Genomic DNA, 56,040 nt, shown 5'->3' on the forward strand with positions numbered 1-56,040 from the left:
CAGAGCAGCGTGGTCCGGGCGGTGGGCCTGGCCACGCTCAACTCACCCAGGAAGTCGCGGAGTTGCGGCACCGCGTCATGAGCGCGTCCTGGCGTCAGGGCCTCCGGGCTCACCGTGCCGGGCGTCTTGTAGCCGAGCCAGGCGATGACGGCGGCTCCGTCGCCCAACTCCCTTTGCAGCACCATGGCTCCGGTGCGGAAGCGCTCGTAGTGGTCCAGGCCGGTGTCCGAACCGGGCACCAGCACGGCGATCCGCTCGGCGTCCGCCAGATCGCCGAAGACCTCGGCGGTGCGTCCGCCGTCGCGGCCGTCGAAGGAGAGGAAGTGGCGTCCGGCGTCCGCCATGGTGTGCAGCGAGGCGGCCCGTCTTCGGTCGCCGTGACGGGCGGCCATCCGTTCGGCCGCGCGGATACCGGTGCGGTTGGCGGCGTACCGTGAGTCGAGAGCGGCGCCGAGGACGGCGGGTGCCGCCGCCGTCAACGGCGCGAGACGGACCGGGACCGGCGCCGGAACGTCCGCCGGACGGGCCGCACCGGACACCGGCACCGCCACCGACGCGGTGACGAGCGCGGCGAGCAGGGCGCGGCGTGGGCGGCTGCCGAGGAGGCGGTGGCTGCGCGGACGACTGCTGCGCGGACGGGACGCCATAGGTGGTGGTCCTTCCGTACCGGATGTTCTTCGTACTTCCGGTACGGACGGTATGGAGCGCGCCCTGTGGTCGGCGTCCCGCCGAGGAACTCACCTGGCACGTAGCTCTGAGGTACTACGGGTGCTCTGAAGTACTACGGGCAAGGCTGGCGCCCGGCAGGCTCCGGGCGGCGCGTGGAAGAGCGTCGGCTCGAAGGCGTCAGCTCGAAGGGGGGTCTGCCGGACCCCTGGCAGAGCCGGGCCCCTTTGGCACCCGACGGAGGCACTCGGCCGGTGTTGGCTTGAGGAGTACCACCCAGGAACACCGCGCAGGAAGGCAATCCCATGACGGAGCCGACACGCATCACCACTCCCTTCGACGCCCGGTCCACCGCCGCAGAAGTGGTGGCCGGTATCGATCTCACCGGCCGCCGCGCCATCGTGACCGGCGCCGCCTCCGGTATCGGTGTGGAGACCGCACGGGCGCTCGCCGGCGCGGGCGCGGAAGTGACACTGGCGGTACGGGACACCGCGGCCGGTGACGAGGTCGCCGAGGACATCAGGGCGACCACCGGCAACAAGAAGGTCCAGGTCGCGCCGCTCGATCTCGGCGACCAGGGCTCCGTCGAGGCGTTCATCGCCGCGTGGGACGGCCCGCTCCATGTCCTCGTCAACAACGCGGGCGTGATGACGCCTCCCGAGACGCGGACACCGGAGGGCTGGGAGCTCCAGTTCGCCACCAACCATCTCGGCCACTTCGCGCTCACCACCGGTCTGCACTCCGCGCTGGTGGCGGCCGGCCGGGCCCGGGTCGTGGCGCTCAGCTCGGTGGGACATGTCGGGAGCCCGCTGGACTTCGACGACATCGACTTCGTCACGCGCCCGTACGATCCCGGGACCGCCTATGCCCAGTCCAAGACGGCCAACGCTCTCTTCGCGGTCGAGGCGAACCGGCGCTGGGCCGGCGACGGCATCACCGTCAACGCGGTGCATCCCGGCGCCATCCTGTCGAATCTGACGCGGCACATGGACCAGGAGCAGCTCGCCGGTGCGATCGCGAGCGGCACGTATGTCTTCAAGACGCCCGAGCAGGGTGCGGCCACGTCCGTGCTGGTCGCGACCTCGCCACAGCTCGAAGGCGTGGGCGGCCGGTACTTCGAGGACTGCGGCGAGGCCCGCCGCCACGTCCCGGGCGGCCCGCGCGAAGGCGTCGCCGACCACGCGCTCGACGCGGACGCGGCCGTCCGTCTGTGGCAGGTGTCCCTCGACAGGATCGCCGAGTCGAAGCGCCTCCGGACCGCGTGACCGCCGCTTGACCTGATGCGCCCGTAACCCTGATGCGTCCGTCCGGCGCCGTCCTGCGGGTTACCGACGTCCTACGGAGGCGGGTTACCGGCCTTTGGGGCGGGCGCGTACATGCATCCGTTCGCCCTGCTGTCCGAACAGGCTGAGGAATTCGACCGGTTCCGGGCCCGCGCAGGCGAAGACGTGCGGAGTGCGGGTGTCGAACTCGGCGGCTTCTCCGGCGGTGAGTACGAGGTCGTGCTCGCCGAGCCACAGCCGCAGTCGGCCGGCCAGGACGTAGAGCCACTCGTATCCCTCGTGCACCCGCTGCTCCAGATCCGCGCAGCCGCCCTTGCGAGGTGGCATGACCAGCTTGTACGCCTGGAGCCCGCCGAGATGGCGGGTCAGCGGTACGAAGGTCATGCCGTCGCGGCTGAAGGGACGCGGGTGGATACGCGGGTCGCCCGTCGACGGCGCGCCCACCAGTTCGTCCAGAGGTACGCCGTACGCCTTCGCCAGCGGCAGCAGCAGTTCCAGGGTGGGCTTGCGCTGCCCGGACTCCAGGCGCGACAGCGTGCTGAGGGAGATCCCGGTCGACTCGCTGAGCTCGGCCAGTGTGGTGCCCTGGTCCCGGCGCAGGGCCCGCAGGCGCGGGCCCACGGCGGTCAGGACGGTGGAGAGGTCGTCGTCTGCCATTCCTCCATTTGCTGTCTTGGCAACAAGGTTTGTCAAACGACGTACCCTGGGCGGAGTGTCTCCAGCGGACGGAGGTACGTCATATGAATCAACAAACACGGCATACCGCCACGGGTGTCAGCCAGGACCGTGAACGGCGCCGGGACAACCGGGACAGCGGGGACGGCCGGGACCGCTGGGACGTCGTGGTCGTCGGCGGCGGAGCGGCCGGACTGAGCGGCGCGCTGACGCTGGCGCGGGCACGCCGCTCGGTGCTGGTGATCGACGCGGGCCTGCCACGCAACGCGCCCGCGTCCCATGTCCACACCTATCTGGCGCGTGAAGGGACACCGCCCTCGCAGCTGCTGGCCACCGGCCGCGAGGAGGTGACCGGTTACGGCGGCGAGATCGCCGAGGGCAGCGCGGTGGCGGCCGAGCGGCCGGCGGACGGCGGTTTCCGCGTCGCGCCGGCGGACGGTTCGACGGTCACGGCGCGCAGGCTGCTGGTGACCACCGGTCTGGTGGACGAGCTGCCTCCGGTGCCGGGCCTGGCCGAGCGGTGGGGGCCGCGAGGTGCTGCACTGCCCGTACTGCCACGGCTGGGAGGTACGCGACCAGCCGATCGGCGTTCTGGCCACCGGGCCGATGGCGGTCCACCAGGCACTGCTGTGGCGGCAGTGGAGCGAGGACGTGACCTTGTTCCGGCACACCGCGCCCGAGTTCGAGGACGAGGAGTACGAGCGGCTGGCCGCGCGCGGTGTCGCCGTGGTGGACGGAGAGGTCTCCGGGCTGGAGATCACCGACGGCCGGCTGACCGGTGTGATCCTGGCCGGAGGCCGAGTGTTCTCCCGCCGGGCCCTGGCCGTCGCCGCGCGTTTCACCGCCCGCGCCGACTTCCTCACCGGCCTGGGCCTCGAAGCCACGGAGCAGGAGATGGGCGGACAGACGATCGGCAGCCGTATCGTCTCCGGTCCGTCCGGGACGACGGAGGTACCGGGCGTCTGGGTGGCCGGCAATGTCACCGAACTGACCGAGACGGTCATCGGCTCGGCCGCCGCGGGCGTACGCGCCGCCGCGGCGATCAACGCCGATCTCATCGCCGAGGAGACCCGCGAGGCCGTCGCCGCCCGTCGCGACTCCGCTCCCTTCTCCGCGCGGCTGGAGCGCGAGACCTGCGAGCGCGTACCAGGCCCTGTCTGGCGGCAGCCGACACGGCCTGTGAGCCGGCGCGGCACCACCCCGGAAACCGGCACAGCATTGACGAAAGAGGTATGACAGCGATGACCGACCACCACTCCCACTCCCACTCGCACTCCGCCTCGGACGCGAAGCCCACGGCCCATGAGAAGCCTCTGTCGCCCGATGATTTCGCCTCGTACGAGGAGTACTGGGACGACCGTTACGGTCAGAGCGACCGGATCTGGAGCGGGCGGCCCAACATCATCCTGGTCCGCGAGATCACGGGAGTGAACCCGGGCCGGGCCCTGGACCTCGGGTGCGGCGAGGGCGCCGACGCGGTCTGGCTCGCGCGGCAGGGATGGCAGGTCACCGGCACCGACGTCTCCGGCGTCGCCCTCGGCCGCGCGGCCGAACACGCGGAGGCGGAAGGTGTCGCCGACCGGATCGACTGGCAGCGGCACGACCTCGGAGTGTCCTTCCCCGAGGGCGGTTTCGACCTTGTCTCGGCCCAATTCCTGCACTCCTACGGCGATATGCCGCGCGAGAAGATCCTGCGGACCGCCGCGTCGGCCGTCGCGCCCGGCGGGACACTGCTGATCGTCGGACACGGAGGCTTCGCTCCCTGGGAGGAGAACCCGCACCCAGAAGTCCACTTCCCCACGCCCGAGGAGGTCCTCGAATCCCTCGGCCTGGCGGAGGGTGAGTGGGAGGTGCAGATCTGTGAGGAGCACGAGCGGCAGCAGAACGGTCCCGACGGACAGCCGGGCCACCGTACGGACAACACCCTCAAGGTCCGACGCCTGACCGGATCCGGCGGCTGACCGGCTCCGGCGCCTGACGGGACGCGCGGCCGACCAGGCGTCCCGTACAGGTCCCGTATGGCGACGGGCGGACGCGCGGGCGGACACTGGAGTGAGGAGCGAGGAGGTGCGTCATGCGCAAGGTAGCCGACTGCCGGGATTTCCCGAGCGAGACGAAGTGCACTCTCGCGATCTCCGGTGAGGAGGACGAGGTGGTCCGCGCGGCGAGCGAACACGCGGCGTCCGTACACGGCCACACGGACAGCCCGGAGCTGCGGGACCAGATCCGCTCCATGCTGAAGGACGAGGTGCCACAGCACGCCTGAGCCCCAGGTCACCTGAGGCCCAGGTCAACAGATCGGCGGACTCCGCCCGGCACCGCCGGGCGGAGTCCCTGTGCCACCGGCCCAGCGCTACCGCTACCGCTCCTGAGGCCTCGCGCCCACCTCGAAGCTGTTGCCGAACGGATCGGTGATGTTCGCCATCCGCGCATAGGGCATGTCCGAGGGAGCGCCCGCGGTGCCTCCGGCCGCAATGGCCCGCGCCACCGCCGCATCGGTGTCGGCCACCTCGAAAACCGTCTTCCAGACGGACGGCTCTCCCTGCGCCACGCCCAGGATCCCGCCGACCTCATGCCCGTCCGGCCGGCGCAGGAAGGTGAAGTCCGCGTCCGGGAGATCGTCGTTGCCGTCCAGGGTGAAGTCGAAGACCGCCGGATAGAACGCGCGCGCCGGGCCCGGGTCCGGAGTGGTCAGATCGTTCCGTACGAGACTGCCCGGCTCGTTCACGATCTCGCAGCCGAGGCGCTCACGTCCCTGCCACAGCCCGAACTCGGCGCCGACCGGATCCACCACCAGGGCCCCACGGCCCCGGTCCCCGACATCCTGCGGGCTCTCGGCGAGCGTGCCGCCGGCCGCGATGACACGCTTCGCGGTGTCGTCGCAGTCGTCGGTGGCGATATATACGCGCCAGTGTCCGGAGCCGCTCTCCTCCGCTGTCGGCCTCAGTCCCGCCACCGGGCGTCCGCGCAGCAGACACAGCGTGTACCGGCCCGCCTCCGCCGCTCCCGCCTCGAACTCCCAGCCGAACAAGGCCCCGTAGAACTCCGCCGCGCGCCGCATGTCGTGGACGCCGAGTTCGATCCAGGTCGGGGTGCCTGTCGGCTGATTGCTGGTCACATAACTCATGGGATTCTCCTGCCTCGCCGGGCCCGTCCGGCTCGCCGTGCGCACCGGTCCTGTCCGTGCGCACCGGCCCTGGCCCTTCGGCCCGTTCTGTTCGACAGGTCCGACGCTAGATCGCATACAGGTCAGACCATGTCCTAGATGGCGACCCGCGGATCATGGACCGACCGGTCCGAGCGATCTCGTCGAGCGATGTCGTACAGGGCTCATAGAATCGGCGGATGAGCACTCCCGATTCCGGTCCGCGTGCCGAGACGAGCCCAGAGGCAAGCCCAGAGACGGGCCCGGTGCTCCGTCCCGAGACGGGCAGCGAGGCGCTGCGCGTGCTCCACCGCGTCTTCGGATACGACTCCTTCCGCGGCAGCCAGCAGGAGATCATCGACCATGTGGTGGCCGGCGGCGACGCCCTCGTCCTGATGCCGACCGGCGGCGGCAAGTCGCTCTGCTACCAGATCCCGGCTCTGGTACGGAAGGGCGTCGGAGTCGTCGTATCGCCGCTCATCGCGCTCATGCAGGACCAGGTCGACGCGCTGAGGGCCCTCGGTGTCAGGGCCGGGTTCCTCAACTCGACACAGGATCTGGACGAACGGCGCCTGGTGGAGGCGGAGTTCCTCGCCGGTGAGCTGGATCTGCTCTATCTCGCGCCGGAGCGGCTGCGGGTGGAGTCGACCGTACGGCTGCTGGAGCGCGGCACGATCTCCCTGTTCGCCATCGACGAGGCGCACTGTGTCGCGCAGTGGGGCCATGACTTCCGGCCCGACTATCTGGCCCTGTCGGCGCTGCACGAACGGTGGCCCGACGTTCCTCGTATCGCGCTCACCGCGACCGCCACCGAGGCCACCCACGCGGAGATCGCCTCCCGGCTCAAGCTCCAGGACGCACGGCACTTCGTCGCGAGCTTCGACCGGCCCAACATCCAGTACCGCATCGCGCCGAAGAACGATCCGAAGCGGCAGCTCCTCCAGCTTCTGCGCGCCGAGCACGCCGGAGACGCGGGGATCATCTACTGCCTCTCCCGGGCGTCCGTGGAGAAGACCGCCGAGTTCCTGGTGAAGAACGGGATCGAGGCGCTGCCGTACCACGCGGGGCTCGACGCCCGTACGAGGGCCGCGAACCAGGCGCGCTTCCTGCGGGAGGACGGGATGGTCATGGTCGCGACCATCGCGTTCGGGATGGGGATCGACAAGCCGGACGTACGGTTCGTCGCCCATCTCGATCTCCCGAAGTCTGTCGAGGGCTACTACCAGGAAACCGGACGTGCCGGGCGCGACGGGCAGCCGTCGACGGCCTGGCTGGCGTACGGGCTCCAGGATGTCGTCCAGCAGCGGAAGATGATCGACACCTCCGAGGGTGACGACGCGCACCGGCGGCGGCTGGGCGCCCATGTCGACGCGATGCTCGCGCTCTGCGAGACGGTGGAGTGCCGCCGCGTCCAACTGCTCGCGTACTTCGGCGAGAAGAGCGGCGTCTGCGGCAACTGCGATACGTGTCTGACGCCCGCCGAGTCATGGGACGGTACGGTCCCGGCGCAGAAGCTGCTGTCGACCGTGGTCAGGCTGAAGCGCGAGCGCAACCAGAAGTTCGGCGCGGGACAGATCACCGACATTCTGCTCGGCAAGAAAACGGCGAAGGTCATCCAGTTCGATCATGACGCGCTGAGCGTGTTCGGTATCGGTACGGAGCTGCGCGAGGCGGAATGGCGCAGCGTGGCACGGCAGTTGCTGGCGCAGGGGCTCATCGCGGTCGAGGGCGACTACGGAACGCTGGTCCTCACGGAGGAGAGCGCCGAGGTGCTGGGTGGACGGCGGCCCGTGGTGCTGCGGCGCGAGCCCGAGAAGACGGCGGCCCGGCCCGCGCGCGCGGAGAAGACGGCCAAAAGCCGTGCGGTGCCGGTGGATCTGCCGGAGGAGGCGGTGCCGGTGTTCGAGTCGCTGCGCGCCTGGCGGGCCGCGACGGCGAAGGAGCAGGGCGTGCCCGCGTATGTCGTCTTCCATGACGCGACGCTGCGCGAGATCGCGGTGCTGGCGCCGTCGACGCTGGCGGAGCTGGGCACGGTGAACGGAGTGGGCGAGAACAAGCTGGCGAAGTACGGCGAGCAGATCCTGGAGACGCTGGGCACGGCGTGACGGGCTGACGGGTGACCTGCCACGGGCTGACGGGCTGACGGGCTGACGGGCTGACGGGCTGACGGGCTGACGGGCTGACGGGCAGGAACGACATCGGAGGCGTCCGCGCACGGGCGAGAATGGTCGGCATGCCTCATCGCAAGGTTCTCTGGATCGGCGGTCCGCCCGGCGCGGGCAAGACGACCGTGGCCCGGCTGCTCGCCCGCCGCCACGGACTGCGCTGGTACAACGCCGACGCCCACACCTGGGAGCACCGCGACCGCGCCATCGCCGCGGGCCATCCGCAGGCGATCCGGTGGGAGGCGCTGTCACGCGAGGAACGCTGGTCCGCGCCCGAGGCGGAGCTGCTCGCCATGTCCCTGCACCACGAGCGGGGCCGGATGATCCTGGACGATCTCCACGCGCTGCCCGCCGCGCCGCTGATCATCGCCGAGGGCACGCCCATCACGCCGTCGGTCGTGGGCGCGGGCGGCCGGGCCGTATGGCTGCTGCCCTCGGCCGAGGTCCAGCGGACCAGGCTGACCGAGCGCGATCTCCCACCGGGCCCGCTCACGCTCTACCGGTCGCTGGTCGGCGAGATCGGCGCGCAGGTGGCGGAGTACGGAGCCCGGAAGCTCGTCGTCGACGGACACGACAGCGTGACGGAGACGGCCGGGGCGGTCGAGAAGCTCTTCGCCGAGGCCCTGGCCGCGGGCCCTGTGGCGGTGACGGCGCGCGAACGCGGAGGGCTGCTGCGGTACGCCAACCGCGCCACGGTCCGTCAGTACGAGGCGTTCTTCGCGCGCCCGTGGTCGCACGGCGACACCAGGACGACCGTCCTCCCGTTCGCCTGTGAATGCGGTCGGCCGGACTGCGAGGCGGACGTCGAACTCTCCGTGGCCGACTTCCCACCGCCGCCCGACGATGCCCTGTCCCCACCACTCCTCGCCCCGGGCCACCGCCTCTCACCGGCCTCGTCGGCCGGGCCGGCATGAGCGCGCTAGGCGCCCGAGCCGATCTGGAGGTGCCAGCGACCGGGCATACCGGTCAGGGTGATGGTCGACAGCGGACGTACATCGACATACCAGTACGTACGGGGCGGGGCCTTCAGCGCGTACACCAGCGCCGCCCGTACCACCGCCGGTTCCGCCACCGCGACGATCGCGGCGATGTCCTCGGCCGGGCGGGTGTCCAGCCAGCCGCCTATCCGCGAGATGAAGGCCAGCAGAGGTTCGCCGCCGTGCGGCGCGGCCCGTGGATCGGCGATCCACGCGTCGACGGCGGCCGGCTCGCGGGACATCACCTCGGACAGGGTGAAGCCGCGCCAGCGGCCCATGTCGCAGTCGCGCAGCGCGGGCTGGGCGAGCGGCGCGAAGCCCAGCGCGTCACCGGTGGCGCGGCTGCGCGGCGTCGGTGAGCAGTAGCGGAGATCGGCGGCGGCCAGCGGGATCAGGGTGTGGGCGGCGAGCTGCATCTCGTACCATCCGACCTGGTCGAGCGGCCGGTCGTCGTCGAAGCGCTCGTCGAACACGTCCGAGCTGCGCGCCGCGGCGACCAACGTGACCCGAACACTCATGGCCGTGATCGTGGAGCCGAATGTCCCGCAGGTCAAGAGGCTCCCCGCAGTGGTGGGCCCGGTGTCCTGGGGCCGGGCGGGACGAGTGCCTCGTCGCAGGCCGTACGGAGCCTCCGTACGCCCTCGGTGAGCTCGGCCGGGCCCGCCACCGCCGCGAAGCTCAACCGGAGCTGCGCGGCGGGAGGTTCAGCGCTGAAGTACGGGCGGCCCGGTGCGACCGCGACTCCCGCGCGCAGCGCGGCGGAGACGACCGCCTGCTCGTCGGTGCCGTCGGGAAGCCGGAGCCAGAGGTGATAACCGCCGGACGGAATGTGCGGCAGGGCCAGCTCGGGCAGCTCGCTCAGGAGCGCCGCCGTGAGCGTGTCCCTGCGGATCCGCAGCGCCGAGGAGACGGAGCGCAGATGGCGGTTCCAGGCGGCGGAGCCGACCAGTTCCAGCGCGGCCTCCTGGAGCGGGCGCGGTACGAAGAAGGTGTCCACGACATGGATGGCGCGCAGCCGCTCCAGAACCGGGCCGCGCGCCACGAGCGCGCCGACGCGCAGGCTCGGCGAGGTCGCCTTGGTGAGCGAGCAGACATGGACGACCACACCGTCCGGATCGTCGGCGGCGAGCGGCCTGGGCAGCGGGCCTGCGTCCTCGTGCACCAGCCGCCGTACGAAGTCGTCCTCGATGACGAAGGCCCCGGCCTCCCGGGCGATCCGCAGCACCTCGGGACGGCGCGCCGGGGATAGCACGGCGCCGGTGGGATTCTGGAAGAGCGGCTGGCAGACGAAGAGCCGGGAGCCGGTGGCCCGGAAGGCGGCGGCGAGCAGCTCGGGCCGTACACCGTCGGGATCCACCGGCACCGGCACCGGCCGCAGCCCGGCGGCGCGCGCGATCGCCAGCATCCCCGGATAGGTGGGCGATTCGACCAGCACGGGCGCGCCGGGCGGCGCGAGCGCCCGTAGCGCGGTGGTCAGCGCGCTCTGGCCGCCCGCCGTGACCAGGACCTCCGCCGCCGTGACCGGATCGCCGATCCCACGGGCGAACCACTCGCGCAGCTCGGGCAGACCGTCGGTGGGCGGTCTGCCCCAGGCGCCGGGCCGCCGGCCCGCCCGTGCCAGCGCCGCGGCCATCGCCTGCTCCGGCTGGAGGGAGGGATGCAGATAGCCGCCGTTGAACTCGATGACACCGGGCGGCGGCGCGGCCAGCGTGACCAGGACTCCGGAGGCGTCGACGGCGCGCGGTACGAGGTCGGCGGCGGCATCGGCGCTGAGGGCGACCTCCTGCCAGGAGGTGTCACCACGGGCCGGAGCGCCGGCCCGCGCGGGCGCGCGGAAGGCACCGGCGCCGGGACGGGTGACGACGAGTCCCTCGGCGGCGAGCCGGGCGAGGGCACGGGAGACGGTCACCGGAGAGACACGGTAACGGTCGACCAGCGCTCTGCTGGACGGCAGCTTTCCACCGGGTGAGTAGCGGTTCAGCTCCTGCCGCAGCGAATCCGCCAGTCCTGACACACTGCTACGCTCATGCATGACAGTACAGGATAGCGCTACTCCACACACATCGATAGCGGTCGGCGGCGGCACTCTGCTCGCCGCGCTGGGCGTCGTCGCCTTCTCGCTCACCTTCCCGTCCACCGTGTGGGGCCTGGAGAGTTTCGGTCCCTGGTCGCTCGTCGCCCTGCGCAGCACGCTCGCCGCGCTGATCGCGGGCGGCTTTCTGCTGACGTTGCGCGTGCCGGTTCCCGAGCGCCGGCACTGGGCAGGGCTCGCGGTGGTCGGCGGCGGAGTCGTGGTGGGCTTTCCGCTGCTGACGACACTGGCACTGGAGACGTCCACCACCTCGCACGCGGCCGTCGTGGTCGGGCTGCTGCCGCTGACGACGGCCGCGTTCGCGGCGGTACGTACCGTACGCACGGGCCGGCGCCCGTCCCGTACCTTCTGGCTGGCCGCGCTCGCCGGCGCGGCCGTGGTGATCACCTTCGCGGTCCAGCAGAGCGGCGGAGCGCTGTCAGCGGCTGACTTGTATCTGTTCGGCGCGCTGCTGGTGTGCGCGGCGGGCTATACCGAGGGCGGCAGACTGGCCCGGGAGATGCCCGGCTGGCAGGTGATCGGCTGGGCGCTGATCGGCTGTCTGCCACTGTCGGTGGCGGGCTCGGCGGCGGCCCTCGCCGTCGAGCCGGCGCGCTGGACGGCCCATGGCGCGATCGGGCTCGTCTGGGTGGCGGCGGGCTCGACCTTCTTCGGTCTGTACGTCTGGTACCGGGGCATGGCGTCGATCGGTATCGCGAAGGCCAGCCAGCTCCAGCTCGCCCAGCCCGTGCTGACGCTGGTCTGGTCGGTGCTCCTGCTCGGTGAGCGCCTCACGCCCGCGGCGCCGGTGGCAGCCGTGGCGGTGCTGGTCTGTATCGCGGTCACGCAGCGATCGGCCACCTGACCACAGCCTCCACCACTTCCCGGCAGTCCCCGTCACTTCCCGGCGCGCCCGCCGTAGTGGTCCGCCGCCACCCGGGTCATCGCGCCGATCGGATCGGCGCCGACCTCCTTCGCCGAGAAGAAGCAGTGCCCGCGCACCTCCGCGAACTCCTTGGCCAGGGTGAGATGGCGGGACAGTTCGGCCGGGTCCTGCCAGGCGGTCGGCTGCGCCGGGTCACCCGCCTTGTAGAGGGCCTCGCCGATGTGGAGGGCCACACCCGTCCCCCGTACGACACCGTCCCACCAGCGCAGCAGCTTCGCGTAGTCGGCGGCGGGGAAGCCGAGGTTCCAGTAGAGCTGCGGGACGATGTCGTCGATCCAGCCCTCCTTGACCCACTTGCGGGTGTCGGCGTGCAGATCGTCATAGGTCTGCACGCCGGCCGTGGTGTCGGAGCCGAGCGGATCGGTGGCCGCGTTGCGCCACACCCCGAAGGGACTGATACCGAAACGTACGTCCCTCTTGGTCCTGTTCGTCCGGTTGATCTTCTTGATCCGCGCGGCGGTCTCCCGTACCAGCCGGTCGGTGTTGTCCCGCCGCCAGGCCGCCTTGTCCGGGAAGCCCGCTCCGTAGCGCGCGTACGCCTCGTCGTCCGCGAAGACCTGCCCGGCGACCGGGTACGGATAGAAGTAGTCGTCCCAGTGCACGGCGTCGACGGCGTACCGCTCGACGGCATCGAGCATGGCGTCCTGCACAAAGCGCCGGACCTCGGGCAGCCCCGGGTTGTAGTAGAGCTTCCCGCCGTACGGCAGGATCCACTCGGGGTGGACACGGGCCGGATGGCTCGCGGTCAGCCGCGCGGGATCGGTGTGGTTCGCGACGCGGTACGGATTGAACCAGGCGTGCAGCTCCAGACCGCGTGCGTGCGCCTCGCGCACCGCCGTGCCCAGCGGATCCCAGCCGGGATCGCGGCCCTGCACACCGGTGAGGTACTGCGCCCAGGGCTCGTACGGCGAGGGCCACAGCGCGTCCGCCGTGGGCCGGACCTGGAAGACGACCGTATTCAGCCCGCGCGCCATGGCCGTGTCCAGATGCGCGATCAGCTCGGCCCGCTGCCGCTCCGCCGTCAGCCCGGGCGCCGAGGGCCAGTCGCGGTTGGCGACCGTCGCCAGCCACATCCCGCGGAACTCCCGGCGCGGGGCATGGTGCCGGGGCGTCCGCGCGGCGGCGTCGCCCGCCGCCAGCAGCGCCGCTGCCACTCCCGCCGCGCCCACGACCAGCCCTCGTCTGCCGATGTGTGCCATGCGCCGCCCCGTCCTCCGGTCCGCTGCCGGGCGGCCCGCCGGTGATCGCCGGACGGGCCGCTGCTTCCGCTGAGCATGCCCGCCCCGGCCGGTCGTCCGCACCCTCCCGCGGAGTAACGTCCTGTCCCGAGGCGGGCGCCGGAATCACACGGGGGACCTGCCGGGACACGGACCAGTGAAAGGCACGATGTGACCGACATCCTGACCGATATCGCCCGCGTCGGAGTGGTGGGCTGCGGCCAGATGGGCGCAGGAATCGCCGAGGTCGTCGCCCGTAGCGGCCTGGAGGTGAAGGTCGCCGAGACCACCGGCGAGGCGCTGGAGATCGGCCGTACCCGTCTGCACAACTCCCTGTCGAAGGCCGCCGAACGCGGCAAGATCAGCGAGCGCGAGCGTGACGCGGCGCTCGGCAGGCTCAGCTTCACCACCGATCTCGGTGAGTTCGCCGACCGCGATCTCGTCATCGAGGCCGTGGTGGAGAACGAGAAGGTCAAGACCGAGATCTTCCAGGTACTCGACCAGGTGGTGCGGCGCCCCGACGCGATCCTCGCCTCCAACACCTCGTCCATCCCGCTGGTCAAGCTGGCGGTCGCGACCTCACGTCCCGACCAGGTCATCGGTATCCACTTCTTCAATCCGGCGCCGGTGCAGCGGCTGGTCGAGCTGATTCCCGCGCTGACGACCTCCGAGGAGACGATCAAGCGGGCCGAGGCCATCGTCCAGGGAGTGCTGGACAAGCACGCGATCCGCGCCCAGGACCGCTCGGGCTTTGTGGTGAACGCGCTGCTCATCCCGTATCTGCTCTCGGCGATCCGGATGTTCGAGTCGGGCATCGCGAGCCGCGAGGACATCGACAACGGGATGGAGCTCGGCTGCGCCCATCCGATGGGCCCGCTCAAGCTCTCCGATCTGATCGGTCTGGACACCGTGGCCTCCGTCGCCGATTCGATGTACGCGGAGTTCAAGGAACCGCTGTACGCGGCGCCGCCGCTGCTCCAGCGGATGGTGGACGCGGGCCGGCTCGGCCGTAAGACCGGCGCGGGCTTCTACCCGTACTCCTGACTCGTACGTCTGACCCGTTGACCCGTACTCCTGATCGCCGGAAGCGGACCGACCGGGCGGATCAGGAGTACGCGAGGCAGGGCGGCAGAACTCAGCCCAGCCGTATGTGATGGAGCATCAGCAGCCCGGCCGTCATACCGGCGGCCGGGATCTCACCGCGCGCGATCATGTCCGGCACCAGCTTGAGCGGGATCCACTCGCGGCGCGAGGACTCGAAGTCGTCCTCGGGATGGCCGATGTATGTGGCCTCCTCCGCCCAGTAGAGATGGTGCCGGGCATCGGTCAGGCCGTTGGACGGCTCGACCGTGAGGAGATGGCGCAGCGGTCCGGGCCGCCATCCGGTCTCCTCCTCCATCTCCCTGGCCGCGGCGGCCTCGATGGACTCGCCGTCCTCGACCACGCCCGCGGCCAGCTCCCAGCCCCAGCTGTCGGTGATGAAACGGTGCCGCCAGAGCATCAGCACCTCATTGGCGGAGTTCACCGCGGTCGCCACGGCGACCGGGCGCAGCCGGATCAGGAAGTGGTCGAGACGACGGCCGTCAGGGAGCTTGACGTCGGCCAGATTGACCTGGAACCAGCGGTTCTCATACACAGTTTGTTCGCTAAGTTTCGTCCACTGCATGTTTCTGCCACCTTCCGACAAGTTGATGGCAATATCGCAGCAGCGGCTCTTGTACACGGTGGCTCAGAGGGGGCTCACAGAGGGGCTCACAGGGGAACGCGCAGCGCTCCCTCGATCAGTTCGGCCGTCGCTTCCGCGTCGGTGGATCCGCTGGCCACCAACTGCGCACGTACGGCGCGCAGCCGGTCCCGCAGCCGCTGGGACTCCATTCCCCGCGCCCGCTCGGCCATTTCCCGAGCCGTTCCGGCGGCCCGGTCCGCCTCGCCCTGCCGTAGCTCGATATGGCTGAGCATGGCGAGCCGGTGCACCCTGCCCCGATCGTGCGCCGGGGTGTCCACGGCCGCCGCCGCGTGCGCCCGCGCGGCGGCCAGATCTCCGAGGCTGAGCAGGGCCTCCGCCACTTGTACGTTCACCAGGCCCGGCTGGACGTATCCGGTCTCCTCCGGCTCATGCCCGGGTCTGATGCGCTCCGCCTCCGTCTCGGCGCGTCCGATGCAGCCCAGCGCACCGCTGCCGTCGCCGAGATGGGCGTACGACTTGGCCTGCATCGCATAGAGATCGGCGGCGAGCGCGGGAGTGATCTGACGGCCCGCCGTTCGCAGCGCGGCCTCGGCGAAGGCGACGGCCTGGCGGTACTCACCCATGTGCAGCGACTGGTTGACCAGCAGCGCGATCACATAGGCGCCGAGTCCGCGGTCGCCGCTGGCCTTGGCCAGCCGCAGCGCCTGGTGGAAGTAGCGCTGGGCGAGTCCATGGGCGTCGGAGTCGTACGCGCAGATACCGGCCACCGCGACCAGTCCGCCGGTGGCACGGTGGAGCTGACGGCCCAGCGAGTCGCTGTATCCGCCGCGCAGCAGCGGAGCGGTCTCGGAGTTGAGGAAGCGGACGATCCGGGCACGGGTGGCGACTCCGCCCGCCCTCCGGTACATCAGCTCGTAGTGCTCCCTGGCCGAGCGCAGCAACTCGATGTCGGCGGGACCGACCTTCGTACGGCCGGGGCGCGAGACATCGGCGTCCTCCGGCGGATTCTCCCACTCCCAGACGGGGATCACGGCGGGCGTGCCGGTGACGGCGGGGGCGTCCACTATGTGCGGCCGGCGCTGCTCGTCGGAGCGCCAGAGCGCGGTGGCCCGCTCCACGAAGCCGGAGAGCGGAGTGACGCCGGGCACGGGCGACTCGCCCAGCACGCCGAGCCCGACGTCGTCCAAGGTGAGCGAGCGGCGCAGCCGGTCGCCCAGCACACCGCAGATCAGATCGGGCACCTGGCCGCGTGGCCGCTGGCCCTTCAACCACCGTGCCACCGCCGTGTGTTCGTACCGCAGGGCGAGACCTCTCAGCCGGCCCGCCTCATTGACCCGGGCGGCGAGTCCGGCGTGGGAGATACCCGCCTCGTCGAGCAGGGAATCGAGCAGGGTGTTGGGCTGCATAAGCCTCTCCGGTGGTTCGGCCGGTGTGGATCTTCTGGACTTCCAAGCCCTTTCGGGACTTCGACGACAAGCCCAGCACCTCTCGGCGAGGGGCCCAGCGTAGTGCGAATCGCACGGGGTGTGAACGTAATGCCCGTATCCGTACCTTGTGCGCTCTGCCGCCGGGCGCCCGGGGCCGGTTGACTGAATCGCCTCACAAAGAGGCGGCCGGGCCACCGACTCCCCCTCGTCCTGTGCGGTGGCCCGCAACCGCGCCGTCTGCCCTGCCGACCTGCCCGACACTCCGCGGCGGGGCAGGCGGCGCCGGCCGCACCAGTCATGTCGCCCACTACCGACGGAAGGATGTCGTGCGTGCCCCGGTCGCGGTCATTCCCGGCCGGGGACGTGGGCGTTGCTCGGGTGTGTGCGGATCCGGGAGCCGCTGCTCCGGCGCACGCATATCCGGTGGATACATCTCCGGCGGCTGCTCGGCCGCCCGCTTGGAACCGCCTAAGGGCCGGATATCCGGGAGTTGACTCCCCGATGGGGGTTGACTCTCCGGTGGGAGTTGACTCTCCGATGGCTGGTCGGCCGAGGGAGCCGATACAGGCGAGGGAGCCGATACGGGAGGGTCCCCAGGCGGCCGGTCGTCCGACGTACGGTCATCCGGCGGCGCGCTGCCCGGCGGCTGTAACTCCTCGCCGCCACCGGGATCCGGTCTCTGGTCCTGCGTCGGCACAGGCAAAGGCACAGCTACAGGCACCGGCACCGGCGCGCGGTCGTTGCGTACGACGAGCAGCGCCATGTCGTCGTTGACACGCCCGCCGGTGTGCCGCAGCAGCGCTCGGTGCACCTGTCGCACCACTTCCGTGGGCGAGAGCGGCACACCGGAGACTCCCTCCGCGGCCTCGGTCAGCGCTTCTTCCAGAGCGAAAAACCTTCCGGCCGAGTCCCGCGCGTCCTGGGCGCCGTCGGTGTGCAGGAAGAGCGACTCACCGGGCAGCAGCGGCCCGCACCGTTGGAGCGGAAGATCGGCGGGCAGCGGGAACGGGCCGAGCGGTGGCAGAGGCTCGGCGCTCGCGACAGGCGCGGCGCCCCGGCCCAGCCGATAGGGCCAGGGATGGCCGCAGTTGAGAGCCCGTACCTCCGCGTCGTGCCCAATCTCCAGCAGCAGTACGGTGACGAACTCCTCCGCCGACAGACCGTCCGGATCCGGATCGTCGTAGGCCCAGGATTCCCGGCCACCGGATCCGGAGCCACCGGATCCACCGCCACCGGATGCCCGGCCGTCGGATCTCCCGCCGCCCGGCCCGCGACCGCCCGGCCCGCGGCCACCGGATCCGGAGCCGTCGGGTCCACCGCCCTCCGCCCTGGCGGCCCGCTGTCCCGACTGCTCCCTCAGATGGCGCTGAAGCGCCCGGTCGAGTCTTCGCAGCACACCGTCGAGTCCCGGCTCGTCATGGGCGGCCTCCCGGAAGCTGCCCAGCACCGCCGCCACGGCGCCGATGGCGGGCAGTCCATGGCCGCGTACATCGCCGATGATCACGCGGACGCCGTACCCGGTGGCCACCGCCTCGTACAGATCGCCACCGACATCGGCGCCCCGGGACGCGGAGAGCTGTCGCGCGTAGAACGCCAGCCCGTCGAGGCGCGCGGGAAGCGGCCGGAGCAGCACCGCCTGTGTGGCGCGCGCCACCGCACGGACCTCGCTCAGCACCTTCAGTCCGCGCCGCCGCACCCGGTTGAGCAGATACGCCACGACCAGCAGAAAGGCCACACAGGTCACGATGCGCGGGATCAGGTGGTCGTGAGTGCTGGGCGGGCAGGTCAGCTCCCAGGTGATCACCAGGGCGAGCACACCGCCCGGGATCGCGCACTCGACGACACCCCAGGGGGCCGGTGCGTCCTCGGACGCGTCCTCTTCTGCCCTGGTCCGATTCATCCGTCGGCCCCCTTCGGCCGCCCGGCCGCTAAGCCGATGGGCGTACGTCGACCGTAGTGGCCGGATCGATTGTGTCGATCACGCATGTGCGTTGGCGAACCCGCCCCGGACTTCTCACCCGAATGAGTGAGGGGCGCTTCCGGAGGTCCGGAGGCGCCCCTCAGGGGACGGCCGTCTGTCCAACGACGGCGTATGACCAGGTGTTACGCGTTGGCGATTACGCGCCGCGAAGAATCGCTCCGGTCCGCTCGGCGGCGAGCGCGACGGCCGCCTCGCGGGCCGCGGTGGCCTCCTCGACGGTCAGTGTGCGGTCCGGCGCGCGGAAGCGCAGGGCGTACGCGAGCGACTTCCGGCCGGATCCGATCTGTTCGCCGGTGAAGACGTCGAACAGCCGCAGGGACTCCAGAAGTTCACCCGCGCCCTCGCGCAGCGCGCGCTCCACCTCGGAGGCGGGCACGTCCTGGGCGACGACCAGCGCCACATCCTGGGTGGCGACCGGGTAGGTGGAGATCCGGGGTGCCTGGAGCGCACCGGTGCCCGCGCGCTCCAGCAGATCGAGATCGATCTCCATGGCGCAGGTGCGCTCCGGCACGCCGAGCGCCTTGACCGCCCTCGGGTGCAGCTCTCCGGCGTGGCCGACGAGCGTCTCCTCGCCGTCCACGGTGGCGAGCAGCGCCGCGCAGCGGCCCGGGTGCCACGGCTCGTGCTGGTCGGCGCGGACGGTCAGCTCGACGCCGGCCTCCCGGGCGACGGTACGGGCCGCCTCGACGGCGTCCGCCCAGTCGGCCGGACGGCCCGTGCCCCACCAGCCGGCCTGTTCGCGCGCTCCGGCCAGCACGACCGCGGCACGGCGCGGCTGGCCGGGCAGCGCGGTGTCGAGCCCGGCCAGTTCCTCGTCGGTCGGGCGCCGGTCGACGGGCAGCCGCACCGGGACGGTCTCCTCGCCGGTGGGCCGGAAGACCAGGCCCGTCTCGAAGAGCGCCAGATCGTGCGAGCCCCGGCCGTCGTTACGGCGCAGCGCCGCGAGCAGCCCGGGCAGCAGCGTGGTGCGCAGCGCCGGCTCCTCGTCGGAGAGCGGGTTGACGAGCTTGACCGTACGGCGGCGGGCGTCGTCGGCGGGCAGTCCGAAGGCGTCGAGGACCGCGTCACCGATGAACGGGTAGCTCAGCGCCTCGACGTATCCGGCGCCGGCAAGGGCCCGGCCGACCCGGCGGTGCAGCCGCTGGCGCTCGGTGAGCCCGCGTCCGGACGGCGGTGTGGGCAGCGTCGAAGGGAGGTTCTCGTATCCCTCCAGCCGGATGACCTCCTCGGCGAGGTCGTTGGGCGCGCCGAGGTCGGGCCGCCAGGACGGGACGGTGACGACGAGCTCGTCCTGCCCGTAGACGTCGCAGCCGATCTCCTGGAGCCGCCGTACGACGGTCTCCCGCCCGTAGGCCACTCCGGCGACGCGGTCGGGATGGTCGGCGGGCATGGCGATGGTGTGCGGCGCGGAGGGCGCGACGATCTCGGTGACACCGGCCCCGGCGGAGCCGCCGGCGAGCAGCACCAGCAGATCGACGGTGCGCTGCGCGGCGGCGGACGCGGCCTCCGGGTCGACACCGCGCTCGAAGCGCTTGGACGCCTCGGAGGCGAGCTTGTGGCGGCGCGCGGTACGGGCGACGGAGATCGCGTCGAAGTGCGCGGCCTCGATGACCACCTCGGTGGTGCCCTGGGCCTCGCCCGTCTCGGGATGGGCGGTGAGATCGGCGATCTCGGTGTTCGCGCCGCCCATCACTCCCGCGATGCCGATGGGCCCGCGGTCGTCGGTGATCACGAGGTCCTGGGCGTCCAGGATCCGCTTGGTGCCGTCGAGCGTGGTGATCTTCTCGCCGGGCCGGGCGCGGCGGACGCCGATCGGTCCTTCCAGCCGGGCCCGGTCGTAGGCGTGCAGCGGCTGGCCCAGCTCCAGCATCACGTAGTTGGTGATGTCGACCGCGAGCGAGATCGGCCGCATTCCGGCCTTCTGGAGCCGGCGGCTCAGCCAGAGCGGGCTGCGGGCCTCGGGATCCAGGCCGGTGACCGTACGGGCGGTGAAGCGGTCGCAGCCCGCCGGGTCGGAGACCGTCACCGGGTGGCCGAAGGAGTTCGGCGCCGGTACGTCGAGCAGCGCCGGATCGCGCAGCGTCAGGCCGTACGCGATGGCGGTCTCGCGGGCGACTCCGCGCATCGAGAGGCAGTAGCCGCGGTCCGGTGTGACGGCGATGTCGAGGACCTCGTCCACCAGCTCCAGCAGCGCGATGGCGTCGGTGCCGACCTCGTGCTCGTCGGGCAGCACGATGATGCCGCCGGAGCCGTCGTCGCCCATGCCCAGCTCGTCGCCGGAGCAGATCATGCCGTGCGAGGTCTTGCCGTACGTCTTGCGCGCGGCGATCGCGAAGTCGCCCGGCAGGACGGCGCCGGGCAGGACCACGACGACCTTGTCGCCCACGGAGAAGTTCCGCGCGCCGCAGACGATCTCCTGTGGCTCGCCGGTGCCGTTGGCGGTGCCGACGTCGACGGTGCAGAAGCGGATGGGCTTCTTGAAGCCCTCCAGCTCCTCGATGGTGAGGACCTTGCCGACGACGAGAGGGCCCTTGAGACCGGCGCCGAGCTGCTCGACGGTCTCGACCTCAAGGCCCGCGGAGACCAGCTTGGCCTGGACGTCGCGGCCGGTCTCCGTCGCCGGCAGGTCGACGTACTCCCGCAGCCAGGAAAGCGGGACGCGCATCAGATCTCCATCCCGAACGGCCGGGTGAACCGGACGTCGCCCTCGACCATGTCTCGCATGTCTTCGACGTTGTGGCGGAACATCAGCATCCGTTCGATACCGAACCCGAAGGCGAATCCGCTGTACTTCTCCGGGTCGACGCCACAGGCGATCAGCACCTTGGGGTTGACCATGCCGCAGCCGCCCAGCTCGATCCAGCCCTCGCTGCCACAGGTGCGGCAGGGCCGGTCCGGATTGCCGACCGAGGCGCCGCGGCACACGTAGCAGACCATGTCCATCTCGGCGGACGGCTCGGTGAACGGGAAGTAGTTCGGGCGGAGCCGGGTCTTCATGTCCGGGCCGAAGAGCGCCTGGACCATATGGTCGAGAGTGCCCTTGAGATCGGCCATGGTCAGGCCCTCGTCGACGGCGAGCAGCTCGATCTGGTGGAAGACCGGGGTGTGGGTGGCGTCCAGCTCGTCGGTGCGGTAGACCCGCCCGGGACAGACGACATACACCGGAGGCTCCCGGTCGAGCAGCGCGCGGGCCTGGACCGGTGAGGTGTGGGTACGGAGCACCACACCGGACTCGTCGGCCGAGCCGCCGTCGGGGACATTCGGCCCCTGGACGAAGAACGTGTCCTGCATCTGGCGAGCGGGATGGTCGGGGACGAAGTTGAGCGCGTCGAAGTTGAACCACTCCGCCTCGGCCTCGGGTCCCTCGGCGACCTCGTATCCCATCGCCACGAAGACATCCGCGACGCGCTCCATGAACGTGGTCAGCGGATGGCGGGCGCCGGCCGGGACACGATCGTACGGCAGCGTGACATCCACCGCCTCCTCGACCAGTACCCGGGCGTCACGCTCCGCCTCCAGCTCGGTCTGCCGGGCGGCGAGGGCCCTGCCGACGGCGGCGCGGGCCTGGCCCACACGCTTGCCCGCCTCGGCCTTGGCCTGCGGCGGCAGCGCGCCGATCTCCCGGTTGGCGAGCGCGAGCGGTGAGGTGCCCGAGGTGTGCGCGGTCTTGGCGTGGGCGAGCGCGTCGAGATCGCCGGCGGCGGCGAAGGCGGCCAGCGCCTCGTCCCGGATGCGCTCGATCTGTTCCGGTTTCAGTGCCTCGACCTCGACTGGGTCGTACGACTTGTTGGGTGCCGACATCTCTTCCCGTACTTCCGATTGGCTGGCGAAACGACCCTGCTCGATCACTGAGGGCACGAAGGTTGCCAAAGGTCGAGTCTAAGGGCCGTACGAAGGTGAAGAAGCCCGCGGGCCGCTCAGGACAGCCCGTAGCCCACTCAAGACAGCCCGTGGGCCGCTCAGGACAGGTAGACCGGAGCGCCGACAGGCAGGATAAATCGGAACTGGGCACCGCCGCCGGGTCCGCGGCCGACGGTGATCGTCCCGCCGTGCGCCTCGACGATGCCCTTGACGATATACAGGCCAAGGCCCGTCCCGCCGCGCTTGCTCCCGCGCCAGAAGCGGGTGAAGACGCGGCCCATCGACTCCTCGGGAATGCCGGGGCCCTCGTCGCACACGGTGACGGACGTTCCCTTCTCTGTCTTCTCCTCGCGCTGGAGCGAGGCGGTGGCCACCTCGATGGTGACGGTTCCCTCGCCGTGGCGCACCGCGTTTTCCAGCAGATTGCCGAGAATCTGGTCGATCTTGTCGGGATCGGCCCACAGATCGGGCAGCGGCTGCTGGATCCGTACAAGAAAACGGTCCGGCGACTGTCCGGCGGCGGTGTGCGCCTGGACATGGCGTCCGACGGCCGCGCCGATGTCGACGGGCTGACGGCGCACCTCCAGCCGGCCGGAGTCGATCCGGGAGATGTCGAGCAGCTCCGCGATCAGCCGGGTGACACGGTTGGCGTCGGCGTCGACGGTCTCCAGCATCAGCCGCTTCTGGTCGTCGGTGAACCGTTCCCACTTGGCGAGCAGCGTCGCCGTGAAGCCCTTCACCGAGGTGAGCGGCGAGCGCAGCTCATGGGCGACGGTGGCGATCAGCTCGGCGTGGCTGCGCTCGGTGCGCCGACGGGCCTCCGTACCGCGGATGGAGATCACGAGCCGGCGGACGGGCCCGGTCGGATACGCGCGCACATAGCGGGCCGAGACCAGCACCTCACGGCCGCCGGGCAGCAGCAGATTACGCTCGGGCTGGCCGACCCGGGTGGCGAGCCCGCCGTACGGATCGGTCAGCGCCCACCAGCGGCGGCCCTTGAGATCCTCCAGCGGCAGCGCGAGGTCCAGCGGCCGGCCGAGGGCCTCGGAGAGCGGTACGGCGGTGATACGGGCGGCGGCGGCGTTGAAGCAGACGACGCGCCCGCTCTCGTCGGCGACGACCAGACCGTCGGGAAGCTCGTCGGGATCGACCTCCAGCGCGTCACCACCGCCACCGGAAGCGATCACACACCCGAGCGCCTCGGCGCCGGCGGACGGGGATGCGGACGGGGATACGGAGTCGGGGCTGGACGCCGAAGCATCCTCCGGCCCGGGCACCGGGGCGCCGTCGTCGGAGTCGGTCACCGGACCGCCGTCGGGCGCAGGCCCGGGCACCTGGGCAGCGTCGGGTGCAGGGCCGTCGGGGGCAGGCGTCAGGGCATCATCCATGGGCAGCGGCATCGCGTCACCGTCGTGGTCCGGTACCGGCTCGGGGGCGGCACCGGAGACCGCGCGCGGTAAAGGTCCCTGGACCGCGGCGGGTCCGCTCGCCCCGACAGTCATGCCCGCATCCCACCTCTTCCGCGTAGCTCAGTGGGCCCCGAAGCCGCCACATTACTAGCTCAATGTGACGGAGCGGACCCCCTCAGCACGCACGAAGAACTCGCTGGGCACGTGCTGACGCATACAGACATACGGCTGCGGCGGTCGCCAGGTTCAGACTCTCCGCCTTTCCATGGATCGGCACCCGCACCACCGCGTCCGCGAGGGCACGGGTCTCCGCCGGCAGCCCCCATGCCTCATTGCCGAAGATCCAGGCCGTGGGCCCGCCCATGGTGTCCGCGTCCAGCTCGTCGTCCAGGTCTCTCTCGCCCGCGCCGTCGGCGGCGAGGACACGGACGCCCTCGTCCCGGAGCCCGCGGACCGCCTGTTCCACCGGGATTCCGACGACGACCGGCAGATGGAAGAGCGAGCCGGCCGAGGCACGGACCGACTTCGGGTTGTAGAGGTCGACGGAGGCGTCGGTGAGGACGACGGCGTCGGCACCCGCGGCATCCGCGCAGCGCAGCACCGTACCGGCGTTGCCGGGATCACGGACATGGGCGAGTACGGCGACGAGCCTGGGCCGGGCCCGCAGGACGGACTCGAACGGCGAGTCGAGGAAGCGGCAGACGCCCAGCAGCCCTTGCGGAGTCACGGTCTGGGAGACATCGGCGAGCACCGCGTCGGCCGCGTGGTGGACCCGGGCCCCGGTGGCCCGTGCCGCGTCCACGATGTCGGCGTACCGCTCGGCGGCCTCCACGGTGGTGAACAGCTCGGTCAGCGTGGGCTCGCCGTCCTCTCCCCGATGGGCGACCGCTTCCCGTACGGCCTGCGGTCCCTCGGCGATGAACCGGCGTTCCTTGCCGCGGAAGGCGCGCTTGGCGAGCCTCCTGGCGGCCGTGACGCGCGGGGAGCGCGGGGAGATCAGCTCGGGGGTGCCCATGGGCGGCGGCTCGCTTTTCGTCGGGTGGATCGTGTTCGTACGCATACGGGGTGGGTCCAGGAACGCATCGGACCCGCAGGCGCGGTGCCTGCGGGTCCGGTGTGAAGGAGAGACGGCCTGACGGAGATCAGGCAGCGGCCTTCGGGGCGTTGACATCGCTCGGAAGGGCCTTCTGCGCGACCTCGACCAGCGCGGCGAACGCACCGGCGTCATTGACGGCCAGCTCGGCGAGGATCTTGCGGTCCACCTCGACGTTGGCGGCCTTCAGACCCTGGATGAAACGGTTGTACGTGATGCCGTTGGCGCGGGCAGCGGCGTTGATGCGCTGGATCCAGAGCTGCCGGAAGTCGCCCTTGCGCTTCTTGCGGTCGTTGTAGTTGTAGACGAGGGAGTGGGTGACCTGCTCCTTCGCCTTGCGGTACAGGCGCGAGCGCTGGCCGCGGTAACCGCTGGCCTGCTCCAGAATTGCCCGGCGCTTCTTGTGGGCGTTGACTGCCCGCTTGACGCGTGCCACGTGTTAACTCCTTGTAGCGGGGCCGTGGTTGGACTCACACGGCCCGGAAACGAATAGGTCCCGGTCCTGTTGGCGCGCCCCCGGTCACCGGGGGCCGCGACATCACTTGCCGAGAAGCTTCTTGATCTTCTTGGCGTCGCCCGGGGCCATCTCGGCGTTGCCGGTGAGGCGACGCGTCAGCTTGGACGACTTGTGCTCGAGCAGGTGGCGCTTGCCGGCCCGCTCGCGCAGCACCTTGCCGGAGCCGGTGATCTTGAAGCGCTTGCTGGCACCGCTGTGCGTCTTGTTCTTCGGCATAGCGCCGTTCTCTCCTCGTCAGTGGCGCTCCCAGCCGACTGTGGCCAGCCGGCGCGCGGGAGCGTCAGATCTCTGGTGTGTGGTTCCGGACCGGAGCCGTGGGCCGCCTGGATGGCATCCCTCGGGTCAGGCGTCGGACGATGCCTCGGCCGGAGCCTCCACGGTGGTGTCCGCGGACTCCTCGTGCGTGCTGCCCTGGCGCTCGGCCTTGCGGGCGGCCTGTGCCTCACGGGCCTCGGCCATGGCCTCGGTCTTCTTCTTGTGCGGGCCAAGAACCATGATCATGTTCCGGCCGTCCTGCTTCGGGTTCGACTCGATGAAGCCGAGTTCCTCGACGTCGGACGCGAGCCGCTGGAGCAGCCGGAAGCCCAGCTCCGGGCGGGACTGCTCACGACCACGGAACATGATCGTGATCTTGACCTTGTCACCCTGCTTGAGGAACCGGACGACATGACCCTTCTTGGTGTCATAGTCGTGCGGGTCGATCTTGGGCCGGAGCTTCATCTCCTTGATGACCGTGTGCGCCTGGTTCTTGCGCGCCTCACGGGCCTTCATGGCCGACTCGTACTTGAACTTCCCGTAGTCCATGAGCTTGCACACGGGCGGACGGGCGTTCGCCGCGACCTCGACCAGGTCCAGGTCGTACTCCTGCGCAAGCTCCAGGGCCTTGGCGAGCGGCACGATGCCCACCTGCTCGCCACTGGGACCGACAAGTCGCACTTCGGGAACGCGAATCCGGTCGTTGATGCGGGGCTCGGCGCTGATGGATCCTCCTCGGTAGCACCACACGACTGTCTGGCAGACAGCCGCGTAACGTCTGTTTTCCTAGGGACCAACCGCGGCGGAACACGAAAAATGCCCCGGACGGCACACAGGCAGGGCTCCTTCTGACTACCGGAGCACCGCCGCGCATGTACCACGGGGCGCGTCGGGCGGCTCCATCGTCCGTACGGAACGATGGGCACCACCTGACCGGTGACCCGCCGCCCCTGAGGGGCAGCCAGGTGGGAGATCGGAGCCTCCACTTGTGGGCCGGGCATAAGGATGTCCGGCCGGTCGTAACGCAAGGTTAGCAGCTCCCCGGAGCGGGGGCGAACCCAGTGACTCCCACGGGCTCCGGGCCCCAGGCCCCGGTCGGCTCTCGTCGGCTCGTCCGGCTCTCTCGTCGGCCCGTCCCGGCTCGTCCGGCTCCCGCGGGCGGGCCCTGCCTCATGTACGCCTATCGTATGGGGCATGAGTGACGCCACCTCCCCCCAAGAGTCCCCCGGCTTCGACGCCATGACCCGCGACATCGCGGAGGTTCCGGCCGTCGAGGTGATCGTCACGGTCGCGGTGAATCTGATGAGCGCGGCGGCCGTGAAACTCGGTCTGACCGAGGACGGCGAGGAGCACAAGGACCTGGACGAGGCGCGGAAGCTGGTCCACGCGCTGGCCGGGCTGATGGACGCGAGCGCGACGGAGATCAGCTCGTTCCACGCGGCGCCGCTGCGGGACGGGCTGAAGTCGCTCCAGCTCGCGTTCCGTGAGGCGTCGGTCGTCCCTGACGAGCCGGGACAGGGCCCGGGCGAAAAGTACACGGGCCCGGTCTACGGCTGATTCCGCGCCGTCGCGACGTAATTACTGACGTACGAACAGGGGCTCGCCCGGTGGCGTGGCCTCGGCCGGCAGCAGAGCCAGGTCGAGTCCGCGTACCAGGCGGGCCCTCAGCACATCGTCGGCCGCGAGGGACCCGGCGATCCTGCGGGCCGCCTCGGCCGGAGGCACGGCCGGGTCCAGGACCAGCGCGAGAGTGCCGTCCGCGCTGCCGGGACCGAGATACGCCCGGAGCACCGCGGGCTCGGCGGCGGCCACGGAGCGCACCGCTCCGGTCACGGCGGGATCGTCGAGCGGATCGGCGCTCGTACGGCCCTCGGCGAGGGCGAGCAGCGCGGGCCCGGTGAGCTGGTACGGCACGGGCCCGGCGAGATCGAGCACGACCGTATCGGCCTTCTCGTGTGCGGCGGCCCGGAGCGCCTGGTGCAGCGGTACGGCGACGGGCCGGGCCCCGGGATCCCAGCGGGCCAGCGTCTCGGTGGAGGTGAAGGCGGGCAGCGCGCGGCGGTCGCCCGCCGTCAGCGTCGGCACGGCCATGTCGCTGGTCTTCTCGTGGCGCAGCCCTCGTTCGTCCTCCTCGCTCTCACCGAGCACGGCGACGACGGGAACCAGCAGCCGGGCGTCCCTGAGCGCGCTGAGGACCTGTGGCTCCGCCGACCGGTCCACGGCCCAGGCGGCGAGTGCCGCCGTCAGCACGGGATCGGCGGTGCCGTCGTCGTCGGAGAAACCGGAGTCGGGAATGTTCTTGAGCGTCACGGGTCGAGCCTAGGCCGTGTCTGCCACATAGCGTCGTCCGCCCGCAGGGCGGGGCTCACGGCGGCTGGTGCGTGCGATCGCAAGGCGGAGGATCAGCCGTGTACTGGACGTACTCGGCTGACTCCGACAACGCGGCGAGCGTGCGTGCCAGGCGTCGCGAGCCAGACGGGATGTGGCAGACACGGCCTAGGCCCCGGTCGCCGGGGGACGTGATCGGGTAGGCGGAACCTAGTCCGGGAGAGGACGTACGGTCGTCCAGTGGATCTCTCCGTCGCGGTGTACGACATGGCCGACGGGCGCGAGGCGGCGTACGGCGAGGACCGTACCTACGCCTGCGCCAGCGTGGTGAAACTCGCGATCCTGGCGGCGCTGCTACTGCGGGCGCGGGATGCCGGGCGATGGCTGACGGCCGAGGAGCGGCGGCTCGCGGCGGCCATGATCGAGCGCAGCGACAATGACGCGGCGACGGAGCTGCGCGCGTCGGCCGGTGGGCCGGCCGGGCTGGACTCGGCGTATGCGCGGCTCGGTATGGCGCGGACCTCGGCGGCGCCCGCCTGGGGGCTGACGCGGACCACCGCGCGCGATCAGCTCACGCTGCTGAAGGCCGTGTTCGGTACCGGTTCGGGGCCCGGGCCCGGCTCGCAGACAAGCGTGGAGGCGGGCGCGGAAGCGCGGACGGGCTCAGTCCTGGACGTACGGTCGCGGCGGTTCATCGCGGGGCTGATGGAGCGGGTGGTACCGGGACAGGACTGGGGCGTTTCTGCGGCAGGCGGCGACTGGGCGCTGAAGAACGGCTGGCTGCCGAGGACGGCGAGCGGTCTGTGGGTGGTCCATTCGGTGGGCCGGGCGGACGGCTGTCTGATCGCCGTGCTCTCCGACGGTCATACGTCCCTGGACACGGGCATCGCCCGGGTCGAGACAGCCGCCGTCAGTGCCGTACGCCGTATGCGCCGAAGCGTCTGACACCGCCGCGCCAGAGCACCACCGCACAGGCCAGCAGCACCGCGCCGATCCCGCCGGCCGTCGGCGCGAGCCAGGCGGCCGGTTCCGGCTCCACGCGCGGTACGGCGGGCCCGCTGCCGAAGTACCGCTTGCCGTATCCGGTGGCCTGGCCCCGCAGATCCGTACGCGGCAGTTCGGCACCGGCCTCGATGGCGGCGGCCGGATCGACGAGACCGTACCCACGGGCATCGTCACGGCCGCCCTGGGGCGCGTCGCGCGCGGTGTCCGCGAGAAGCTTCTTGATCTGGGCGGGCGTGAGATCGGGGTACGCGGAGCGTACGAGCGCGACGGCGCCGGAGACGAACGCGGCGGCGGCGCTGGTGCCCCAGCCCTCGTAGTAGCGGCGGTCCGGATCCGCTATCACCACATCGACACCCGGTGCGCTGACGGTGGCGTACCAGCGGCTGGTGGAGAACGCGGCGTGTGTGCCGTAGCGGTCGACGGCCGCCACCGCGATCACTCCGGGATAGGCCGCGGGATACGAGATGTGGTCGCCCTTCTCGCCGCCGTTGCCGGCCGACGCGACGACGACCGCGCCCTTGGCGAGCGCGTACTGGACGGCCGCGTCCTCGCCCGGCTCCGGATGGGCCGACTCGCTGTCGTCGCCGAGGGAGAGATTGATGACGTCGGCGCCGTTGTCGGCGGCCCAGCGGATGCCCTCGGCGAGTGCGCCGCCCTTGGAGTTACGGGCCTTGGCGCGGGCGGGATCGGTGCCTTCGAGGATCACGCGTACGGGAAGGATCTTCGCCTCGGGCGCGATCCCGAGGACGCCCTCCGAGCGTTCGTACCCATGGCCGTGTCCGGCGATGATGCCGGCCATGGCGGTGCCGTGCCGGGCGAAGGAGCGGTCGCCTTCGGTGGCGCCGAAGCCGATCAGATCCTTGCCGGGCAGCACCTGTCCTTCGAGATCGGGATGGGTGCCGTCGACGCCGGTGTCGAGCACCGCGACGGTGACACCGCTGCCCTGGGACTTACGCCAGGCCTGCTCGGTGTGCAGGGCGTCGAGGGCCCACTGCTGAGCGCGTATGGCGTCGGCGTGTGCGGAGGTGGCGGGGACGAGGAGCAGGAAGGACGCGGCGGCGGCCACGGCGGCGAGACGGTGACGTCGCCGGGGGCTGCCAGGCATACGGGATGAGCGGGGCGTACGGGATGCTGGCGTCAGCCTCATCAAGGGACCACCGTGCCCGCGCTCACGGCCGTACGCAGTCCTCGTTCGATTCGGTCCGCGATGCCCTTGGCCTCATGGCCGAGCCCGGCCTGCGCGGGTGCGGACGTGGCGCCCTTGGCCATGGCCTTGTCGACGGGCTGAGGCGTGGTGACGGTACGTCCGTCCGCGAAGCCGGAGACCGCGTACACGACGACGGGTGCCTCGGTGAGGACGCTCACCGTCCAGCTCGCGCGCTGCGCGGGACCGAATGCTGCGGCGACGGTGCCCTCGACGGGAAAGGTCAGAGGCATCAGATCGGTGCGTTCGGTGAGCCGCTCGGTGCGGAACCGCGTGCTCAGGGCGTCCATCCCGGCGGGCTCGGCGTCGGTGAAGACAAGCCCTACGGTGGTGACGCTGGTGGAGGTGGCGTCGGCGTACGTGGCGCGCAGCACGCGCGCGCAGCCGACCGGGCGCAGGGTGCCCAGCAGCAGAGGATCGAGGGTGCCGGCGCAGCCGCTGTCGGGCGCGACACCGATCCTGGTCCACTCGCGGTCCGCGCCGCCGGGCCCGGCACCGTCGCCCGTGAGCTCGGAGGGAAAGAGTGTGTCGACGGGGACGCTGTGCCACAGGGCGCGCGCGGTGGTGTACGTGTCTTGGGCGGCGGGTTCTGCGGCGGAGTTGCCGGTCAGCCAACTGCCGGTGACGGCGCCTCCGATGAGCCCGAGGCCGAGCACGACACAGGTGATGGCGGCGGCCGTTCTGACCGGGCGCCTGGCGGGCACGGGCCGCAGCCGGGTGGTGGTCTCCATCGGCGACTCGGGCCCTGGCGTGAGGCCGATTCCGAGCCCGGTTCCGGTTCCGGTTCCGTCGAAGGGTCGGCTCCATGGCGCGGGCGGTACACGCGGCGGTGGAAGCGGGACCGGGGCCGGGGCCGGCGATACGACGCGCAGCCGGGTGGTGATCTCGTCCTGCGGAGGTTCGGCGGTGGGACGGCTCTCGCCACGGGGCCTTGGGGCGCCGACCGATGGAACCGGGGCGGCCGGCGGCGGGACCGAGGGCGGCGGCGGTATCCGTGGTGGGACTGTCTCCGGGGCGGCCGGTCCGGGCTGGGCCGGAGGTGCCGCCGGTGGTGTCGTGGGACGTGGTGGTACGGGAGCGCGTCGTGCTTCGGTGCTCATCCGCCCCCCTGTGACGCCGTACAGACTCATCCACCGCGCACCGGAAACCCGCGCACGCCGGTCCCGCGCATACCGGTCCCGCCGTACGGGACGGGCCCGTTCGCCGCTGCGTGTGCGTCACTCTACGGGCTTGGACAGGCCCGGCGGGAACGAGCGCGGAGGCCCGGGTCGATCTGCCCAGATCATCCCCCTACCGTGCGGTAATCACGTCTGGCAAGCTCGGCCCATGACTCCGCGCGCCACCGACCGGGCCCGGTACGACCGGGCCACCGCTCATCTCGACGCCCCGCTCGCGCTTGTCGATCTCGACGCCTTCGACGCCAACGCCGACGATCTCGTACGCCGTGCCGGAGGCAAGCCGATCCGGGTGGCCAGCAAGTCGGTACGCTGCCGGGCGCTGCTCGAACGGGTACTGGCACGCGATGGCTTCGCGGGGATCATGTCGTTCACACTCGCCGAGTCGCTGTGGCTGGCGCGCGCCGGATTCGAGGACGTACTCCTCGCCTATCCGTCCGCCGACCGTGCCGCCTTCGCGGAACTCGCCGCCGATCCCAAGCTCGCCGCAGCCGTCACCGTGATGATCGACGATCCGGCGCATCTCGATCTGATCGACGCGGCACGCGGCGGCGGGAAGGAAGAGTTCCGGATCTGTCTGGAACTGGACACATCCTTGCGGCTGTTCGGCGGCCGGGTCAGGATTGGTGCACGACGTTCCCCGCTGCGCGAGCCGGCCCAACTGGCCGAGCTGGCCAGACATATAGCCCGGCGCCCCGGATTCCGGCTGGTCGGGCTCATGGCCTACGAAGGCCACATCGCCGGGGTCGGGGACGCCCTGGCAGGACAGCCGCTGCGCTCGCGGGCGATTCGGCTGATGCAGTCCGCGGCACGCAAAGAGCTGACGGAGCGGCGCGCCGCGGTGGTGCGTGCCGTACGGACCGTCGCCCCGGAGCTGGAGTTCGTCAATGGCGGCGGCACGGGCAGTGTGCAGCACACAGCGGCAGAGGATGCCGTGACGGAGATCGCCGCGGGCTCCGGGCTCTATGTTCCACGGCTCTTTGACAACTACACATCGTTCACGGGCCGTCCGGCGGCGCTCTTCGCCCAGCCCGTCGTCCGCAGGCCCGGCGTCGGTGTGGTGACCGTGCTCGGCGGTGGCTATCCGGCGTCCGGGGCGGCGGGCCGGGACCGGCTGCCGGTGCCGTATCTGCCCGAAGGGCTCCGTTACGACGGACAGGAGGGCGCCGGTGAGGTGCAGACGCCACTGCTCGGATCGGCGGCCGACGATCTGCTGATCGGCGACAAGGTGTGGTTCCGGCATGCCAAGGCCGGTGAGCTGTGCGAGCGGTTCGACACACTGCATCTGGTGGAGGGCGACCGCGTGGTGGCGACCGCACCCACCTACAGGGGCGAGGGCCGTACGTTCCTCTGACCTCGCGGCCGACGCGCGGTCCCGTCCCCGCCGGTGAGGGGAGGACGGGACCGGCACAGCTCAGCTCCTGACCATGGTCTTGGCCTGGCCCTGGTCCTGGTCTAGAGCGGGGTGACGTAGGCGCCGGAGATACCGCCGTCGACCAGGAAGTCCGTGGCGTTCACGAACGACGCATCGTCGCTGGCGAGAAAGGCGACCGCCGCCGCGATCTCGTCCGCCTCGGCGAACCGGCCCACCGGGATATGCACCAGCCGGCGCGCGGCCCGCTCCGGGTCCTTGGCGAACAGCTCCTGGAGCAGCGGGGTGTTGACCGGCCCCGGGCAGAGCGCGTTCACCCGGATTCCCTCACGGGCGAACTGCACTCCCAGCTCACGGGACATCGCGAGCACGCCTCCCTTGGACGCGGTGTAGGAGATCTGCGAGGTCGCCGCGCCCATCCGTGCCACGAAGGACGCCGTATTGATGATGGATCCCTTCCTCTGGCGCCGCATATAAGGGATGGCGGCCTTGCAGCACAGATAGACGGAGGTGAGATTGACGTCCTGCACGCGCTTCCACGCGTCGAGGTCCGTGGTGAGGATCGAGTCGTCCTCGGGCGGTGAGATACCGGCATTGTTGAAGGCAATATCGACGCTGCCATAGGTGTCGTACGCCGTCTTGAAGAGCGCGTCGACCTCGTCGGCGCGGGTGACATCGACCTGTACGAAGGTCCCGCCGACGGCGTCGGCGGCGGCCTTGCCCGCGGTCTCGTCGATGTCTCCGCAGACGAGGTGCGCGCCCTCTGAGGCGAGCCGGCGCGCGGTGGCCAGCCCGATGCCGCTGCCGGCTCCGGTGATCACGGCGGTACGGCCGACCAGTCGGCGGCAGACGGTGTCGTTGGTGGGGGCGGTCATGATGGCTCAGGCCTCCGTGCTGATGAAGACGTTCTTGGTTTCGGTGAAGGCGGCGAGGGCGTCGGGGCCCAGTTCACGGCCGAGTCCGGACTGTTTGTAGCCGCCGAACGGAGTCCCGTAGCGGACGCTGCTGTGGGAGTTGACGGACAGATTGCCCGCGGCGACGGCGCGCGAGACCCGCAGGGCTCGGCCGAGATCGCGGGTCCAGATTGATCCGGCGAGGCCGTAGTCGGTGGCGTTGGCCAGCCGGACGGCGTCCGCCTCGTCCTCGAAGGGCAGGACGACGGCGACCGGCCCGAAGACCTCCTCGGTCGCGACCGGCGCGTCCGGTTCCACATCGGTGAGGACGGTCGGCGGGAACCAGAAACCGGGGCCGCCGGGAGCGCTGCCGCGGATGGCCTTGACGCCCTCGGGGACATATGACCGTACGCGCTCCAGTTGGACGGCCGAGATCAGCGGGCCCATCTGGGTCCTCTCGTCGGACGGGTCGCCGACGACGACCGACTCGACGGCCAGCGCGAGGAGTTCCAGGAACCGGTCGTGGACCTCGCGCTGGACGAGGATTCGGGTGCGGGCGCAGCAGTCCTGGCCCGCGTTGTCGAGGAACGCCATCGGGGCGGTGGCGGCGGCCTGTTCGAGATCGGAGTCGGCGAAGACGATATTGGGGCTCTTGCCGCCGAGTTCAAGCGTCACGCGCTTCACCAGGGCAGCGCATTTGGCCATGATCTGCTTGCCGACACGGGTGGAGCCGGTGAAGACAATCTTGGCGACTCCGGGATGCTCGACCAGCGCGTTGCCCGCCACATCGCCGGCGCCTGGCAGGACCTGGAAGAGATGCTCGGGAAGCCCTGCCTCCAGGGCGAGTTCGGCCAGCCGCAGCGCGGTCAGCGGCGTGGTCTCGGCGGGTTTGAGGAGTACGGCATTGCCCGCGGCGAGGGCCGGAGCCGTGCCCCAGGCGGCGATGGGCATGGGGAAGTTCCAGGGAGCGATCACTCCGACGACACCGAGCGGCTCCAGCAGCGTGATGTCGAGCCCTCCGGCCACGGGAATCTGCCGGCCGCTCAGCCGCTCCACTCCTCCGGCGCAGTAGTCGAGGAGATCGCGGACATTGCCGGCCTCCCAGCGGGCGTTCCCGAGGGTGTGGCCCGCCTCGCCGACCTCCATCCGGGCCAGTTCCTCGATGTGCTCGTCGACGACGACGGCGAAGCGGCGCAGCAGCCGGGCGCGCTCGGCGGGAGCCAGGGCCGCCCATCGGAGCTGGGCCGCCGAGGCCCTCCGTACGGCCGTGTCGACCTGGGCCGGAGTGGTCGCCGGGACCGTGGCGACGGTCTCGCCGGTGGCCGGGTTGAGAACAAGATGTCCGGCGGCATGATGTGCGTGCACGTCGTTCCTCACAGACGTTCGAAGGAGCGGCGAAGCTCCCAGTCGGTCACCGCGGCGTCGAAGGCCTTCACCTCGACACGGGCCATATTGCTGTAGTGCGCCACGACGTCGTCGCCGAAGGCCGCGTGCGTGAGAGTGCTGTTCTCCCAGAGCTCGGCGGCCTCGCGCAGGGTGGTCGGGACCTGGTCGTAGGCGGCGGCGTAGGCATTGCCCTCGCATGCCTCGGGGAGTTCCAGTGCGTTCTCGATGCCGTACAGCCCTGCGGCGACCATTCCGGCGACGGCGAGATACGGGTTGACGTCTCCGCCGGGCAGCCGGTTCTCGAAGCGCAGGGACCGGCCATGGCCGACGACCCGCAGCGAACAGGTGCGGTTGTCATGGCCCCAGGCGACGGCGGTGGGCGCGAAGGAGCCCGGCTGGAAGCGCTTGTACGCGTTGATGGTCGGCGCGTACAGCAGGGAGAAGTCACGGAGCGCGGCGAGCTGGCCCGCCAGGAAGTGGCGCATCACGGGCGACATCCCGTCCGGCCCGTCCCCGGCCATGACATTGGTGCCGTGCTTGTCCTGGAGCGAGAGATGGATATGGCAGGAGTTGCCCTCGCGCTCGTTGAACTTGGCCATGAAGGTGAGCGAGACGCCTTCCTGGGAGGCGATCTCCTTGGCACCGGTCTTGTAAATGGCGTGCTGGTCACAGGTGACGAGGGCTTCGTCGTACTTGAAGGCGATCTCGTGCTGGCCGGGATTGCACTCGCCCTTCGCGGATTCGACGGTCAGTCCGGCGCCGGCCATCTCGTTGCGGATCCGGCGCAGCAGCGGTTCGATCCGGCCGGTGCCGAGGACGGAGTAGTCGACGTTGTACTGGTTGGCGGGAGTCAGCCCGCGGTAGCCGCTGTCCCAGGCCTGTTCATAGGTGTCCTTGAAGACGATGAACTCCAGCTCCGTGCCGACATGCGCGGTGTAGCCGTACTCGGCGAGCCGGTCGAGCTGACGGCGGAGGATCTGGCGGGGAGCCGCGACAACGGGTGAGCCGTCGCTCCAGGCGAGGTCCGCCATGACCATCGCGGTGCCCTCGTTCCAGGGCAGCCGGCGCAGTGTGGTGAGGTCCGGGCGCATGGCGAAGTCGCCGTAGCCGGTGTCCCAGGAGGACATCGCGTATCCGTCGACGGTGTTCATATCGGTGTCGACGGCGAGGAGATAGTTGCAGCCCTCGGCGCCGTGCTCCAGGACGTCGTCGACGAAGAAGCGCGCGGCGAACCGCTTGCCCTGGAGCCGGCCCTGCATATCGGGGAACGCCAGGACCACCGTGTCGATCTCACCGCTCTCCACGAGGATGCGCAGCTTGTCGACGGCGAGCGGGGATGTGCGGTCTGCCACGGGATTACTCCTCCTTCGGTCAGCCGGAAGCCATAAGGTATTCCTGGAGACCTTTGGTTGGGAAGGGGAATCGGCGACGTGGCGAAGAAGAACGAGCCGATGGACCCGCTGACTCCGGTGCTGCGGCCCGTGCGGGCGGGAAACGGCTTCGAGGAGGCGCTGGAGCAGATCCTCCAGGTCGTCAGGCTCGGTCTGGTGGCGGGCGGCGAACGGCTGCCCGCCGAGCGGGAGCTCGCGGACCGGCTGCGGATCAGCCGGGTGACACTGCGCGAGGTGCTCAAGGTGCTCCAGGACCAAGGGCTGCTGGAGAGCCGGCGAGGCAGATACGGCGGGACGTTCGTACGGCCCAGACCCGACACTCCGGTCGGCGGCGCCGAGGAGGAGCTGCGCCGGCGGGTGGCCGGCGTGGACATCGAGGACGTCCTGCGTTTTCGCGAGGTGCTGGAGGCGGGCGCGGCGGAACTGTGCGCGACGGACGGGCTGACCGGTCAGCGGGCCGGGCGGCTGCGCTCGGCGCTGGCCGCGACACACGACGCGCCGCTCATGGAGTACCGCAGGCTGGACACGCTGTTCCATCTCACGCTCGCCGAGCTGTCCGGCTCCGCGACGCTGACCGCCCAGTACGCGGCCGTGCGGGCGACGGTCAACGATCTGCTGGACTGCATCCCGCTGCTCGTCCGGAATCTGGAGCACTCGCAGCGGCAGCACACGGCGCTGGTCGAGGCGGTGCTCGACCAGGACGCGGACGCGGCACGCGAGATCGCGCGTGAGCACTGCGGCGGTACGGCCGCACTGCTGCGCGGCTTTCTGACCTGAGCGCGGGCCGTGCCGGAACGGAAGCGGTGACGGCCGTAGCCGTAACAGCCGTTTAACGCACGAGTCTTGCGCGCGGCCATCAGGAGCGCAAAGGTATGCCCTCACACCTTTACCCCGAGGCAGGAGCTGCTCATGTCCGACGGCACCGACTCGCGCATCCCGACGGCCGTCCCGGCCGACACGGCCCAACAGGACGCCGACTATCTGCGACGGCGCGCGCTGCGCCGGGGCAGCGCCGGCTGGCTGCTGCTCACCGGTCTCGGTGTCGCCTATGTCGTCTCCGGTGACTTCTCGGGCTGGAACATCGGTCTCTCCGAGGGAGGCTTCGGCGGTCTCGCCATCGCCACACTGCTGATGGGTGTCATGTACGCCTGTCTGGTCTTCTCCCTCGCCGAACTCTCCGCCATCCTGCCCACCGCGGGCGGCGGTTATGGCTTCGCCCGGCGCGCGCTCGGCACCTGGGGCGGCTTTCTGACCGGTACGGCCATCCTGATCGAGTACATCCTCGCGCCGGCCGCCATCTCGATCTTCATCGGTGACTATGTCGAGTCGCTCAATCTCTTCGGGCTGACGGCCGACTGGCCGGTCTATCTGGCCTGCTTCGCGATCTTCATAGGGATCCATCTCTGGGGCGTCGGCGAGGCGCTGCGCTTCAGCCTCGTGGTGACGGCCATCGCGGTGGCGGCGCTGCTGATCTTCGCGGTCGGCGCGTTCACCGAGTTCGACGCGAGCGGGCTCAATGACATCCCGGTCGACCAGGACGCGTTCGGCTCCGGGTCCTGGCTGCCGTACGGCGTGCTGGGCATCTGGGCGGCCTTCCCGTTCGGTATGTGGTTCTTCCTCGGGGTGGAGGGAGTGCCGCTGGCCGCCGAGGAGGCCAAGGATCCGGTGCGTTCGATGCCGAGGGCGCTGTCGATCTCCATGGGTGTGCTGGTCCTGCTCGCGCTGATCACCTTCTTCGCCGCGACGGGCGCACGCGGCTCGGCCGCCGTCCAGGACGCGGGCAATCCGCTGGTGGTCGCGCTCCAAGGAGACGGCGATCCGACCGCGCTGAGCCGGTTCGTCAACTACGCGGGCCTCGCCGGTCTCGTCGCCTCCTTCTTCTCGCTCATCTACGCCGGATCACGGCAGCTCTTCGCCCTCTCCCGGGCGGGCTATCTGCCTCGCTTCCTCTCCCTGACCAGTGCCCGCAAAGCTCCCTATCTGGGGCTGCTGATCCCGGGCGCAATCGGTTTCGCGCTGGCGGCGGGCACCGGCGACGGCGGGCGGATGCTGAATGTGGCGGTGTTCGGCGCCACCATCTCGTATGCGCTGATGGCCCTGTCCCATCTGGTGCTGCGCCGCCGTGAGCCGGGGCTGGCCCGGCCGTACCGCACACCGGGCGGCATGCTCACCTCCGGCGCCGCGTTCGTACTGGCCCTGTCGGCGCTGGTGGCAACGTTCCTGGTGGACAAGGACGCCGCGTTCATCGCGCTGGGCGTCTATGTCGTCGCTCTCGCGTACTTCACCTTCTACAGTCGGCACCGGCTGGTCGCGGCTGCTCCCGAGGAGGAGTTCGCGGCCCTGGCCGCCGCCGAGGCCGAACTCGAACGCGGCTGAGGACAGCATCCGGCACTCACGGAAGGACCGGGACGCCATGAAACCGCTCATCGGGATCAGCACCTATCTGGAGAAGTCCGCCGCATGGGGCGTCTGGGAGCTGCCGGCGGCGCTGCTGCCGGCCGGTTATCCCAGAATCGTCCAGCGGGCCGGCGGGCTCGCCGCGATGCTTCCGCCGGACGGCCCGGACGCCGCTGCCTCGGTGGTGGCCAGGCTCGACGGTGTGGTGATCGCGGGCGGTCCCGATGTGGAGCCCGTACGGTACGGAGCCGAGCCGCACCCTCGTACCGGGCCGCCTGCCCGGGAGCGGGACGCCTGGGAACTGGCCCTGATCGACGCCGCTCTGGCGTCCGGCACACCGCTGCTGGGGATCTGCCGTGGCATGCAGTTGCTCAATGTGGCGCTGGGCGGGACGCTCGTCCAGCATGTGGAGGGACACACCTCGCCGGTCAAGGGCACCTTCGGCGAGCATCCGGTGAAGCCGGTGCCCGGCACCCGCTACGGCGCTCTGGTGCCGGAGGAGTTCGCCGTACCGACACACCATCACCAGACGGTGGACCGGCTGGGTGAGGGACTCACCGTGTCGGCGTTCGCGGCGGACGGCACGGTCGAGGCGGTCGAACTGCCGGAGCCGCACTGGGCGCTGGGTGTGCAGTGGCATCCCGAGATGGCCGACGACACGCGTGTGGTGAGCGCGCTGGTCCGGGCCGCCGCGTCACGGGCCACGGGCACCTGAATCCCCGGCGTACTCAGTCCGGGACGCCGCGCGTCAGGGAGAGCAGATCGCGGGCCGGGCCCACGGGCCGGATGCCGACCGGCCAGACCGCGCGCAGATCACGGCGGAGCCGTATGCCCTCCACCGGCACTCTGACGAGCCGGTGGGCGGCCAGCTCCTCGCCGACCGCGAGTTCGCTCAGTACGCACGGTCCCGCGCCGCTCACGGCAGCGGCCTTGAGCGCGGTGGTGGAGGCGAGTTCGAGCAGCGGCTCGGCCACTCCGCCGTACGGAGCGAGCCCGGCGTCCAGCACCTGACGGGTGCCGGAGCCGGGTTCCCGCAGGATCAGCGCTGTCCCGGCCAGTTCCGCCGGATCGATCGGGCCACGGCGGCGGGCCCAGGGATGACCAGGTGCGGCGACCACCAGCAGCCGGTCATGGCCGATGACCGCCGAGTCGAGGCCCTCGGGCGCGGCCGTGCCCTCCACGAAACCGAGATCGGCCTCATGGGCGAGCAGCCGCTCGGCGACCGCCGCGGAATTGCCCGCGCGCAGGGAGACCGCGGTGTCCGGCCGGGCCCTGCGGAGCGCCACCAGCCAGCCGGGCAGCAGATACTCGGCGATCGTCATACTGGCGGCCACGCGCAGCCGTGAGTCCCTGCGGCCGCGCAGCGCCTGCGCTCCGGCGTCGAAGGCCTCGGCCGCCTCCACCACGCGTCCGGCCCAGTCGGTGACCAGGGCCCCGGCGTCGGTGAGCCGGGAGCCGCGCGGTGAGCGGTCCACCAGTGCCACTCCGAGGAGCCGCTCCATGGCCCGGATACGGCCGCTGGCGGCGGGCTGGCTGATGCCCAGCTCACGGGCGGCCCGGCCGAGGCTGCCGAGGGCGACCGCGAGCAGCAGCTCCAGAGCGCCGAGATCGGGCACCCGGTGGGCCAGAGGCACGGCGCCTGGCGCGGCGAGATGAGCCATGGCGCGGTCGGAGTGCGGAGCATTGGTCATAACTCCAGGTTATGACCTCATAGCGACAACGGGCCTGGTGGGGGCCGTGGGCGGACGCGAGGGTGGAGGCATGGCCACTCTCACGCATCCCACCAGGGCGTATCCCTCCGCCACCGGCGGTCCGCGCGCCGTCCCTCGGGTGCGGCCACGGCTGCCGTGGCTCCGCCATCTCGGACCGAACTGGTACGCGACGGTGATGGGGCCCGCGATCGTGGCCACCGCAGGTGCCGGGCTGCCCGTGGATGTCCCGGGACTGCGGGCCGGCTGTGTGGCGGTCTGGGCGCTCTCCGTGGTGGCGCTCGCCGTGCTGCTGACCGCCCGCGCGGGACACTGGCTGTGCCACCGCGACCGGGCGCGTGCCCAGCTCCGTGATCCGGCCATGGCGCCGTTCTACGGCTGTCTGGCGATGGCGCCGCTGGCCGTCGGGGCCGCCACGCTGGCCGTGGGCCGTGATGTGCTCGGGGAGCGCGCGGCGGTCGTCATGGACGCGGCACTCTTCGGCGTGGGCACGGCCCTGGGCCTTGTGTTCGCCGTGGCCATTCCGTATCTGCTGGTCGTACGCCATCGTCCGGGCCCTGGCGAGGTGTCGCCGGGGTGGCTGCTGGCGGTGGTGCCGCCCATGGTCTCCGCGGCGGTCGGCGCCTCGCTGGTGCCGTATCTGCCGGTGGGCCAAGGGCGCGAGACGCTGCTGTTCGGCTGCTATGCGCTGTTCGGCCTCAGTCTGCTCGCGACGCTGACCTTGCTCCCGCTGCTCTTCGGCCGACTGCTGCTCCATGGCCCGCTGCCGCTCGCGCTGACTCCGGCGCTCTTTCTGGTGCTCGGCCCGCTGGGACAGTCCGTCACAGCGGTCGGCAGGCTCGCCGAGGCGGCGCCCGGAGCGGTCGGCGCTCCGTACGCGCGGGCGCTGGGCGCCTTCGCGGTGGTGTACGGCGTGCCGGTGCTGGGATTCGCGCTGCTGTGGCTGGCGCTGGCGGCGGCCCTGGTGGTGCGGGCCGCCCGGCACGGAATGCGGTTCACGATGGCCTGGTGGGCCTTCACCTTCCCGGTCGGTACGTGTGTGACGGGCACCGAGGCGCTGGCCGGCCGTACCGGTCTGGTGGCGCTGGAATGGCTGGCGGTGGGCCTGTACGTACTGCTGGTGACGGCCTGGGCGGTGGCCGGTTGGCACACACTGCGCGGGCTGATCGGCGGAGCGCTGCTCGCAGCACCGCCCGCGCCTCGGTCGGCGACGGCCAGTACCGCGTAAGAGCCCGTACGGCATGAGAGCCCGTACCGCGTAAGAAGCCGTACCGCACGAGAAACCGCCCGCCGACCAGTGCGGCGGCCGGCCGCTCAGCGCCGTGGATCGACGGTCGCGTCGATGTGCTCGGCGACGGCGACGACAAGGATGCGGGTGCCGGGCTCGGTGGCCCGCCAGCGGTGCCGTACGCCACCGGAGAGATACAGCGTGTCACCGCGCTCCAGCCGGTAGGCACGGCCCTCGGCCTCGACCTCGGCGGCGCCGTCGGCGATGTACATGATCTCGTCGTTGCGGTGCTGGTACTCCCGGCCCGTGTCCTGCTCGCCGGTGAATTCCTTGGCGTTGAGCTGATGTCCGCCCCGGACCACCCGCCGGACGCCGGGCCCGGTGTCGGCGGCCCGTACGACATCGACCGTGCGCGCGGAGTCGGCGGCGGCGTGCAGCCGTGCGGGCGTCGTCTCCAGGGCGTCCGCCACCCGTTCCAGTGACCGGGTGCTCGGCCGGGCGCGCTCGTTCTCGATCTGGCTGAGGAAGGGCACCGACAGTCCGCTACGGGCGGCGACCGCCGCCAGGGTCAGGCCCAGGGACCTGCGCCGCCTGCGGACGGCCGCGCCCACCCTGAGCGCTTCCTTGTCGTCCATGACTGGCTCCCTCCCGACCGGATCGTCATCTTCTCAGAGTTGACGCCAGTACAAGAGCTGTCCTGCCTCACCCGCTGCCGAACCCCGGGCGGTACGAACACACGGGCGAGGGAAGCAGGCGGCCCCCGGGGTCAATAATGCGCGTCGGCGGGTGATTCGCAAAGAGCCCCGGCATCTGCCCGAGCCCCGGCATCTGCCCGACAGCCGGGAAGCGGGTGGGACGCGCCCGCCGCCTTGTCCGCGCCGCCGACCGGAGTCCACCGGTCGGCGAGACCGGGATGGTCCTTGAGCCAGGCCCGTACGGCCTCCTGCTCCTTCCCCTTGCCGATCGACTGGATCCGCGCCTCAAGTCCGGTGAGCTGTTCCTCGCTCATCGTGAAGTCCTTCAGCCAGGACGCGGCCTGCGGATGGTCGGCGGAGAAACCCTTGCGGGCCAGGGTGTGGACACCGTCGCTCTCCGCGCCGAAGGCCTTCCTCGGGTCCTTCAGCTTGGTGAGGTCGTATGTGCTGTATGCCCAGTGCGGCGACCAGAGCACGACGACGACAGGTTCCTTCTTCTGGTACGCGCGCTTCAGCTCGGCCAGCATGCCGGGCGTGGAGCCGTCGACCAGGGTGTACTCGTCCTCCAGGCCGTACTGCTTGAGGACCTTGTCCTTGAGCAGGCCCATCTCGCCCGCGCTGGGCTCGATGCCGATGATCCGGCCCTTGAAGGTGGAGCCCTTGCCCTTGAGGTCGTCGAGGGAGTCGAAGCCCTTCACATAGGCGGGCACGGAGAGCTCCAGCGAGGTCTGGTCGTACCAGGAGCCCAGGTCCTCCAGACCGTTCTTGTACTTCGCCCAGTACGCGGCATGCGTGACCGGCAGCCAGGAGTCGGTCTGGATATCGATCTGGCCGCCCGCCTGGCCGGTGTAGAGGGAACCGGCCTCGTACTGCCTGGCGTCGACCTCGAAACCGCGCCGCTCCAGCAGCTCCTTCCAGAGGAAGGTGGAGGCGATGCCCTCGTCCCATGGGATGTATCCCATGCTGATCTTCTTGCCCTGGCCGACGTTCCCGGCGTCGGAGGCGGTGTTCGTGGCGGGCGAGGAGCCGCCGAACAGGCCGATGCCGCCCGCGACGAGCGCGAGCACGACCACTCCCGCGAGGACGACGACGGGCTGCGGACGGTGGTTCCAGAGCTTCACTCCGCCCGTCAGCTCCTTCGCCCTGGCCAGCGCGCGGCGGCCGACCGGCGAGACCTGGAGGCTGAGGGCACCGGTGATCCGGTCCAGATACATCGCCAGGATGACGACGGAGACACCCGCCTCGAAGCCGAGGCCGATATCGACATTGCCGATGGCGCGGTAGACGGCGCCGCCGAGTCCGCCGCCGCCGACCATGCCCGCGATGACCACCATGGACAGGCCCAGCATGATGACCTGATTGATACCGGCCATGATCGTCTGGAGGGCCAGCGGAAGCTGTACGCGCAGCAGTGTGTTGCGCGGGCTGGTGCCGAACGCCTCGGCGGCCTCGACCAGTTCTCCGTCGACCTGACGGATGCCCAGCTCGGTCATCCGGACGCCGGGCGGCAGCGAGAAGATGATCGTGGCGATGATGCCGGGAACCACTCCGACACCGAAGAAGAAGACTCCCGGGATCAGATAGACCATGGCGGGCATGGTCTGCATGAAGTCGAGCACCGGCCGGGTGAGCGAGCTGACCGTTCTGGAGCGCGCGGCCCAGACGCCCAGCGGGACCGCGATCAGCAGCGTCACGATGGTCGAGACGAGTACCAGCGAGAGAGTCGCCATCGAGTCGTCCCACAGCTCGACGGAGTCGATCAGGGCGAAGCCGGCGAAGGTGAGGACGCCCGCGACCAGGCTGCGCAGCCACCAGGCGAGGACGGCGAGGATGCCCGCGAGGAGCAGCGGCTCCGGCGCGGAGAGCACCGCGTCGATGCCGTCGTACATTCCGGAGACGATCGAGCCGATCGCGTCGAACAGCCAGGAGAGATGGCGCTGGAGGAAGTCGACGGCGGAGTCGACACCGTCGCCGAGACGGAACCTAGGCACGGGTGACCGCCTTGCCTGCGGCGGAGGACTGCGCGGGTACGGGCACCATCGGCTCGCCGAGTACGGCCAGCAGCCGGGCGCGCGGCACCACTCCGACGAGTTTGCCCTTGCCGTCGGTGACGGCGACCGCGACTCCGCTGGTGGAGCAGGGCGTGAACAGCTCGCTGATCGGGGTCGACTCGACCACACCGGCGGGCGCGGCGGACAGGACGTCCTCGGCGGTGAGGAGTTCTCTGCCGTCGTCCGTACGCGTGCCGTAGACGGTTTCGGGATCGGACATGATCGCACCGGCCGTGAGCACCCGGGAGCGGTCGACGTCCTTGGTGAAGGAGGCGACATAGTCGTTGGCGGGAGTGACGAGGATGTCCTCGGCGCTGCCCTGCTGGACGATCTCGCCGTCGCGCATCACGGCGATCCGGTCACCGAGGCGCATGGCCTCGTTGAGGTCATGGGTGATGAACACGATGGTCTTCTTGAGGCGCTTCTGGAGTTCGAGGAGCTGATCCTGCATATCGCGGCGGATCAGTGGGTCGAGCGCGCTGAAGGACTCGTCCATCAGCAGCAGATCGGCGTCGGTGGCGAGGGCACGGGCGAGGCCGACGCGCTGCTGCATACCGCCGGACAGCTCGTCCGGCCAGGACGTCTCCCAGCCGCCCAGACCGGTGAGCTCCAGCGCCTCGGCGGCGCGCTTCGCACGCTCCGCGCGCGGTACGCCCTGCACTTCCAGCCCGTACGCGGCGTTCTCCAGGACACTGCGGTGCGGAAACAGCGCGAAGTGCTGGAAGACCATGCTGATCCTGGTGGAGCGGACCTGGCGCAGCTCCTGCGGACTCAGGGCGGTCAGGTCCTGGCCGTCGAAGAGGACCCGTCCCGAGGTGGGTTCGAGCAGCCCGTTGAGCATGCGCAGCAGCGTGGACTTGCCGGATCCCGACAGACCCATGACGACGAAGATCTGGCCCGGCTCGACCGAGAAGGAGGCGTCGATGACCGCTGCCGTCGTGCCGGCCGCCCGCAGCTCGTCACGGTCCGTACCGTTCTTCAGCAGGGACACGGCTTCGTCGGGTTGTCTGCCGAAGACCTTGTACAGATGGTCGGCTTGCAGCCTGGACACATATACCTCACGCGTTGAACGGATACGGCCCGCACACCCCCGCGGGCAGGCCGTGGAACGAGCGGGTTCGGCCCGCCGCACCCGCTGTGGCCATGGAAGATGCGCCCGGGTTCGCTCCGGGGGCGCGCCTGCCCTTGGTTACACGAGCCAAACGATTTAGTGGCCCAGGTCACAGCGGATCGGGCGACATCGGCGTGAAATTCCCTTCCGCAGAGGGAGCGATGACAGCCTGTGACTGTCTTTGACCGCTCTTGCGGTCATTCCGCCAGGGCGGTCGGCAGGTGGTCGGCAGGCGCCGGCTGTCTGTCGGCGGCGACTGTCAGTGGGCTGGGGCATCATCGGGGTTGTGACGCGACGCCTGATGCTCCTCGACACCGCTTCCCTCTACTTCCGGGCCTATTTCGGGGTTCCCGACTCCGTACGGGCCCCGGACGGCACCCCGGTCAACGCGGTGCGCGGGCTGCTCGACTTCATCGCACGCCTGGTCCAGGACCATCGGCCCGACGAGCTGGTGGCCTGCATGGACGCGGACTGGCGGCCTCAGTGGCGGGTGGAGCTGATCCCGTCGTACAAGGCCCATCGGGTGGCCGAGGAGCGGGCGGAAGGACCCGACGAGGAGAAGACTCCGGACACGCTCACGCCACAGGTCCCGGTCATCGAGGCGGTGCTCGACGCGCTCGGTATCGCCCGGATCGGCGTCGCGGGATACGAGGCGGACGATGTGATCGGCACGCTCGCCGGCCGGGCGACGGGCCCGGTGGACATCGTCACCGGCGACCGCGATCTCTATCAGCTCGTGGACGACGCCCGTGGTGTCCGGGTGCTCTATCCGCTGAAGGGCGTGGGCACGCTCCAGCTCACCGACGAGGCGGTGCTGCGCGAGAAGTACGGAGTCGACGGGCCCGGGTATGTCGATCTGGCGCTGCTGCGCGGCGATCCGAGCGACGGACTGCCCGGTGTGCCGGGAATCGGCGAGAAGACCGCGGCCAAGCTGCTGGACGCCTTCGGCGATCTGGCCGGGATCATGGCGGCGGTGGACGATCCGCGCTCGAAGCTCACTCCTTCGCAGCGCAAGCGGCTGGACGAGGCCCGGGATTATGTGGCGGTCGCGCCCACGGTGGTCCGGGTCGCCGGGGACGTTCCGCTGCCGGAATTCGATCCGGCCCTGCCCTCGCAGCCGCGCGATCCGGCGCTGGTCGAGGCGCTCGCCGCCCGGTGGGGGCTCGGCGGTGCGCTCCAGAGACTTCTGGTCACACTGAAGAGCTGAGGTCCACGGCAGGGCCGTCCCCGGGCCGAGGTGTTAGCTTAGGTAAGCCTAAGCATCACCAGAGTCTGGGGAGACCACCGTGGCAGAACAGCCGGCCCGCAGGGCACCGAAGGCGCGTGAGGCACAGGTCGTGAGCACCGAGTGGCTCACTCCGCATATGGTGCGTGTCGTTCTGGGCGGTGACGGGTCGGCCGGACTGGAGGCCGGTGAGTTCACCGACCACTACATCAAGCTGCTGTTCGCCGCGGACGGTGTGACCTATCCCGAACCGTTCGACATGGAGCGGATCCGCGCGGAGTTCCCGCGTGACCAGTGGCCCACGACCCGTACGTACACGGTGCGCGCCTGGGACCGGGACGCCGGCGAGCTGACCGTCGACTTCGTGGTGCACGGCGACGAGGGCCTGGCCGGACCCTGGGCGGCCCGGGTGCGGCCGGGCGAGACCGTACGGTTCCTCGGGCCCGGTGGCTCGTACGCACCGGACCCGGCGGCGGACTGGCATCTGCTGGCCGGGGACGAGAGCGCCCTGCCCGCGATCGCCGCCTCGCTGGAGCGGCTTCCGGCCGGCGCGCCCGTGCATGCCTTCGTCGAGGTCTCCGGCCCCGAGGAGGAGCAGAAGGTCACGACGCCGGACGGCACCGGGATCACCTGGCTGCACCGCGGTGACCGCCCGGTCGGTGAGGCGCTGGTCGCCGCCGTACGGGAGTTGGAGTTCCCCGCGGGTGATGTCCATGCCTTTGTACACGGCGAGGCCGGCTTTGTACGGGACCTCCGCCGTCATCTGCGGCTGGAGCGCAACGTCCCGCGCGAGCGGCTGTCGGCGTCGGGATACTGGCGGCTCGGCCAGAGCGACGAGGCCTGGCGCGCCGTCAAGCGCGAGTGGAACGAGCAGGTGGAGCGGGAGCAGGAGACGCGAGAGCAGAAGGCACGGGAGCAGAAGGTGAGCTGATCTTCGTACCGCTTACCGCTCCCCTGGCAGGAAGAAAGGCCATCCGCGCTCCGGCGCCCGGGTGGCCTTTCGTATGCCGCGTGCTGTGGGCCGTGTACGTCGTACCGCTGACGCACCAACGCGTCAACGCACCGACGTACCGACGCGCCGTCAGAGCGTCGGCAGCACCGATGCCTTCAGATCGCCGTGCGGATCGTAGACGGCGCACATGATGTCGCGGTCGCCGTCCGCCCAGGTCTCCTCCGTCGGCAGGATCGGAAAGAAGTCGAGCCCGGACTTCTCCCGGCTGGTCCAGTGGACCCGGAAGCCGCGCTCGCAGCCACGCCACGCGAAGTCCGCCAGCGCCGGACGGTCATAGGCGCCGTCCTCGGCCTCCAGGAAGCCGTACGACTGGTTGGCCGCGCCCTCACGGCACGCGCGGTAGAGCACGACCTTCTCGTCCGCCGTCACCGAGTACGTGGGATCGGTGAAGCACTCCGCGCCCTCGATCAGCAGGATGCCCGACGTCTCCGCCGTGATGAAGGTGTCGTCCTTGTGCACCGCGACCGCCGACGGCTCGACCAGCAGAGTGCCCAGCGCGAGCAGGCTCGGAACGGCGGCCAGCAGACGGGTTGTCCGGCGACGGGCGGTGGCGGGGCGGGCAACGGCGACGGGCATGGGCGGGCACCTGAGGAGAGAGAACGGGCAGGCAGCCCGAGGAGCGGGCGGCCCCGGCCAAACGAATCCAGCCAGCCACCGGTGAACAGCGGAGTTCCTGCGGGCAACGGCCGCGGGCACGGCCGAGGGCGATCAGTGAACGGAACGGCGACGGAAACTTCCGTGTGCCGACAGGCTGATCCGGATTCGTTCGTCGTACATACGACGAACAGTAAAACGTCAATCAATTCTGTTTAAATTCCTGGCAATCCAGGCAACCGCCATGGAACGTATCTTTTCCTCCTTTAAGGGATACAGCTCCTCGTGAACGAAGTCAGAAGCGATGTCAGAAGACCCTGGGCCAACGCCTCCCGGCGCCTGAAGATCACCACGATCGGTGTCGCCGCACTGGTCGTCGCCGGTGTGGTGGGCGGCCCCGTCGCCTTCGGCGACGATGTGCCGGCGCCCGTCAAGGTCCCCGCGGCCGAGATCCACAAGCCGTCCGCGATGCCGGACCGTATCCTCCTCACTCCCACCACCACGCCGTCCACCAGCCAGAAGGTGACCTGGCGCGCCGACGCGGCGGCCCCGAACGCCCAGGCCCAGTTCCTGGAGGCACCGCGCGCGCTCGGCCAGGTGGCCCCGGCGCCCGGCGCCCTCACCACGGTCCCGGCCGAGTCGACCAGCTCCGTCAACACCTCGCTGGGATACGCCTCCACGTACCACACCGCCCTGCTGAGCGGTCTCAAGCCGGCCACCCGCTACACCTACCGGGTGGGCGACGGCACCAACTGGAGCGCGTGGACCGACTTCACCACGGCCGCCGCGGAGCTGAAGCCGTTCTCCTTCATCTACTACGGCGACGCGCAGAACTACATCGACTCGGCCGTCCCCCGTGTCTTCCGCCAGGCGTTCGCGGACCGGCCCGAGGCCAAGGTGATCGTCAACGCCGGTGACCTCATCGACTCGGCCAACAGCGAGGAGCAGTGGGGCCAGTGGTACAAGGCCGGTGGCTTCATCGACTCCCAGATCAACAACATCTCGGTGCCGGGCAACCACGAGTACAGCAACGGACTGTCGAGCTTCTGGCGCCCGCAGTTCCCGTATCCGGACAACGGCCCGGGTGACGCCGCGCTGAAGCAGACCGCGTACAGCGTGGACTACCAGGGCGTGCGCTTCATCGCCCTGGACTCCAACGTGCAGAGCAACCCTCAGCTGATGGCCTCTCAGACCGCCTGGCTGGAGGCGCTGCTCAAGGACAACCCCAACAAGTGGACGACGGTCACCTTCCACCACCCCGTCTACTCCACGACCGGCACCCGCAACAACCCCGCCGTGCGCGACCAGTGGGGCCCGCTCTTCGAGAAGTACGGCGTCGACCTGGTGCTCCAGGGCCATGACCACAGCTACGGCCGCGGCAACAAGACGGCGAACCGCAAGAGCATCACCACGCACAACGGCGTCACCTATGTCGTCTCGGTCTCCGGCGGCAAGATGTACGCGCTCAACGACGGCGCCAACTGGACCGGCAACGGTGCCGAGCCGGTCGCCAACAGCGAGAACACCCAGCTCTACCAGCTCATCGACGTCCAGAACGACCAGCTCAGGTTCGAGGCCCGCTACGCCAACGGCGAGCACTTCGACGGATTCACCATCCTGAAGAACGGCAAGGGCGAGAAGACCGTCACCGATATGCGCACCCCGGAGAACACCGTGGGCGAGCAGGTAGTCGTCGACAAGACCACGGTGTCCAGGGACGGTTCCCTGAACATCTCGGCCTACGGCTACGACCCGTACGAGACGGCGTCCATCTACATGCGCCGGGTGAGCCAGGGCAAGCCGGTGAAGGAGGAGCTGGTCGGCGAGGTGAAGGCCGACGAGCTGGGCAGGCTGAGCGAGTCGTTCCCGCTGCGCCGCGTCACTTCCACCAAGGACAGCTATGTCGTGTACGTGGAGAGCAAGAACCTGAAGATCACCAGCCCGGTCGTCTACGTGACCAAGTGATCCCACGCCGGGGCGAGGACATCTCGGCCGCGCCCGCGTGCGCCGTACCTCGCTCCGGCCCGGCCGGGGCGCATCCCGCCCCGGCCGTCCGGGACTCCCGGCCGTCCGGGACCGCACAGGAGAACCAGACCTTGACCACCTTCCAGATCCCTGCCCGATTCCGGGCGCTGCCACGGCTGTTGACACGCGTACTGCCACGGCTCTCGGCGCGCGTGTCGCTACGGCTGTCGGTACGGCTGCCGATACGCGTACTGCCACGGCCCTCGGTACGCGCTCTGCCGGCCGCCGCCGTGCTCGCGTGCCTCGCCGCCCTGGCCGCACCGGCACCCGCCGCGGTCGCCGCGGTCACCCATCCCTTCGGACCGCCGTCCACCGCCCGGATCAGCGCGGACGGCTCCCGCGTGTCCATAGCCTGGCGGGCCAGCGCGGACGACTGGGTGGCGCTCGGCCAGTCGCTCGGCGCCTTCGAGGATCCGGCGAGCGGCGCCGTCTCGACGGAGCTGACCGGCGAGCAGAAGCTCCAGCGCTCGCCCGCCGTCCACACCTATCTGCTGCGGCATGTCACGGTCGCTCAGAACGGCAGGGCCTGCGAGGGCCACGTGTCCGCGCTGGAGCGGCTGCTCGACGAGGGAGCCCGGCTGACCTTCGACTGCCCGGCCGACCTGGTGGAGGCGGATGTCACGGTCAGCCTGCTCACCGATCTGAACGAGTCGTACCGCACCGTGCTCATGGCGGACGGCCCCGCCACTCCGCGGCAGGCCCTGTTCACCGCCGCCGACCGCACTCAGCATCTGCGCTTCTCGGCCACCGGTGGAGGTGTGCCGGGCTCCGTGGCCGCCGTGGCCGGTGGCACCGCCGCCGCCGTGCTGGCCGTCGTCGGTGTGCTGTTCTTCCGGCGGAATCGGCGGAGCCGGCGGAACAGCCGCCGTACGGAAGCCGGTTCGGGGAGCCCGTCATGACGAACCTCGGCGGCCTGGACAGCCGTCTGGTGGCGCTCTTCGACGGCCGCGCGGTCTTCTGGATCGCCCTCGTCGTGGCCCTGGGCGTCGGCGCGGCGCACGCGGTGGCGCCCGGCCACGGCAAGGCCATCACCGCCGCGTATCTGGCGGGCACCCGTGGCCGCCACCGGGACGCGGTGCGCCTCGGTGTGATCGTCGCGGGAATGCACACCTTCTCGGTGCTGGTGCTGGCGCTGATCTGGGTGGGCGTCAGCGGCATGGCGTCGTTCGGTACGGAGACGGCGACCGCATGGATGCAGGCGCTGGCCGGAGTCATCGTGGTCATCGTGGGAGCCGGGCTGGTGTACCGGCATCTGCGAGGACGCGGTGGCCACGGGCACCATCACGGGCACGGGCATACGCATGAACACGGTCACGCGCACGACCACACGCACGCGCCCGGGGAAGCGCATCAGGAGCACCACCATCACGGCGACAGCACCGAGGAGTTGACCGATCCCTGGTCCCGTCGCGGGCTGGCGGCGCTCGCGCTCTCCGGCGGTCTGCTGCCCTCGCCGTCCGCCTTCCTGGTGCTGGTCAGCGGCCTGCTGACCGGCCGCGCCCTGGGCGCCGTGGCGCTGGTCATCGTCTTCGGGATCGGTATGGCGGTCACACTGACCGGTGTCGGTGTCATGACGATCCGTGGCTTCGCCTTCCTGGAGAAGCGACTGCGCGGCCGAACAGCCGCCGCGAGACTGGCGGCCTGGACACCGGTCGTGGCCGGAGTGACCGTCGCGACGGGCGGCTGTCTCTATCTCCTCGCCGCGGTCTCCGCCCTCTCCACGTGAGCACTTGGGCGCCGCGCGGACACGGACGCGTCACGCCGGTGAAACAGCCTCTCCCTAATTTCTGTCAATCGACAGGAATCAGTGAGTGAGCTGACAGGGGCTGCCATGACCGGTACCGGCACCGCATCCACGGACGCACGGCACGACCCACCAAGCGCCGGCGGTCCCGGCGGCCCAGGGACAGGCTCCGGCACGGCCACAGGCACCGACCGGCGCGACGCGGCCGAGCTGGCCGGCTTCGGCTACCGGCAGGAGCTGCACCGGAGCCTGGGGCGGTACGCCTCGTTCGCCGCCGGGTTCTCCTTCATCTCCGTCCTCACCACCGTGTTCCAGTTCTTCGCCTTCGGCTTCTCGTTCGGCGGCGCTGCCTTCTTCTGGACCTGGCCCGCCGTACTCCTCGGGCAGTTGCTGGTGGCCGCCTGCTTCGCCGAACTCGCCGCCCGCTACCCGCTGTCGGGCGCGATCTACCAGTGGTCCACCCGGCTGAGCACACCGTCCTTCGGCTGGTTCGCCGGCTGGATCATGGTGATCGGCCAGATGGTCGTGGTGGCTGCGGCGGCCCTCGCGCTCCAGGTCGTGCTGCCCGCGATCTGGAGCGGATTCCAGTTCGTCGGCGACGATCCGGCGCCCACCTCCGCGAGCGGCGCCGCGAACGCCGCGCTGCTCGCCGTCGTTCTGCTCGTCCTCACCACGGTCGTGAACCTGCTCGACAACCGTGTGATGTCCGTCGTCAACCGCGTGGGAGTCACCGCCGAGATCATCGGGGCCGCGCTGATCGTGGTGCTGCTGTTCACGCACACCGAGCGCGGTCCCGGTGTCACCCTCCACACCGGCGGCCAGGGCGGAGCCATCGGCGCGCTGCTGGTGGGCTCCTTCGCCGCGGCGTACGTCCTGATCGGCTTCGACAGCGCGGGCGAGCTGAGCGAGGAGACCCGCAGCCCTCGCCGTACCGCGCCTCGTACGATCCTGCTCGCCCTGGCGTCCGCGGGCGTCCTCGGCGGACTGCTTCTGCTGGGCGGAGTGCTGGCCGCGCCGAGCCTCACCGACGGCCGGCTGGCGACGGAGGGACTCTCGTACGTGCTGACCAGCACCCTCGGCAACGGTGTGGGCCGGCTGCTGCTGGCCGATGTGGCGCTGGCCGTCGCCGTGGCCACGCTCGCCATCCAGACCTCGGGCTCGCGCATGCTCTTCTCCATGGCGCGGGACGGTGTCCTGCCGGCCGCCGGCCGACTGGCGAAGGTCTCTCCGCGTACGGGCATGCCGACGGGCCCGGCCCTGGTGGTCGGAACGGCCGCGGCGGCGCTCTGTCTGCTCAATCTGGCATCGCCGGAGGCCTTTCTGGCGATCGGCACGACCTGTATCGCGATGCTCTACCTCGCGTATCTGATGGTCACCGCCCCGATGCTGGTCCGCAGACTCCGTGGCACCTACACCACAGAGACCGCACTCGACGAGACGGGCCGACCACTGTTCTCACTCGGCCGCTGGGGCCTGCCGGTCAACGCGGTGGCCTGTCTGTACGGCGCGGCGATGACGATCAATCTGGCCTGGCCCCGGGCAGCGGTCTACGACCCGGCGGGCGGACACTGGTACTTCCAGTGGTTCACGGTCGTCTTCCTCACCATCACGGTGGGCACGGGCGCACTATGGCTGACGGCACGCACACGCCGGACAAGCTGGGGCTCTACGCTCCCCGAATGAACGAGCCCCGAACGACCACAACACCAGAGGCCCGAGCAGTACGGCGGAACTGACCGCGCTGGCGCGCTCCCTGGTCATCGCTGAGGCAGGTCCGGGCGTCTCCGGCGGCTGAGCGCGTCGCCGAAGGGACGGACAACGGCGGGACGGACTGCGGGACGGACAGCGGGTCGGGCCGAGGTCAGTCCCGTACCGCGTCCGGCGTCTCCGTGTCCCGCGTGCCCGCTATTCGTAGCGCCGCGTCCGCCGTTGCCTCCGCGAACGCCGCCACCGGGCGGTCCGGGTCGGAGCGGTGGACCAGGATCACGCCCTCGATCAGTCCGAAGACCAGGTCCGTACGGAGGGCGAGTTCGGCCTTGTCCAGTTCGGCGCCCGGTCCGGTCTCGGCGAGCAGCCTCCCGTACGCGTCCTTCAGCTCCGCCCGTACATGGTGGAAGCCCGCGAAGCGCTCCGCCCGCACCTCGGGCAGCAGATAGAGCCCGCCCAGATTGTGCGGGCCTCCGCAGAGCAGCTCGACGTCCGAGCGGCACAGCTCCCACAGTCTGGTCTCGGCCGCCCGCTCCTCGTCGGCGAGGAGCTCACGGGCCAGGATCAGCGACGGTGTCACGGTCGATTCGAGCAGCTCGGCGAGGAGATCCTCCTTGCCGCCGAAGTAGTGGTACATCGTGGCCTGGCGCATTCCCGCCCGCTCTGCCACGGCCCGTGTGGTGGTCGCCGCGTACCCGAGCATGGTGAACAACTCGGCCGCCGCCCGCAGCAGTTCGTCCCGCGCGGACAGCCCGCTCTCCGGCCGCTGCTCCGCGCGCGGCCGTCCCACCCGTCGTCCCGTCGTGGCCATGCGACCGATCGTCGCACACGCCCGGCCGCCTCGATCTTGCCGCAGCCGGAGTGAGTATCCGGTAACTCCCGTGCAATGGCCGGGCAATGGCATGGACTCGCCGCGCGCTTAATTTCTGTCGGTCGACAGAAACAACGCAGAAGCCGGAGGCCGAGCCATGGCGACAGCGACGACATACGGGGCCAGGGACCACGCCCGCGCGCAGGCGGGCACCAAGGCCGAGACCATGCCCGTGGTGCCCGCCACCGACTGGCCCGATCCTCCGTGCGAGGCCGGGCATCTCGTCTGGGCCGAGACCGTGGCCGGCGGCGGCTACACCCACCGCACCGTCGCACGCGGCACCGAGATCCGGCTCACCGATCCGCGCGGCGACGCCTGCGCCCATCTGCTGCTCCACGCGGACGGCCGTCCCTGGGAGCGGCTCAACACGGCCGACACGGTCAAGGTCCAGTGGAACGCCTACGCACGCGCGGGACAGCTTCTGCTCTCCGGCCAGGGCCGAGTCCTCGCCTCGCTCGTCGAGGACACGGCCGACGGCCGGCACGACGCCCTGTGCGGCACCTCGACTCTCGCCAGGAACACCGCGCGCTACGGCGACGGCGCGCCGCACTCCGCCTCGCCCGCCGGCCGCGAGCTGTTCAAGCTCGCCGCCCTCAAGAACGGTCTGGAGCCGCGCGATCTGCCGCCCTCCGTCTCGTTCTTCCAGGGCGTGACGGTACGGGCGGACGGCGCCCTTGACTTCACGGGCTCGGCCGGCCCGGGCGGCTCGGTGACCTTGCGCGCCGAGCAGGATCTGACCGTACTGATCGCGAATGTGCCGCATCCGCTCGATCCGCGCCCGGAGTACGTGTGTACGCCGCTGGAGGTCCTGGCCTGGATCGCCGCCCCGACGCGGCCCGGCGATCCGCTCTGGAACGCCACTCCCGAGGGCCGCCGCGCCTTCCTCAACACCACCGAATACCTGGCGGGGAAGGGCACCCGATGACCTCCGCGCCGATCTCCGACTCCGTCATCATTCCCGCCCGCGCTCCCTGGTCCGCCCTCGTCCCCGTCGGCTCGTATCTCACCCTCACCGATCTGTACGGCAACCAGGCCGTGGACTTCCTCGTGTACGACGCCCATGACACCGCCGTCCGCTACAGCGCGCCCGACACCATCCACGCCCAGGGCGGTGTCTTCCTCACCACCGGCAGTGTGCTCCTGTCGAACGAGCACACACCGCTGATGACCGTCACCGAGGACACCTGCGGCCGGCACGACACGCTCGGCGGTGCCTGCTCCAAGGAGTCCAACACCCTGCGCTACGGCCATCACACCTGGTCGCAGTACGCCTGCATGGACAACTTCCTGATCGAAGGAGCGCGCTACGGCCTCGGTCCGCGCGATCTCGTGCCCAATGTCAACTGGTACATGAACGTGCCGGTGGAGCAGGACGGCACGCTCGGCATCGTCGACGGTCTCTCCGCGCCCGGTCTGCGGGTCACACTCCGCGCCGAGACGGACGTACTGGTCCTGGTCTCCAACTGCCCTCAGATCAACAATCCTTGCAACGGCTTCGATCCCACCGCCGTGGAAGCGACGATCACCACCGAAGCACCGGGC

At 70.6% G+C, this 56,040-nt stretch carries 49 protein-coding genes and 2 pseudogenes (2 of these 51 cut by a window edge); 23 read left to right on the forward strand and 28 right to left on the reverse strand.

The window, feature by feature from the left end:
• On the reverse strand, positions 1-647 hold the 5' portion of the coding sequence (locus ACFV6H_RS09230; protein WP_385540067.1) for an alpha/beta hydrolase. Its footprint begins 418 nt before the window's first position; only the first 647 of its 1,065 coding nucleotides appear in the window; it begins with the start codon at positions 645-647; its stop codon lies beyond the left edge, outside the window.
• Positions 648-971: 324 nt separating this feature from the next.
• On the opposite strand from ACFV6H_RS09230, the gene ACFV6H_RS09235 reads away from it, so the two are divergent.
• Positions 972-1,931 carry an SDR family NAD(P)-dependent oxidoreductase gene (locus tag ACFV6H_RS09235; RefSeq protein ID WP_385540069.1) on the forward strand — a complete coding sequence of 320 codons (960 nt, stop codon included), beginning with the start codon at positions 972-974 and terminating at the stop codon, positions 1,929-1,931.
• Positions 1,932-2,015: 84 nt separating this feature from the next.
• Here ACFV6H_RS09235 and ACFV6H_RS09240 read toward each other — a convergent pair whose 3' ends face one another.
• The gene (locus ACFV6H_RS09240; protein ID WP_385540071.1) at positions 2,016-2,606 is read right to left on the reverse strand and encodes a helix-turn-helix domain-containing protein; all 591 of its coding nucleotides are present in this window, start codon (positions 2,604-2,606) and stop codon (positions 2,016-2,018) included.
• A 185-nt stretch (positions 2,607-2,791) separates the two neighbouring features.
• On the opposite strand from ACFV6H_RS09240, the pseudogene ACFV6H_RS09245 reads away from it, so the two are divergent.
• The 3 genes and pseudogenes from ACFV6H_RS09245 to ACFV6H_RS09255 all read left to right on the forward strand — a co-directional run bounded on the left by ACFV6H_RS09245 (position 2,792) and on the right by ACFV6H_RS09255 (position 4,890).
• Positions 2,792-3,860 (forward strand): annotated as a pseudogene (locus ACFV6H_RS09245) (NAD(P)/FAD-dependent oxidoreductase).
• Positions 3,857-4,585, forward strand: coding sequence for a class I SAM-dependent methyltransferase (locus tag ACFV6H_RS09250; RefSeq protein WP_385540073.1), 729 nt, complete (start codon positions 3,857-3,859; stop codon positions 4,583-4,585). The pseudogene ACFV6H_RS09245 and the gene ACFV6H_RS09250 overlap by 4 nt, the downstream one beginning before the upstream one ends.
• Before the next feature lie 113 nt (positions 4,586-4,698).
• A complete protein-coding gene (locus ACFV6H_RS09255; RefSeq protein WP_385540075.1) occupies positions 4,699-4,890 on the forward strand; it encodes a DUF1059 domain-containing protein in 192 nt (63 codons plus the stop codon).
• A 93-nt stretch (positions 4,891-4,983) separates the two neighbouring features.
• Here the strand turns inward: ACFV6H_RS09255 and ACFV6H_RS09260 are convergent, their stop codons facing one another.
• Positions 4,984-5,751 carry a VOC family protein gene (locus ACFV6H_RS09260; RefSeq protein ID WP_384976538.1) on the reverse strand — a complete coding sequence of 256 codons (768 nt, stop codon included), beginning with the start codon at positions 5,749-5,751 and terminating at the stop codon, positions 4,984-4,986.
• Between the two features lie 218 nt (positions 5,752-5,969).
• On the opposite strand from ACFV6H_RS09260, the gene recQ reads away from it, so the two are divergent.
• On the forward strand, positions 5,970-7,874 hold the full coding sequence (gene recQ, locus ACFV6H_RS09265; protein ID WP_385540077.1) for a DNA helicase RecQ: 1,905 nt from the start codon (positions 5,970-5,972) through the stop codon (positions 7,872-7,874).
• A gap of 128 nt (positions 7,875-8,002) precedes the next feature.
• Entirely contained in the window at positions 8,003-8,848 is an 846-nt protein-coding gene (locus ACFV6H_RS09270) for a hypothetical protein (protein WP_385540079.1), read from the forward strand.
• Positions 8,849-8,853: 5 nt separating this feature from the next.
• Here the strand turns inward: ACFV6H_RS09270 and ACFV6H_RS09275 are convergent, their stop codons facing one another.
• On the reverse strand, positions 8,854-9,429 hold the full coding sequence (locus tag ACFV6H_RS09275) for a histidine phosphatase family protein (RefSeq protein WP_385540082.1): 576 nt from the start codon (positions 9,427-9,429) through the stop codon (positions 8,854-8,856).
• A gap of 32 nt (positions 9,430-9,461) precedes the next feature.
• Positions 9,462-10,943: a PLP-dependent aminotransferase family protein gene (locus tag ACFV6H_RS09280; RefSeq protein WP_385540084.1), complete on the reverse strand. Its 1,482-nt coding sequence runs from the start codon at positions 10,941-10,943 to the stop codon at positions 9,462-9,464.
• Here ACFV6H_RS09280 and ACFV6H_RS09285 point away from each other — a divergent pair.
• Positions 10,942-11,847: a DMT family transporter gene (locus ACFV6H_RS09285; protein ID WP_385540086.1), complete on the forward strand. Its 906-nt coding sequence runs from the start codon at positions 10,942-10,944 to the stop codon at positions 11,845-11,847. The two genes, ACFV6H_RS09280 and ACFV6H_RS09285, sit on opposite strands and share 2 nt — an antisense overlap.
• A gap of 32 nt (positions 11,848-11,879) precedes the next feature.
• Here the strand turns inward: ACFV6H_RS09285 and ACFV6H_RS09290 are convergent, their stop codons facing one another.
• The gene (locus tag ACFV6H_RS09290) at positions 11,880-13,127 is read right to left on the reverse strand and encodes a glycoside hydrolase family 10 protein (RefSeq protein WP_385540088.1); all 1,248 of its coding nucleotides are present in this window, start codon (positions 13,125-13,127) and stop codon (positions 11,880-11,882) included.
• Positions 13,128-13,328: 201 nt separating this feature from the next.
• Here ACFV6H_RS09290 and ACFV6H_RS09295 point away from each other — a divergent pair, with 201 nt between their 5' ends.
• A complete protein-coding gene (locus ACFV6H_RS09295) occupies positions 13,329-14,189 on the forward strand; it encodes a 3-hydroxybutyryl-CoA dehydrogenase (RefSeq protein WP_384777909.1) in 861 nt (286 codons plus the stop codon).
• A 91-nt stretch (positions 14,190-14,280) separates the two neighbouring features.
• Here the strand turns inward: ACFV6H_RS09295 and ACFV6H_RS09300 are convergent, their stop codons facing one another.
• From ACFV6H_RS09300 to infC, 10 genes and pseudogenes are all read right to left on the reverse strand, one after another.
• Entirely contained in the window at positions 14,281-14,811 is a 531-nt protein-coding gene (locus tag ACFV6H_RS09300; RefSeq protein ID WP_093604338.1) for an NUDIX hydrolase, read from the reverse strand.
• An 86-nt stretch (positions 14,812-14,897) separates the two neighbouring features.
• The gene (locus ACFV6H_RS09305) at positions 14,898-16,238 is read right to left on the reverse strand and encodes a transcriptional regulator (RefSeq protein ID WP_384976550.1); all 1,341 of its coding nucleotides are present in this window, start codon (positions 16,236-16,238) and stop codon (positions 14,898-14,900) included.
• A 757-nt stretch (positions 16,239-16,995) separates the two neighbouring features.
• Positions 16,996-18,159, reverse strand: a pseudogene (locus ACFV6H_RS09310) (PP2C family protein-serine/threonine phosphatase); the annotation flags it as partial.
• A 217-nt stretch (positions 18,160-18,376) separates the two neighbouring features.
• Complete coding sequence (gene pheT / locus ACFV6H_RS09315) at positions 18,377-20,905, reverse strand: phenylalanine--tRNA ligase subunit beta (protein ID WP_385540090.1); 2,529 nt, start codon at positions 20,903-20,905, stop codon at positions 18,377-18,379.
• Positions 20,905-22,041, reverse strand: a complete 1,137-nt coding sequence (pheS, locus tag ACFV6H_RS09320) for a phenylalanine--tRNA ligase subunit alpha (RefSeq protein WP_384976553.1) — start codon at positions 22,039-22,041, stop codon at positions 20,905-20,907. Before pheS ends, pheT begins: the two co-directional genes overlap by 1 nt.
• A 158-nt stretch (positions 22,042-22,199) precedes the next feature.
• On the reverse strand, positions 22,200-23,489 hold the full coding sequence (locus ACFV6H_RS09325; protein ID WP_385540093.1) for an ATP-binding protein: 1,290 nt from the start codon (positions 23,487-23,489) through the stop codon (positions 22,200-22,202).
• A 196-nt stretch (positions 23,490-23,685) separates the two neighbouring features.
• The gene (locus tag ACFV6H_RS09330; protein WP_385540405.1) at positions 23,686-24,525 is read right to left on the reverse strand and encodes a TrmH family RNA methyltransferase; all 840 of its coding nucleotides are present in this window, start codon (positions 24,523-24,525) and stop codon (positions 23,686-23,688) included.
• A gap of 127 nt (positions 24,526-24,652) precedes the next feature.
• On the reverse strand, positions 24,653-25,039 hold the full coding sequence (gene rplT / locus ACFV6H_RS09335) for a 50S ribosomal protein L20 (RefSeq protein ID WP_066950970.1): 387 nt from the start codon (positions 25,037-25,039) through the stop codon (positions 24,653-24,655).
• Between the two features lie 102 nt (positions 25,040-25,141).
• Positions 25,142-25,336: a 50S ribosomal protein L35 gene (gene rpmI, locus ACFV6H_RS09340; RefSeq protein ID WP_046504486.1), complete on the reverse strand. Its 195-nt coding sequence runs from the start codon at positions 25,334-25,336 to the stop codon at positions 25,142-25,144.
• A gap of 126 nt (positions 25,337-25,462) precedes the next feature.
• Positions 25,463-26,125: a translation initiation factor IF-3 gene (infC, locus tag ACFV6H_RS09345; RefSeq protein ID WP_093602668.1), complete on the reverse strand. Its 663-nt coding sequence runs from the start codon at positions 26,123-26,125 to the stop codon at positions 25,463-25,465.
• Between the two features lie 444 nt (positions 26,126-26,569).
• Between infC and ACFV6H_RS09350 the strand changes: the two genes are divergently transcribed.
• Positions 26,570-26,932 carry a DUF1844 domain-containing protein gene (locus ACFV6H_RS09350; RefSeq protein ID WP_066950965.1) on the forward strand — a complete coding sequence of 121 codons (363 nt, stop codon included), beginning with the start codon at positions 26,570-26,572 and terminating at the stop codon, positions 26,930-26,932.
• 21 nt (positions 26,933-26,953) lie between these two features.
• On the opposite strand, the gene ACFV6H_RS09355 is transcribed toward ACFV6H_RS09350, so the two are convergent.
• Positions 26,954-27,685 (reverse strand): SseB family protein, encoded by a 732-nt coding sequence (locus ACFV6H_RS09355; protein WP_385540097.1) that lies wholly within the window; start codon positions 27,683-27,685, stop codon positions 26,954-26,956.
• Positions 27,686-27,943: 258 nt separating this feature from the next.
• Here ACFV6H_RS09355 and ACFV6H_RS09360 point away from each other — a divergent pair, with 258 nt between their 5' ends.
• A complete protein-coding gene (locus tag ACFV6H_RS09360; RefSeq protein WP_385540099.1) occupies positions 27,944-28,648 on the forward strand; it encodes a serine hydrolase in 705 nt (234 codons plus the stop codon).
• Here ACFV6H_RS09360 and mycP read toward each other — a convergent pair.
• Together mycP and ACFV6H_RS09370 are read right to left on the reverse strand one after the other, a co-directional pair.
• A complete protein-coding gene (mycP, locus tag ACFV6H_RS09365; RefSeq protein ID WP_385540101.1) occupies positions 28,614-29,813 on the reverse strand; it encodes a type VII secretion-associated serine protease mycosin in 1,200 nt (399 codons plus the stop codon). The genes ACFV6H_RS09360 and mycP overlap by 35 nt on opposite strands.
• 41 nt (positions 29,814-29,854) lie before the next feature.
• Positions 29,855-30,643, reverse strand: coding sequence for a hypothetical protein (locus ACFV6H_RS09370; RefSeq protein WP_385540103.1), 789 nt, complete (start codon positions 30,641-30,643; stop codon positions 29,855-29,857).
• Positions 30,644-31,238: 595 nt separating this feature from the next.
• Between ACFV6H_RS09370 and ACFV6H_RS09375 the strand changes: the two genes are divergently transcribed.
• Positions 31,239-32,441, forward strand: coding sequence for an amino acid deaminase/aldolase (locus ACFV6H_RS09375; RefSeq protein WP_384976565.1), 1,203 nt, complete (start codon positions 31,239-31,241; stop codon positions 32,439-32,441).
• Between the two features lie 101 nt (positions 32,442-32,542).
• Here ACFV6H_RS09375 and ACFV6H_RS09380 read toward each other — a convergent pair whose 3' ends face one another.
• From ACFV6H_RS09380 to ACFV6H_RS09390, 3 genes are read right to left on the reverse strand one after another with little or no spacing between them, the layout of a single operon-like run.
• Positions 32,543-33,334: a 3-oxoacyl-ACP reductase gene (locus tag ACFV6H_RS09380; protein WP_385540105.1), complete on the reverse strand. Its 792-nt coding sequence runs from the start codon at positions 33,332-33,334 to the stop codon at positions 32,543-32,545.
• Between the two features lie 6 nt (positions 33,335-33,340).
• Positions 33,341-34,717 (reverse strand): aldehyde dehydrogenase family protein, encoded by a 1,377-nt coding sequence (locus ACFV6H_RS09385; RefSeq protein ID WP_385540107.1) that lies wholly within the window; start codon positions 34,715-34,717, stop codon positions 33,341-33,343.
• An 8-nt stretch (positions 34,718-34,725) separates the two neighbouring features.
• Positions 34,726-36,090 carry a glutamine synthetase family protein gene (locus tag ACFV6H_RS09390; protein ID WP_385540109.1) on the reverse strand — a complete coding sequence of 455 codons (1,365 nt, stop codon included), beginning with the start codon at positions 36,088-36,090 and terminating at the stop codon, positions 34,726-34,728.
• A 99-nt stretch (positions 36,091-36,189) separates the two neighbouring features.
• On the opposite strand from ACFV6H_RS09390, the gene ACFV6H_RS09395 reads away from it, so the two are divergent.
• The 3 genes from ACFV6H_RS09395 (at position 36,190) to ACFV6H_RS09405 (ending at position 39,241) form a co-directional block, all read left to right on the forward strand.
• Positions 36,190-36,906 (forward strand): FadR/GntR family transcriptional regulator, encoded by a 717-nt coding sequence (locus ACFV6H_RS09395; protein ID WP_385540406.1) that lies wholly within the window; start codon positions 36,190-36,192, stop codon positions 36,904-36,906.
• Positions 36,907-37,038: 132 nt separating this feature from the next.
• Positions 37,039-38,505 carry an ethanolamine permease gene (gene eat / locus ACFV6H_RS09400; protein WP_385540111.1) on the forward strand — a complete coding sequence of 489 codons (1,467 nt, stop codon included), beginning with the start codon at positions 37,039-37,041 and terminating at the stop codon, positions 38,503-38,505.
• Positions 38,506-38,542: 37 nt separating this feature from the next.
• Positions 38,543-39,241: a gamma-glutamyl-gamma-aminobutyrate hydrolase family protein gene (locus ACFV6H_RS09405; protein WP_385540113.1), complete on the forward strand. Its 699-nt coding sequence runs from the start codon at positions 38,543-38,545 to the stop codon at positions 39,239-39,241.
• A 13-nt stretch (positions 39,242-39,254) separates the two neighbouring features.
• On the opposite strand, the gene ACFV6H_RS09410 is transcribed toward ACFV6H_RS09405, so the two are convergent.
• Positions 39,255-40,187, reverse strand: a complete 933-nt coding sequence (locus tag ACFV6H_RS09410) for a LysR family transcriptional regulator (protein WP_385540408.1) — start codon at positions 40,185-40,187, stop codon at positions 39,255-39,257.
• A gap of 100 nt (positions 40,188-40,287) precedes the next feature.
• Here ACFV6H_RS09410 and ACFV6H_RS09415 point away from each other — a divergent pair, with 100 nt between their 5' ends.
• A complete protein-coding gene (locus tag ACFV6H_RS09415) occupies positions 40,288-41,463 on the forward strand; it encodes a TDT family transporter (protein WP_385540115.1) in 1,176 nt (391 codons plus the stop codon).
• 86 nt (positions 41,464-41,549) lie between these two features.
• On the opposite strand, the gene ACFV6H_RS09420 is transcribed toward ACFV6H_RS09415, so the two are convergent.
• The 3 genes from ACFV6H_RS09420 to ACFV6H_RS09430 all read right to left on the reverse strand — a co-directional run bounded on the left by ACFV6H_RS09420 (position 41,550) and on the right by ACFV6H_RS09430 (position 45,260).
• Positions 41,550-42,098, reverse strand: coding sequence for a helix-turn-helix domain-containing protein (locus ACFV6H_RS09420; protein WP_385540117.1), 549 nt, complete (start codon positions 42,096-42,098; stop codon positions 41,550-41,552).
• 131 nt (positions 42,099-42,229) lie between these two features.
• The gene (locus ACFV6H_RS09425; protein WP_385540119.1) at positions 42,230-44,149 is read right to left on the reverse strand and encodes an ABC transporter permease/substrate binding protein; all 1,920 of its coding nucleotides are present in this window, start codon (positions 44,147-44,149) and stop codon (positions 42,230-42,232) included.
• Entirely contained in the window at positions 44,142-45,260 is a 1,119-nt protein-coding gene (locus tag ACFV6H_RS09430; protein ID WP_385540121.1) for a glycine betaine/L-proline ABC transporter ATP-binding protein, read from the reverse strand. The genes ACFV6H_RS09425 and ACFV6H_RS09430 overlap by 8 nt, the downstream gene beginning before the upstream one ends.
• A 361-nt stretch (positions 45,261-45,621) precedes the next feature.
• Between ACFV6H_RS09430 and ACFV6H_RS09435 the strand changes: the two genes are divergently transcribed.
• Together ACFV6H_RS09435 and ACFV6H_RS09440 are read left to right on the forward strand one after the other, a co-directional pair.
• Positions 45,622-46,527 (forward strand): 5'-3' exonuclease H3TH domain-containing protein, encoded by a 906-nt coding sequence (locus ACFV6H_RS09435; RefSeq protein WP_385540410.1) that lies wholly within the window; start codon positions 45,622-45,624, stop codon positions 46,525-46,527.
• Between the two features lie 79 nt (positions 46,528-46,606).
• Positions 46,607-47,476 carry a siderophore-interacting protein gene (locus ACFV6H_RS09440; RefSeq protein ID WP_385540123.1) on the forward strand — a complete coding sequence of 290 codons (870 nt, stop codon included), beginning with the start codon at positions 46,607-46,609 and terminating at the stop codon, positions 47,474-47,476.
• 150 nt (positions 47,477-47,626) lie between these two features.
• On the opposite strand, the gene ACFV6H_RS09445 is transcribed toward ACFV6H_RS09440, so the two are convergent.
• Positions 47,627-48,133 (reverse strand): hypothetical protein, encoded by a 507-nt coding sequence (locus tag ACFV6H_RS09445; RefSeq protein WP_384976586.1) that lies wholly within the window; start codon positions 48,131-48,133, stop codon positions 47,627-47,629.
• A 303-nt stretch (positions 48,134-48,436) separates the two neighbouring features.
• On the opposite strand from ACFV6H_RS09445, the gene ACFV6H_RS09450 reads away from it, so the two are divergent.
• From ACFV6H_RS09450 to ACFV6H_RS09465, 4 genes are all read left to right on the forward strand, one after another.
• Positions 48,437-50,116 carry a fibronectin type III domain-containing protein gene (locus ACFV6H_RS09450; RefSeq protein WP_385540125.1) on the forward strand — a complete coding sequence of 560 codons (1,680 nt, stop codon included), beginning with the start codon at positions 48,437-48,439 and terminating at the stop codon, positions 50,114-50,116.
• Between the two features lie 131 nt (positions 50,117-50,247).
• Entirely contained in the window at positions 50,248-51,075 is an 828-nt protein-coding gene (locus ACFV6H_RS09455) for a hypothetical protein (protein ID WP_385540127.1), read from the forward strand.
• On the forward strand, positions 51,072-51,902 hold the full coding sequence (locus tag ACFV6H_RS09460; RefSeq protein WP_385540129.1) for a nickel/cobalt transporter: 831 nt from the start codon (positions 51,072-51,074) through the stop codon (positions 51,900-51,902). Before ACFV6H_RS09455 ends, ACFV6H_RS09460 begins: the two co-directional genes overlap by 4 nt.
• 105 nt (positions 51,903-52,007) lie before the next feature.
• Positions 52,008-53,603, forward strand: a complete 1,596-nt coding sequence (locus ACFV6H_RS09465) for an amino acid permease (RefSeq protein WP_385540131.1) — start codon at positions 52,008-52,010, stop codon at positions 53,601-53,603.
• Between the two features lie 178 nt (positions 53,604-53,781).
• On the opposite strand, the gene ACFV6H_RS09470 is transcribed toward ACFV6H_RS09465, so the two are convergent.
• Positions 53,782-54,438 carry a TetR/AcrR family transcriptional regulator gene (locus ACFV6H_RS09470; RefSeq protein ID WP_385540133.1) on the reverse strand — a complete coding sequence of 219 codons (657 nt, stop codon included), beginning with the start codon at positions 54,436-54,438 and terminating at the stop codon, positions 53,782-53,784.
• A gap of 157 nt (positions 54,439-54,595) precedes the next feature.
• Here ACFV6H_RS09470 and ACFV6H_RS09475 point away from each other — a divergent pair, with 157 nt between their 5' ends.
• Positions 54,596-55,423 (forward strand): urea amidolyase associated protein UAAP1, encoded by an 828-nt coding sequence (locus ACFV6H_RS09475; protein ID WP_385540135.1) that lies wholly within the window; start codon positions 54,596-54,598, stop codon positions 55,421-55,423.
• Positions 55,420-56,040, forward strand: the 5' portion of a protein-coding gene (locus tag ACFV6H_RS09480) for an urea amidolyase associated protein UAAP2 (RefSeq protein ID WP_385540137.1). Its footprint extends 33 nt past the window's final position; 621 of the gene's 654 nt are visible here — the first part of the coding sequence; the start codon lies at positions 55,420-55,422; its stop codon lies off the right edge, out of view. The genes ACFV6H_RS09475 and ACFV6H_RS09480 overlap by 4 nt, the downstream gene beginning before the upstream one ends.

The organism is Streptomyces sp. NPDC059743, assembly GCF_042732975.1.
Taxonomy (GTDB): Bacteria; Actinomycetota; Actinomycetes; order Streptomycetales; family Streptomycetaceae; genus Streptomyces.

Bases quoted from the DNA above. Each gene is read 5' to 3' on its own strand.
- ACFV6H_RS09350 (WP_066950965.1), top strand. From the start codon at position 26,570: ATGAGTGACGCCACCTCCCCCCAAGAGTCCCCCGGCTTCGACGCCATG.
- ACFV6H_RS09465 (WP_385540131.1), top strand. From the start codon at position 52,008: ATGACCGGTACCGGCACCGCATCCACGGACGCACGGCACGACCCACCA.
- ACFV6H_RS09460 (WP_385540129.1), top strand. From the start codon at position 51,072: ATGACGAACCTCGGCGGCCTGGACAGCCGTCTGGTGGCGCTCTTCGAC.
- ACFV6H_RS09405 (WP_385540113.1), top strand. From the start codon at position 38,543: ATGAAACCGCTCATCGGGATCAGCACCTATCTGGAGAAGTCCGCCGCA.
- eat (WP_385540111.1), top strand. From the start codon at position 37,039: ATGTCCGACGGCACCGACTCGCGCATCCCGACGGCCGTCCCGGCCGAC.
- ACFV6H_RS09260 (WP_384976538.1), bottom strand. From the start codon at position 5,751: ATGAGTTATGTGACCAGCAATCAGCCGACAGGCACCCCGACCTGGATC.
- ACFV6H_RS09240 (WP_385540071.1), bottom strand. From the start codon at position 2,606: ATGGCAGACGACGACCTCTCCACCGTCCTGACCGCCGTGGGCCCGCGC.
- ACFV6H_RS09330 (WP_385540405.1), bottom strand. From the start codon at position 24,525: ATGGGCACCCCCGAGCTGATCTCCCCGCGCTCCCCGCGCGTCACGGCC.
- ACFV6H_RS09410 (WP_385540408.1), bottom strand. From the start codon at position 40,187: ATGGCTCATCTCGCCGCGCCAGGCGCCGTGCCTCTGGCCCACCGGGTG.
- ACFV6H_RS09470 (WP_385540133.1), bottom strand. From the start codon at position 54,438: ATGGCCACGACGGGACGACGGGTGGGACGGCCGCGCGCGGAGCAGCGG.
- pheT (WP_385540090.1), bottom strand. From the start codon at position 20,905: ATGCGCGTCCCGCTTTCCTGGCTGCGGGAGTACGTCGACCTGCCGGCG.
- recQ (WP_385540077.1), top strand. From the start codon at position 5,970: ATGAGCACTCCCGATTCCGGTCCGCGTGCCGAGACGAGCCCAGAGGCA.
- ACFV6H_RS09290 (WP_385540088.1), bottom strand. From the start codon at position 13,127: ATGGCACACATCGGCAGACGAGGGCTGGTCGTGGGCGCGGCGGGAGTG.
- ACFV6H_RS09375 (WP_384976565.1), top strand. From the start codon at position 31,239: ATGACTCCGCGCGCCACCGACCGGGCCCGGTACGACCGGGCCACCGCT.
- ACFV6H_RS09235 (WP_385540069.1), top strand. From the start codon at position 972: ATGACGGAGCCGACACGCATCACCACTCCCTTCGACGCCCGGTCCACC.
- ACFV6H_RS09475 (WP_385540135.1), top strand. From the start codon at position 54,596: ATGGCGACAGCGACGACATACGGGGCCAGGGACCACGCCCGCGCGCAG.
- rpmI (WP_046504486.1), bottom strand. From the start codon at position 25,336: ATGCCGAAGAACAAGACGCACAGCGGTGCCAGCAAGCGCTTCAAGATC.
- ACFV6H_RS09420 (WP_385540117.1), bottom strand. From the start codon at position 42,098: ATGGACGACAAGGAAGCGCTCAGGGTGGGCGCGGCCGTCCGCAGGCGG.
- ACFV6H_RS09305 (WP_384976550.1), bottom strand. From the start codon at position 16,238: ATGCAGCCCAACACCCTGCTCGATTCCCTGCTCGACGAGGCGGGTATC.
- ACFV6H_RS09370 (WP_385540103.1), bottom strand. From the start codon at position 30,643: ATGGAGACCACCACCCGGCTGCGGCCCGTGCCCGCCAGGCGCCCGGTC.
- ACFV6H_RS09325 (WP_385540093.1), bottom strand. From the start codon at position 23,489: ATGGATGATGCCCTGACGCCTGCCCCCGACGGCCCTGCACCCGACGCT.
- ACFV6H_RS09395 (WP_385540406.1), top strand. From the start codon at position 36,190: ATGGACCCGCTGACTCCGGTGCTGCGGCCCGTGCGGGCGGGAAACGGC.
- ACFV6H_RS09445 (WP_384976586.1), bottom strand. From the start codon at position 48,133: ATGCCCGTCGCCGTTGCCCGCCCCGCCACCGCCCGTCGCCGGACAACC.
- ACFV6H_RS09270 (WP_385540079.1), top strand. From the start codon at position 8,003: ATGCCTCATCGCAAGGTTCTCTGGATCGGCGGTCCGCCCGGCGCGGGC.
- mycP (WP_385540101.1), bottom strand. From the start codon at position 29,813: ATGCCTGGCAGCCCCCGGCGACGTCACCGTCTCGCCGCCGTGGCCGCC.
- ACFV6H_RS09255 (WP_385540075.1), top strand. From the start codon at position 4,699: ATGCGCAAGGTAGCCGACTGCCGGGATTTCCCGAGCGAGACGAAGTGC.
- ACFV6H_RS09415 (WP_385540115.1), top strand. From the start codon at position 40,288: ATGGCCACTCTCACGCATCCCACCAGGGCGTATCCCTCCGCCACCGGC.
- ACFV6H_RS09280 (WP_385540084.1), bottom strand. From the start codon at position 10,943: ATGCATGAGCGTAGCAGTGTGTCAGGACTGGCGGATTCGCTGCGGCAG.
- ACFV6H_RS09300 (WP_093604338.1), bottom strand. From the start codon at position 14,811: ATGCAGTGGACGAAACTTAGCGAACAAACTGTGTATGAGAACCGCTGG.
- ACFV6H_RS09285 (WP_385540086.1), top strand. From the start codon at position 10,942: ATGACAGTACAGGATAGCGCTACTCCACACACATCGATAGCGGTCGGC.
- ACFV6H_RS09275 (WP_385540082.1), bottom strand. From the start codon at position 9,429: ATGAGTGTTCGGGTCACGTTGGTCGCCGCGGCGCGCAGCTCGGACGTG.
- ACFV6H_RS09250 (WP_385540073.1), top strand. From the start codon at position 3,857: ATGACAGCGATGACCGACCACCACTCCCACTCCCACTCGCACTCCGCC.
- ACFV6H_RS09380 (WP_385540105.1), bottom strand. From the start codon at position 33,334: ATGACCGCCCCCACCAACGACACCGTCTGCCGCCGACTGGTCGGCCGT.
- pheS (WP_384976553.1), bottom strand. From the start codon at position 22,041: ATGTCGGCACCCAACAAGTCGTACGACCCAGTCGAGGTCGAGGCACTG.
- ACFV6H_RS09435 (WP_385540410.1), top strand. From the start codon at position 45,622: ATGCTCCTCGACACCGCTTCCCTCTACTTCCGGGCCTATTTCGGGGTT.